32 protein-coding genes and 1 pseudogene (1 of these 33 only partly in view) are annotated in these 42,113 nt (G+C 70.5%); 17 read left to right on the top strand and 16 right to left on the bottom strand.

All coding sequences use genetic code 11. The features are described from left to right. A pseudogene (locus QHF85_RS32375) lies at positions 1-253 on the bottom strand (hypothetical protein); the annotation flags it as partial. A 103-nt stretch (positions 254-356) separates the two neighbouring features. Here QHF85_RS32375 and QHF85_RS32370 point away from each other — a divergent pair. The 4 genes from QHF85_RS32370 to QHF85_RS32355 all read left to right on the top strand — a co-directional run bounded on the left by QHF85_RS32370 (position 357) and on the right by QHF85_RS32355 (position 3,620). Next, positions 357-1,133 (top strand): hypothetical protein, encoded by a 777-nt coding sequence (locus QHF85_RS32370; protein WP_281331249.1) that lies wholly within the window; start codon positions 357-359, stop codon positions 1,131-1,133. Further along, complete coding sequence (locus QHF85_RS32365) at positions 1,130-2,347, top strand: ATP-binding cassette domain-containing protein (RefSeq protein WP_281331248.1); 1,218 nt, start codon at positions 1,130-1,132, stop codon at positions 2,345-2,347. Before QHF85_RS32370 ends, QHF85_RS32365 begins: the two co-directional genes overlap by 4 nt. A 119-nt stretch (positions 2,348-2,466) precedes the next feature. After that, positions 2,467-3,078, top strand: coding sequence for a hypothetical protein (locus tag QHF85_RS32360; protein WP_281331247.1), 612 nt, complete (start codon positions 2,467-2,469; stop codon positions 3,076-3,078). Next, on the top strand, positions 3,075-3,620 hold the full coding sequence (locus QHF85_RS32355; protein ID WP_281331246.1) for a hypothetical protein: 546 nt from the start codon (positions 3,075-3,077) through the stop codon (positions 3,618-3,620). Before QHF85_RS32360 ends, QHF85_RS32355 begins: the two co-directional genes overlap by 4 nt. Here the strand turns inward: QHF85_RS32355 and QHF85_RS32350 are convergent. From QHF85_RS32350 to smpB, 3 genes are all read right to left on the bottom strand, one after another. Beyond that, the gene (locus QHF85_RS32350) at positions 3,598-5,121 is read right to left on the bottom strand and encodes a DUF362 domain-containing protein (RefSeq protein ID WP_281331245.1); all 1,524 of its coding nucleotides are present in this window, start codon (positions 5,119-5,121) and stop codon (positions 3,598-3,600) included. The genes QHF85_RS32355 and QHF85_RS32350 overlap by 23 nt on opposite strands. A 199-nt stretch (positions 5,122-5,320) precedes the next feature. Continuing rightward, complete coding sequence (locus QHF85_RS32345) at positions 5,321-5,599, bottom strand: hypothetical protein (protein ID WP_281331244.1); 279 nt, start codon at positions 5,597-5,599, stop codon at positions 5,321-5,323. 11 nt (positions 5,600-5,610) lie between these two features. Then, complete coding sequence (gene smpB, locus QHF85_RS32340; protein WP_281331243.1) at positions 5,611-6,087, bottom strand: SsrA-binding protein SmpB; 477 nt, start codon at positions 6,085-6,087, stop codon at positions 5,611-5,613. Between the two features lie 213 nt (positions 6,088-6,300). Here smpB and uvrA point away from each other — a divergent pair, with 213 nt between their 5' ends. Continuing rightward, positions 6,301-11,691: an excinuclease ABC subunit UvrA gene (gene uvrA / locus QHF85_RS32335; protein ID WP_281331242.1), complete on the top strand. Its 5,391-nt coding sequence runs from the start codon at positions 6,301-6,303 to the stop codon at positions 11,689-11,691. Between the two features lie 3 nt (positions 11,692-11,694). Further along, positions 11,695-13,302: a hypothetical protein gene (locus QHF85_RS32330; protein ID WP_281331241.1), complete on the top strand. Its 1,608-nt coding sequence runs from the start codon at positions 11,695-11,697 to the stop codon at positions 13,300-13,302. A 162-nt stretch (positions 13,303-13,464) separates the two neighbouring features. Here QHF85_RS32330 and QHF85_RS32325 read toward each other — a convergent pair whose 3' ends face one another. After that, a complete protein-coding gene (locus tag QHF85_RS32325) occupies positions 13,465-14,295 on the bottom strand; it encodes a hypothetical protein (RefSeq protein WP_281331240.1) in 831 nt (276 codons plus the stop codon). A gap of 248 nt (positions 14,296-14,543) precedes the next feature. After that, positions 14,544-15,314, bottom strand: a complete 771-nt coding sequence (locus tag QHF85_RS32320) for a hypothetical protein (RefSeq protein ID WP_281331239.1) — start codon at positions 15,312-15,314, stop codon at positions 14,544-14,546. Positions 15,315-15,552: 238 nt separating this feature from the next. On the opposite strand from QHF85_RS32320, the gene QHF85_RS32315 reads away from it, so the two are divergent. The 3 genes from QHF85_RS32315 (at position 15,553) to QHF85_RS32305 (ending at position 18,525) form a co-directional block, all read left to right on the top strand. Next, on the top strand, positions 15,553-16,101 hold the full coding sequence (locus QHF85_RS32315) for a hypothetical protein (RefSeq protein ID WP_281331238.1): 549 nt from the start codon (positions 15,553-15,555) through the stop codon (positions 16,099-16,101). Positions 16,102-16,103: 2 nt separating this feature from the next. Further along, positions 16,104-17,207 carry a matrixin family metalloprotease gene (locus tag QHF85_RS32310; protein ID WP_281331237.1) on the top strand — a complete coding sequence of 368 codons (1,104 nt, stop codon included), beginning with the start codon at positions 16,104-16,106 and terminating at the stop codon, positions 17,205-17,207. Between the two features lie 70 nt (positions 17,208-17,277). Continuing rightward, a complete protein-coding gene (locus QHF85_RS32305) occupies positions 17,278-18,525 on the top strand; it encodes a hypothetical protein (RefSeq protein ID WP_281331236.1) in 1,248 nt (415 codons plus the stop codon). On the opposite strand, the gene QHF85_RS32300 is transcribed toward QHF85_RS32305, so the two are convergent. Further along, positions 18,515-18,916, bottom strand: coding sequence for a hypothetical protein (locus QHF85_RS32300; protein WP_281331235.1), 402 nt, complete (start codon positions 18,914-18,916; stop codon positions 18,515-18,517). The genes QHF85_RS32305 and QHF85_RS32300 overlap by 11 nt on opposite strands. Positions 18,917-18,934: 18 nt before the next feature. Next, positions 18,935-19,624 carry a hypothetical protein gene (locus tag QHF85_RS32295; protein WP_281331234.1) on the bottom strand — a complete coding sequence of 230 codons (690 nt, stop codon included), beginning with the start codon at positions 19,622-19,624 and terminating at the stop codon, positions 18,935-18,937. Positions 19,625-19,710: 86 nt separating this feature from the next. On the opposite strand from QHF85_RS32295, the gene QHF85_RS32290 reads away from it, so the two are divergent. After that, on the top strand, positions 19,711-21,180 hold the full coding sequence (locus tag QHF85_RS32290) for a thioredoxin family protein (RefSeq protein WP_281331233.1): 1,470 nt from the start codon (positions 19,711-19,713) through the stop codon (positions 21,178-21,180). Between the two features lie 95 nt (positions 21,181-21,275). On the opposite strand, the gene QHF85_RS32285 is transcribed toward QHF85_RS32290, so the two are convergent. Together QHF85_RS32285 and QHF85_RS32280 are read right to left on the bottom strand one after the other, a co-directional pair. After that, positions 21,276-22,151 carry a hypothetical protein gene (locus QHF85_RS32285; protein ID WP_281331232.1) on the bottom strand — a complete coding sequence of 292 codons (876 nt, stop codon included), beginning with the start codon at positions 22,149-22,151 and terminating at the stop codon, positions 21,276-21,278. Between the two features lie 26 nt (positions 22,152-22,177). After that, positions 22,178-25,429 (bottom strand): TonB-dependent receptor, encoded by a 3,252-nt coding sequence (locus QHF85_RS32280; protein WP_281331231.1) that lies wholly within the window; start codon positions 25,427-25,429, stop codon positions 22,178-22,180. 488 nt (positions 25,430-25,917) lie between these two features. Between QHF85_RS32280 and QHF85_RS32275 the strand changes: the two genes are divergently transcribed. The 4 genes from QHF85_RS32275 to QHF85_RS32260 all read left to right on the top strand — a co-directional run bounded on the left by QHF85_RS32275 (position 25,918) and on the right by QHF85_RS32260 (position 28,457). Next, complete coding sequence (locus QHF85_RS32275) at positions 25,918-26,682, top strand: energy transducer TonB (RefSeq protein WP_281331230.1); 765 nt, start codon at positions 25,918-25,920, stop codon at positions 26,680-26,682. A 93-nt stretch (positions 26,683-26,775) separates the two neighbouring features. Then, positions 26,776-27,486: a MotA/TolQ/ExbB proton channel family protein gene (locus QHF85_RS32270; RefSeq protein WP_281331229.1), complete on the top strand. Its 711-nt coding sequence runs from the start codon at positions 26,776-26,778 to the stop codon at positions 27,484-27,486. 87 nt (positions 27,487-27,573) lie between these two features. Further along, positions 27,574-27,987, top strand: coding sequence for a biopolymer transporter ExbD (locus QHF85_RS32265; protein ID WP_281331228.1), 414 nt, complete (start codon positions 27,574-27,576; stop codon positions 27,985-27,987). Between the two features lie 20 nt (positions 27,988-28,007). Next, positions 28,008-28,457 carry a biopolymer transporter ExbD gene (locus QHF85_RS32260; RefSeq protein ID WP_281331227.1) on the top strand — a complete coding sequence of 150 codons (450 nt, stop codon included), beginning with the start codon at positions 28,008-28,010 and terminating at the stop codon, positions 28,455-28,457. Between the two features lie 289 nt (positions 28,458-28,746). Here QHF85_RS32260 and QHF85_RS32255 read toward each other — a convergent pair whose 3' ends face one another. The 6 genes from QHF85_RS32255 to QHF85_RS32230 all read right to left on the bottom strand — a co-directional run bounded on the left by QHF85_RS32255 (position 28,747) and on the right by QHF85_RS32230 (position 35,351). Further along, a complete protein-coding gene (locus QHF85_RS32255) occupies positions 28,747-29,118 on the bottom strand; it encodes a hypothetical protein (protein ID WP_281331226.1) in 372 nt (123 codons plus the stop codon). After that, positions 29,118-30,062: a hypothetical protein gene (locus QHF85_RS32250; protein WP_281331225.1), complete on the bottom strand. Its 945-nt coding sequence runs from the start codon at positions 30,060-30,062 to the stop codon at positions 29,118-29,120. The genes QHF85_RS32255 and QHF85_RS32250 overlap by 1 nt, the downstream gene beginning before the upstream one ends. A gap of 61 nt (positions 30,063-30,123) precedes the next feature. Beyond that, positions 30,124-31,371, bottom strand: coding sequence for a serine/threonine-protein kinase (locus QHF85_RS32245; RefSeq protein WP_281331224.1), 1,248 nt, complete (start codon positions 31,369-31,371; stop codon positions 30,124-30,126). A 62-nt stretch (positions 31,372-31,433) separates the two neighbouring features. Continuing rightward, positions 31,434-33,743: a hypothetical protein gene (locus QHF85_RS32240; protein ID WP_281331223.1), complete on the bottom strand. Its 2,310-nt coding sequence runs from the start codon at positions 33,741-33,743 to the stop codon at positions 31,434-31,436. Between the two features lie 40 nt (positions 33,744-33,783). Further along, positions 33,784-35,043, bottom strand: a complete 1,260-nt coding sequence (locus tag QHF85_RS32235; RefSeq protein ID WP_281331222.1) for a hypothetical protein — start codon at positions 35,041-35,043, stop codon at positions 33,784-33,786. Further along, entirely contained in the window at positions 35,040-35,351 is a 312-nt protein-coding gene (locus tag QHF85_RS32230; protein ID WP_281331221.1) for a hypothetical protein, read from the bottom strand. The genes QHF85_RS32235 and QHF85_RS32230 overlap by 4 nt, the downstream gene beginning before the upstream one ends. 476 nt (positions 35,352-35,827) lie before the next feature. Here QHF85_RS32230 and QHF85_RS32225 point away from each other — a divergent pair, with 476 nt between their 5' ends. The 3 genes in view from QHF85_RS32225 to QHF85_RS32215 are tightly spaced (at most 49 nt apart) and all read left to right on the top strand, a layout consistent with a single transcriptional unit that may run on beyond the window. Beyond that, entirely contained in the window at positions 35,828-39,055 is a 3,228-nt protein-coding gene (locus QHF85_RS32225) for a serine/threonine-protein kinase (RefSeq protein ID WP_281331220.1), read from the top strand. 31 nt (positions 39,056-39,086) lie between these two features. Further along, positions 39,087-39,329 (top strand): hypothetical protein, encoded by a 243-nt coding sequence (locus tag QHF85_RS32220; protein WP_136927810.1) that lies wholly within the window; start codon positions 39,087-39,089, stop codon positions 39,327-39,329. Positions 39,330-39,378: 49 nt separating this feature from the next. Further along, on the top strand, positions 39,379-42,113 hold the 5' portion of the coding sequence (locus QHF85_RS32215; protein WP_281331219.1) for a serine/threonine-protein kinase. It continues 1,813 nt past the right edge of the window; the window shows 2,735 of its 4,548 coding nt (coding positions 1-2,735); the start codon lies at positions 39,379-39,381; the stop codon falls past the right edge of the window.

Raw genomic sequence — 42,113 nt, 5'->3', positions numbered from 1 at the left:
CTGCGCCGCCTGCGCCGCCCGCGCCGCTGCCGCCTGCGCCGCCCGCGCCGCCGGCACCACCGGCGCCGCCGCTGCCGCTGGACGAGGACGACGACGAGCTGCTCGACGAGCTCACGCTGGACGAGGCGCCGGCATCCCCGCCGGCACCGGCGTCACCGCCCGCCCCGCCCGCGCCGCTCCCGGACGCAGTCGTGGGCCGAGAGATGCCGGAGTCCGGCGTGCAGGCGACGCCGAGCGCACCGCCCGCTAGCAAGAGCCCGAGAACAGAAGCCCATCGCCCACGGCGGATTTTCAGGTCAAGCACAGGACTGCGCACAGGATATCCTTGCCGCCGCCCGCGCGAAAGGGCAGCGGGGATGCGGCTCCTCGCGTTCACCCTCGAAATCATCGTGACGATGTCGACTCCCTCGAGCCTCACCGGCGCGCCAGCCGCGCGCCGCACGCCCGGGCCGCCTCGTGGGCGTCCGCGAAGGCGCTTGCTCGCCGCGGTGGCGCTGTCCCGCGCGCGCCTCGCGCGCACGACGCTCTCGCGTGTCGGGCTCGTGGGCGGAGCGCTGCTCGGCGCGTCGTTCGCCGCCCTCGCGATCGTTCTCCGCGCGACGGAAGGAACGAGCGCGCCGCTCGAAGGGCTCGTGGGCCTCGGGGCCGCGTCGATCACGCTGGTGGCGGCGGCCCCGACGACGCTCGCGGCGGCGAGCGATCGGACCGCCGAGGATCGCGAGGCCGGAATCGAGGCGCTCGCGGCGACGCACGGCGTGCACGCGCAGAGCCTCCACGCAGTGCGGTGGATCGCGTCGATGGTGCAGATCGCGAGGTCTGTTGGGCTGCCGCTCGTCGGGCTCGCGCTCGTCACGGTGGCGCTGTCGAGCTCCGCGTCCATGGCGATGCGCAGGATCGTGTTCGCGCTCGGGCTCTTCGTGTTCTCGGTGAGCGCTGGGGCCACGCTCGGGACGCTCGCCGCGTTCTCGGCGCGCATGGGTGGGCGTCGTGGCAGGGTCCTGCTCGCGGCGATCGTGATCGTGCCGTGGATGCTCGCGGAGCTCGCGGGGCGCGGCACGTACTCGATTCCGGGCGCGCTCTCCGCGCTGCTCTCGCTCCTCGTCGACGCAGGCCGCGGCGGAGCAGGCGCATGACGATGCAGCGTCCGCACACGATCTCGCCGCCGCGGCTCGTGCTCGAAGCCGTGCATGCGCGTGACGCCGCGGCGCCGCGCGGCGCTTCCCGCGGGAGACTGACGGGCGTGAACCTCGCCCTCGGCGCAGGCGTGTTCGCCGTTCTGGGTGCGCCCGAGGACGGGACGCTCGCGCTCTCCGAGGTGATCACGGGCGCGCGCGCTCCCTTGCAGGGCCGCGTCCTCGTCGAAGGACAATCCCCCGCGCGTTCGCCCTTGCTGCGGGCCCGCATCGGCGCGCTCGCCGCGGAGCCTTCGCTCCCGGATGCGCGCACGGTCGAGGCGTCGGTCGTGCTCTCGCGCAGGGCGCGCGGCGAGCTCGGGGCGCGCGCCGGCGACGTGCTCGATCCGTTCGGCCTCGGTCACCTCGCGCGCCGCGAGCCGCGATCACTTTCGTTCGCCGAGGCGCGCGCGGTGGAGCTCGCGCTCGCGCTCTCCACGCCGTCGCCGCTGCTCGTCTCGCTGCACGAGCCGCTCTCCGACGTCGCGCTCAACCTGCTCGGCCTCGTGCGCGAGCGGATCCGCGAGCTCGCGCTCGGCGGCGCGTGTGTCGTCGTGACGACCTCCTCGCCCGCGGACGCGCGTGCGCTCGGCGATCGTGTCCTCGTGCTGCACAAGGGGCTCGTGCTCGGCGAGGCCGACGCCGCGGAGCCTCTGCCCGGCGGCGAGCCCGCGCTCATCGCGTGGGTGCGTCCCGCGGACGACGCGAGCGAACGAGCGCCGGTGCGCGCGCTCGCTCGTTTGCTCGCCGATCGAACGGAGGTGCGATCCGTCGCGTGGAGCGAGGCCGCCGGGCCGTATCCGCGGGCCGCGGAGCTGCGTTTGTCCGGGGACGATCTCGACGCTTGCGCGCTCGCGCTCACGGACACGGCGGTGGAGGCCGGCGTCGCGATCGAAGCCATCGCGCCGGCGTCGCCCGGCATCGTTCAGGTGCGCGCCGCGGCCGAGGCGCTGCTCACGTTCCGCCGCGCGGCCAGGCTCCCGCAAAGGCCGCCGGTCGCGCTCCCGGCGGCGAGGAGCGCGCGGGTGCCGGGAGCGCTCGCGCCCGTCGCGCCGCAGGCGCTCCCGGCCGTGCCGAGCGAGCCGCCGGTCGCCGAGGCGCCTCCCGTCACGACCGACGTGGCGGAGAAGCCACCCGAGCCAGGTGATCCAGGCGAGCCACGGGGAGGAGCATGACGTCGCAGCATCGACCAGAGGCCGCGTTGCCTCGTGGCGCGGGCGCGTTCGGGGGAGTTTCCCTCGGGGCCGCGATGGGCGCTCGCAGGCTCGCAGGAAGGGGTGTCGCGCTCACCGCGATGCTCGCGCTCGCACTCGCGCTCGCCGGCGGCCTCATCGAACGCCGCGTGACCACGGCGGGCGCGGTCGATCGTTCCCTCGCCGCGACGTTCCGCCTCGTCATCCCGCTCTTCTGCTTCGCCCTCGCCGCCCGCGCCTGTGATCGCTCGAAGCTGCGTGACGCCGCCTGGCCCGTCGCGCGTTACGGGGCCGCGCGCCGCGACGTCGCGCTCGGGATCGGCGTGGCGCTCGTGCTCGCTTCGGCCGCGAGCAGCGCGTTGCTCGCGCTCGTCGCCGTCGCGTCCGCGCAGTCGGCCGCGGCGCCGCCGTTCGCCCGGGATGCCTTCACGAGCGGCTGGATCGGCGCCCTCGTCGGCGCGGCGTACGGCGGCTGGTTCGCGTTCGGCGCGACGTTCCTCGAACGTGGCCGTGGTCGCCTCGTGCCGCTCGTCCTCGACTTCCTCTTCGGCAGCGGCGCGGGCCTCTTCGCGGCCCTCCTGCCTCGAGCGCACGGACGCGCGCTCCTCGGCGGCGAGGGGCCGCTCGGGCTGTCGCAACCGCAGAGCTCCGTGGCTCTGCTGCTCATGGCGATGCTGCTTCTCGTAGCCGCCGCGCTACGGTGTCGCGAATGAGTGACGCCGCGCGGGTCGTCGATCGTTCGACCTCCAAGATTCTCGTCCACACGCGTGCGAGCGGGATGCTGGCGCGCCTGGCGCACGATCTCGAGCTTTCAGCCGCCACGTTCACCGGCCGCGCGACGCTCGAAGGCGAGGGGTTTTCCGCGGAGCTCGTCGTGCCGGTCGCCGCGCTGCAGGTCGTGGGGACGCTGCATGGCGAGCGCGTCGACACGTCGGCGCTGTCGATCTCGGATCGATCGGACATCGAGCGGAAGATCCGCGACGAGGTGTTCCCGGGGACGAAGGAGGTGCGCGTCCACGCGAAGGGCACGTCGCGGGATCGCGCGGAGGTGACGGTCGAGGTTTCGAGCGGCCGGCTCTCGCTGCCGGTCCCGCTGCGCGTGGCGGAGGAAGCGGGCCGCACGCGCGTCTCGGGGCGGATCACGCTCTCGATGAAGCGGCTCGGCCTCCGCGACGTGAAGGGGCCGCTCGGCGCGTTCCGGGTCCGCGACGACGTCGAGGTGCTGTTCGACGTTACTCTGCGTCCGGCGTCGTAGGCGGCGAGACCTCGGGCGCGGCTTGCCCGCGCTCGCAGGGCCCGTGGATCTGGTAGGGCTTGCCGGAGAGGCGCTGGACGAGCGACTTGCCTCGCCAGCCGAGGTAGCCCTTGCTGAAGCTCACGGCGTCCGCGGGCGAGAGGTACGGGTTCTTCGTCTTGCCGAGCTCGACGAGCGTGAGCACCTGCTCGGCCACGCTGACGGGGCAGCCTTCGAGGCGCAGCGGCTCGTTCGGATCCGTGGTCGCCATCTTCCGCATCACGGTCACAGCCTTCGCGAAGATGTCGTCGTGTTTGGCGTGGTACGGGTCCTTCTGCGCGCGGTCCTTGTAAAGGCTCTCGACGTTCACGAGGCGGCCGTGGAGGTTGCCCGACCACTTCGCGCAGTCGCCGATGAACACGACGCGCTCGCCCGGCGCCGCGTCGATCTTCCCTTCGTAGGCCCCGAAGACGATGTGCATGCGCGGCAGCTTGTCGTCGCACTGCTCGTCGTAGAGCCGCAGGATCTCGATGGCCTCCTCGAGCGCGCCCGGACAACCGCCCCAGCAGTAGTCGGTCCGCTCCGGTTCGGGCGGCGCGCCGGCGTACGCGGTGATGTGCGAGCCTTCGAAGTGCTTCTCGACGCGCACGAGGCCGACCTTGAAGCCCTTGGCCATCGCCTTCGCCTCTTCGAGCGTCACGTCGCCGCTGATCTCCATCGCGTCGAGATCGAGCGATCCGAAGCCCCGTTCGGAGGCGAGGCGGAGGTGATCGACCGTGTACGGATCGACGCCGATGATGTGGCAGCAGAGCGCGTCGAACGCGGCCTGCGAGTTGCCCATGATGACGAGCCCGAGCTTGCGCGGGATGGGCGTGAGCATCCGGCCTTCGCCGGCGACGATCGCGTCGATGGCGATGAACTGCGGCTGAACGATGTACTGGAGGTCCGCGATCTTCTCGTCGAGCCGGTGGTCGTGGTCGATGAGGCGGTGTCGATCGTCCTGGATGCCGATGTAGTTCTTCATGGAGAACGTCACGGTGGTCCAGGGGTGGCTCTTGAACTTGGGGCAGTTGACGAAGAAGTCGGCCTTCGCGATGGGCTCGGGCGTGAAGACGTAGTCGCGCAGCCGCTCCTTGTGGGAGAGCCGGATCTCGACCTGCGGCTCCTCCTCGAAGTGGTAGTGCTTCACGCCGGTGCGCTTGATCATCGGGTAGTAGCCCGCGCCCTCGAAGCTCATGCGCGTGGGGAGCGTGATGCCGCAGCGCTCGCCGAGGGCGAGCTCCCGGACGCGGCCGTCGTCCCGGTCCTGCAAGGCGCGCAGCACGCCCTCCAGGAACTCCGGCCGCGTGTACGCGTGCGGGAACGACGGCCCCGACGCCACGCAGTTCGGCTTGACGAGCGTGCGGCCGTGCGGCCTGAGGTCGAGCTCCTCGAGCCCCTCTCGAATGATCCGGCGGATCTGGTCGACGTCGTAGGTGGGGCAGCGGCGGATGATGACCCGGGGGCGCGACGCGATCTTCATGGCTTCCCAGCCTAAGAGGGCCCGCTGGATCCGGCAATGCACCGCCCGCCGGGGCACCCGAAACGCGGGAAGTGCCGCGAAATCACGGAAGCCCTTTACATCCGTTCATGTGTCTGGAATACATGCGCTGGGTGGTCACGAAAAACCCCGACACCGAGGCGCATGGCGACGGATGTGGTCCAGGATGCGGAGGCGACGGTTACGACGAGGCCGCGTCGCCGGAGCCGCTGCCGGCCGGCGAAGCGAGCAGCGCGGAGAGCTCTTCGCGAAGGCGTCGCGTCGCGTCGACGAGGCGGCCTTCGACGAGGAAGCCATCGTCCTGCCGCCGGCAGCGATGCACCTTCACGCGCACGAGCGAGCTCGTCTCGAGGTTGCCGGCGAGCGGCGCTCCCGGCGCGAAGGCCTCGGTCGATCGAAGGCTCACCCGATCGCCGTCGAGGGCCACGAGATCGGCCGTGCCACCTCTCAGGAGCTTCATGTGCGGCATGTTCACTCCCCTCGGCGGCCCCGGCCGATCGCGGCGCGGGCTTCCCGCTCGGCCTCGCGTTGCTTGACCGTCTCGCGTTTGTCCGCCTGCTTTTTGCCCTTCGCCAGGGCGAGCTCGACCTTCGCGCGTCCCTTCTTGAAATAGAGCCGCGTGGCCGCGACCGTCATGCCCTCGCGTTCCACGGCCTTGCGGATCTGATCGATCTCCGGGCCATGCAGCAGGAGCTTGCGCGTCCGCTTCGCGACGTGACCGAACGCGGCGCCCGGCATCTCGGGGATCAGCATGCCGTGCAGGAACGCCTCGCCGTTCGTGATCGTGCACCACGCGTCGGAGAGGTCGGCCTTCCCGTCGCGAAGCATCTTGACCTCGCTGCCGATGAGCACGATGCCGGCTTCGAAGCGCTCGCCGAGCTCGTACTCGAAGCCGGCCCTCCGGTTTCGCACGATGAGCTTCTCGTCGCTCGCTTCTTTCCCGCTCACGTGGTTGACACCTTTGATCGCTGTCGCTACGGCCAAACGCTACCCGAAGAGCCGCTCTCCAGGCAGGCGCTCGCGTAGGGCTAGCGCGCCGTGCGTCCTGCGTCCATAGGGCGACGAGCGTCCGTTCCGCGACAAACCCGCGCGCCGTGCTAGTACGCCGGCGCCTCGGTCCGCGTCTTCTCCGCATCACCCCTCACCGCAGAGAGCGAAGCCATGCAACCCATCCGCATCCGCGGCGCGCGCACCCACAATCTCCAGGGGATCGACCTCGAGCTCGTGCCCGGGCAGCTCGTTTGCTTCACGGGCGTCTCCGGCGCCGGAAAATCATCGCTCGCGCTCGATACGCTCTACTCGGAAGGGCAACGTCGCTTCGTCGAGAGCTTCAGCCCGTACGCGCGGCAGTTCCTGGAGCGGCTCGAACGGCCACCCATCGACGAGCTCGATCCGGTCGCCGCGGGCGTGGCCGTCGATCGCCGCGCCCCCGTGAAGAGCTCGCGCTCGACGGTGGCCACGATGGCCGACCTCGAGCCGTATCTTTCGGCCGTGTTCGCCCGCGAGGCGACGCCCGTGTGCCCGACGTGTCAGGTCCCGGCGACGCGCGTGGACGCCGTGACGGCCGCGTCGAAGGCCGTCGAGAGCCACGAGGGCCAGGCCGCGCTCGTCACGTACCGCGTGCCCGTGGCCGGCACGGAGGAGCTGCTCGACGTGCGCGAGACGCTGCTCGAAGCGGGCTATCGGCGTCTGCTCGTGCGCGGCGAGGTGCGCGACATCGACGAGGTCGGCCCGAGCGACGCGCTCGGCGCGGGCGGCGGGATCGAAGTGATCGTCGACCGCGTGAAGATCGGCGCGCGTGACGCACGGCGCCTCGGCTCGGCCATCGAGGAGGCGTGGCAACGCGCCGAGGGAAGCGTGGCCTTGTACGTGGGCGCGTCGGGCGCGAACGGGGCCGGCCGGCGCGTGCTCGTGCCGCGGGGGCTCGCCTGTCCGTCGTGCGCGCGGAGCTTCGAAGCCGCGCGGCCGGGCCTGTTCTCGTACCAGTCGCCGATCGGCGCGTGCCCGGGGTGCCGGGGCTTTGGCCGGACGATCGGGGTCGACTGGGGCAAGGTGATCCCCGACGAGGAGAAGACGCTCGAAGGCGGCGCGATCCGGCCGTGGACGGGGTCGAGCACGTCGTGGGAGCGGAAGGTACTCAAGAAGTTCTGCGAGAAGAAGGGCATCCCGCTCGACGCGCCGTGGAAGGAGCTCACCGAGGCGCAGCGCGCGCAGGTGCTCGACGGCGAGGGCAGCTTCCACGGCGGCAAGTACCCCGGCGTGCGCGCGTGGTTCAAGTGGCTCGAGACGCGCACGTACAAGATGCACATCCGCGTGTTGCTCGCGCGGTACCGCTCCTACGATCCGTGCGCGACCTGCGACGGCAAGCGCCTTTCGCCCGAGTCCTTGCTCTACCGCGTGGGCGGGCTCGATCTCGCGAGCTGGCACGGGCTCGAGCTGCGCGAGGCGCGCGCTCTCTTGGAGCGGCTGAAGGCGACGACAGGGCAGGGCGAGATCGCGCGGAAAGAGCTGGCGCAGCGGCTCGCGTACCTGGAGCGCGTGGGGCTCGGGTACCTGACGCTCGATCGGCAAGCGCGCACGCTCTCGGGCGGCGAGGCGCAACGCGTGACGCTGACGGGCGCGCTTGGGACGTCGCTCACGGGCGCGCTCTTCGTGCTCGACGAGCCGACCGTGGGGCTGCATCCGAGCGACGTGCCGCCGCTCATCGAGGCGATGCGCGAGCTCGCGGCGCGCGGCAACGTCGTGGTCGTGATCGAGCACGAGCCGCTCGTCATCCGGGCCTCGGATCGCGTGGTCGAGCTCGGTCCCGGCGCGGGCAGGCAAGGCGGGCGCGTGGTGTTCGACGGCGCGCCGGCGGAGCTCGCGCGGCGCGCCGATCTGCCGACGGGGCGCGCCCTCGCGCGAGGCGCGGCGAGCGTCGCGTCTTCGGACGAGCGACCTGCGCCGCGTGGATCGATCTCCATCGTGGGGGCGCGCGCGAACAACCTGAAGGACGTGAGCACGCGTTTGCCGCTCGGGCAGATCGTGTGCGTGACGGGCGCGAGCGGCTCCGGCAAGAGCACGCTCGTGGAGGACGTGCTCTACCGCGCCCTCGCGCGGGCCCGCGGCTACAAGGACATCGAGCCCGCGGGCGCGCACAAAAAGATCGAGGGCACGAGCGCGATCAAGGTCGTCACGCTCGTCGATCAAGCCCCGCTCGGGCGCACGTCGCGTGGCAACCCCGCGACGTACACGGGCGCGTGGAACCGCATCCGCCAGAAGTTCGCCGCGGAGCCCGAGGCGGCCGCGCGAAAGCTCACGGCGGGCCATTTCTCGTTCAACGTCGCGCTCGGGCGGTGCGAGTCGTGCGCGGGGGAGGGCGCCGAGACGATCGAGATGCAGTTCCTCGCCGACGTCTCGCTCACCTGCCCGGTTTGTCAAGGCAAGCGCTTCCGTGACGAGGTGCTCGAGGTCAAGGTGGACGGCCGCTCCGTGGCCGACGTGCTCGCGCTGTCGATCGACGAGGCGCTCGAGGTCTTCGCGCGCGAGCCTGCGATCGTGCGTGCGATCGGGCCGCTCGCGCGCCTCGGCCTCGGCTACCTCGCGCTGGGGCAGCCGCTCTCGACGCTGTCCGGCGGCGAAGCGCAGCGGCTCAAGCTCGCGCGCGCCCTTGGCGAACGGACGGCGGGCGCGCTCTTCCTGCTCGACGAGCCGAGCGCGGGCCTGCACGCGGAGGAGGTGCTGCTGCTCAACCAGGCGATGCGGGATCTCGTGCGCGGCGGCGGGAGCGTCATCGTCGTCGATCACGATCTCGACGTGATCGCGGCCTCCGACTGGGTCGTGGATCTCGGCCCGGGCGCGGGCAGCGACGGCGGGCAGATCGTCGCCGAGGGGACACCCGAGGAGGTCGCGCGCACGAGCACGCGCACGGGGCACGCGCTCGCAGCACACCTCGCGAAGCCCACGTCGCCGCCGTCGTCCTCGCGCTCGCGGCGAAAGGACAAGGCGAACGGAGACGCGTCACGCCGCGAGCGCTCGGCTTACCCGCCCGCGCCGTCGGCGATCGAGATCGTCCACGCGCGCGAGCACAACCTCGCGGAGGTCTGCACGTCGATCCCGCACGGCCAGATCGTCGTCGTCACGGGGCCGAGCGGATCGGGCAAGAGCACGCTCGCGTTCGACGTCGTCTTCGCCGAAGGACAGCGGCGCTTCCTGGAGACGCTGACGCCGTACGCGCGCCAGTTCCTCCCCTCGATGCCGCGCCCCGACGTCGATCGCGTCACGGGCGTGCCGCCCGCGATCGCGCTCGAACAGCGCACGACACGATCGGGGTCGAACTCGACGGTCGCGACCGTCACCGAGATCGCCCATTACCTGCGGCTCCTCTTTGCGAAGGTGGGCGAGCCGCACTGCCCGACGTGCGACGTCCCCATCACCGCGCGCGCGCCCGACGAGGTGTATCGCGCGCTGCTCGCGACGCGGGGATCGCGCACGTTGCTCGCGCCCGCGGTCGTCGCGCGCAAGGGCACGTACCTCGACGTCTTCACGGCGGCGGCGCGCGCGGGCATCACGGACGCGATCGTCGACGGCGCGCGGGCGAGCACCGACGATCCGCCGCGCCTCGACAAACGGCGCGAGCACTCGATCGATCTCGTGATCCACGAGGGCAAGCTCGACGGTCTCGATCGCGCCACGTTCGACCGCGCGCTCGCGTTCGGCAAGGGCTCGCTCAAGCTCGTCAATTCGCGTGGCCAGGAGGAGCTGCTCTCCACCACGCGCACCTGCCCTCGCTGCGGCGCGGGCGTCCCCGAGCTGGATCCGCGCTGGTTCTCGTTCAACACCAAGCAAGGCCGCTGCGACGCGTGCGAGGGGACGGGCGTGCTCGGCGGCAGCGAGGGCGCCGATCTCGCGGATGCCTCGAACGAGCCGTGCACGGCATGCGGCGGCTCGCGCCTCGCGCCCGTGCCGCGCTCGGTGCGCCTCGCGGGGGACCGGTACCACGAGGCGACTGCGCGCTCGGTGTCCGAGGCCGTTCGCTGGGCGAAGACGCTCCACTTCGACGGAGAGCGAGCGATCGTCGCGGAGGCGCCGCACCGCGAGCTCGCGCGGCGGCTCGCGTTCGTCGAAGAGGTCGGCCTCGGCTACCTCGCGCTCGATCGCCGCGCCGCCACGCTCTCCGGCGGCGAGATGCAGCGACTCCGCCTCGCCGCGCAGCTCGGCAGCGGCCTCACGGGCGCGCTCTACGTGCTCGACGAGCCGACGATCGGTCTGCACCCGCGCGACACGCATCGGCTGCTCGACAACCTGCGCAAGCTCGCCGGCATGGGCAGCACCGTGCTCATGGTCGAGCACGACGCGGACACCATCCGCGCGGCCGACTACCTCATCGATCTCGGCCCCACCGGCGGTCGCGGCGGCGGTCGCATCGTGGCGCAAGGAACGCCTTCCGAGGTGCTACGCACGGCGAACTCGCCCACCGCGAAGGCCCTCTCCGGCGAACGCGCGCTCGCCTCGGCGCGCACGCGGCTCGGCCCTGCCACCGAGTTTCTGGAGATCGAGGGCGCGCGCGCCCACAACCTCCGCGTGGACACGCTGCGTGTTCCGATCGGTCGCATGACCGTCGTCGCCGGCGTCTCCGGCTCCGGCAAGAGCACGCTCGTCCGTCACGTGCTCTACCCGGCCGTGCGTCGCGCCCTCGGGCTCGCGGGGCCCGATCCTGGTCCGCACGACGCGCTCCACCTGCCGCCCTCGCTCGCGCGCGCCGTCGCCGTGGACCAATCGCCCATCGGCCGCACGCCGCGCTCGATCCCGGCCACCTTCCTCGGCGTCTGGGACGACGTCCGCAAGCTCTTCGCCGCGACGCCCGACGCGAAGATGCGCGGCTACGACCCCGCGCGGTTCTCGTTCAACACGGCGAAGGGCGGCCGCTGCGAAACGTGCGAAGGGCAGGGGGTCATCTCGCACGAGATGTCTTTCTTGCCCGACGTCGTGACGACCTGCGAGGCTTGCGGCGGAACACGTTTCGAGCCGGCCACGCTCGACGTACGTTACCTCGGCATGTCGATCGGCGATGTCCTGCTCCGTACGGCCGAGGAGGCGGCCGAGCTCTTCGCGGCGCACCCGAAGATCCGCGAGCCGCTCGCCACGATGTGTGATCTCGGCGTGGGGTACCTCCGGCTCGGCCAGGGCTCGCACACGCTCTCGGGCGGTGAGGCGCAGCGCCTCAAGCTCGCGGACGAGCTCTGCAGCGGCTCGCGCGCCAAGCCCACGCTCTACGTGCTCGACGAGCCGACCACGGGGCTTCATCTCTCCGACGTGGCGCGCCTCGTGAACGTCCTCGATCGCCTCGTGCAGCGAGGCCACTCGCTCCTGATCATCGAGCACCACCCGGCCGTGATCGCGGCCGCCGATCACGTGATCGAGCTCGGACCGGAGGGCGGCAAGGGCGGCGGTCGTGTCGTGGCCGAAGGATCTCCCGAGGCCGTGGCGCGACGCGCGACCGCGACGGGACGAGTCCTGCGCGCGCTCTTCGAGCGGCCCGCGCCGGACATGGCCCTCGCGGCGGAGGTTTGACGCGTGGCGGGCACGTTCACTGCCTCCGCTCTCGCCCTCGCGGCCGAGGGTGCGAACGCGGTGGGCGCCGTCCGCCTCACGCTCCTGCCCGACGTCCTCGAGATCGAGCTCGTGCGCGCGGCCGGCTTTCGCAGCGGCTTCGTGCCGGGCAGCGTCGCGGAGTCCGTCGACATGCGCGTGCCGTACACGGCCGTGCGTGGCCTCGTCCGGCGTGGCCGCGCGCTCTGTCTCGCGCTTGATCCCTCTATCGCGGCGCCCTACACGCGCTTCACGCTCGCGCGCTTCACGTACGATCCACGCGAGTCCCTCGCTCGCGCGTACGAGGCGCGGAGGCGCGCGGCGATCGCCGTCGCGATCCTGCCTGGGCCGCTCGGCTTGCTCGCCGCGCTCGCTTCGCCTGCTTCGCTCGTGACGGGCCTCCTCGGTCGGTTCGCGGTTGGGCTCGTCGTCGCGGTCGGCTCGTGGCTGCTCCTGCGCGAGATCCTTCGGTTCGCCACCTGGGGCGGTCCCGGCTCCGATCGGCTCGCGGAGACGTTCGAGGTCGCGCTTTGCCAGCGCCTCGGCCTCATCCCCGCCGCGACCGCGCCTTTCGCTCCGCCGCCTGCGCCGCCCGTCCCCGAGGCCTCGCTCCCTGCTTGGGCGCGCGCGCCGCTCCTCGTCGCGCTCGTGGCCGCGCTCTCCGTGATCGGCATCTCGTTCTTCCAGCGTTACGGCAAACCACCTGATCCCGCGCTCGTCGCGCCGAACGTGCCTCTCCTCGTCGCGGGCCTCGGCTCTGCGTTTCCCGCGCCTTCCGCTGTGGATGTATCTCCCGGCGAAGAGCGCCTCCCTCGTTGCGTGTGCGCGCGCGCTGCCTCGCCCTTATGGAACGAGGGGCTCCCGGTGCTCGACGTCCTCCTCGCGTCGCGGCCCGAGGATGGATCCGGCCGTGTGGTTCCTTCGGAGCGACGTGGGTACGACTTCGATCTTTCGGTCGTGAACAATGGATCGAAGCCGCTGCGCGACGTCAGCGTCCTCGTCACGTTTGCTCGCCGCGACGATCAGAACCGCCGCGTCGGCGCGACCGATCGCGGGCTCTACTGGGGAAAGCCTCTCTATCCGGGCCGTGCGATCAAGTGGCACCTCAAGGCGCCGGGCACCGAGATGCGCATCGATCCGCCGCGCCTCGGCCTCCTCGAAGCGGGCCGCGAGCCTGCGCCGCCGGATGCGTTCTTCGAGCTCTCGCATGCGCGCCAGCGCGTCGTGCGCATCCATGCCGCGAAGATGCTCGCGTACCACCGCGATCCGCGCGCCCTCGAGGTGCTTGCCTCGCTCGGCCCGTCGACTCCCGACGAGGAGCGGATCCTCGCGCGGATCACGCGCGCTGCGCGCCCGGTCGTCGCGTGCGACATCAAGCCAGCGCCCGAGTCCCTCGAGGTTTGTCTCTTCAACGACTCCTTGTCGCCGCAACGCGTCGTCGCTGCGCGCACCGTCGCGGATCGCGACGCGCCTTCCCTGCGTGCGTCTTTGCCGGTCGTCGTCCCGGTGCACGACGGCGTGCGTGTCTCGGTCCCGCTGCCGCCGCAGCCTGTCCCGTCCGAGCTCGAACTGGAACTGGAACCCTCGCCCTGAGCCTTCGCGAACCGATCCTCCTTTGCATCGACCGCATCGCGGTCGATGCACCAAAGGTCCAGGGCTGGCCCTGGTCCGGGTCGAGGGGTGGACAACCCCTCGTCGGGGTCCGGGGTGAAACCCCGGCGCTACGCTGCGCGTGAGGCGTCGAGAAGTTGCGCGTCAGGAAGTTGCGCGTGCGCGTTTGCCCACGATGAACGCGAAGCTCATCGAGTCCTCGCACTGGGCTACGCTCACCACGCCGCGCGACTGCCAGGCCACGAGGTACTCGCCTGGCTCGACCAGCGTTGCGGCGATCCTCGCGCGTGCGCTGTAGGCGTTGCACACGTCGAGCGCGGAGAACGCCCACCGCCCGAGGGACATCACCTGGCGCAGCGTGAAGTATGCGCCGGGCGATCGGTAGATCGGCACGGGCGTGTTCGATTGCGGCGCGCGCGCGAACGACACGGCGTACACGCCCGAGCGCAGCAGCCCGTCGAAGTCGAGGCGCGCGCGGCCTGCGAGATCCGGGTGGAACACGCCGCCTACGCTCACGATGAGCTCGCATGGATCGAACGTGAACTTTGCGTCGTAGCCTTGGTGCTTGTGCGGCGCCCAGCTCGGCGCTTCTCGGAGCGGCTCGCGCGTGAGGGCGATGAGCGCTTCCGACGTGTGCTGCCGGATCACCTCTTTGAGCCCGTCGAGCGACACGAGCCCGCTGTCGACGAGCGCCTTGACGACGGGGATCTGGTCGCGCTTGCAGCGCTTGTAAACGTCCTCGATCCGCTTCGACTCCGGGGGTTCGTCGGCGTAGGCCCGCAGCAATTCCGCGAGCCTTCGCTCCATGCCGGATGCTGCGGCCCAGCAGATCCGACCGTTCTCGACGAGCACTGTGCCTTGGGTCGGGGGGCCGAAGACGAGCGCGCCGGTGGCGCTCTCGGGCAGCGCTTCGATCTCCTCCAGCAGGGGGATCACCGCCGCGGGATCGCCGGAGATGCCTGCCGGGTCGGGCATCAAGCGCAGACTCTTTCCACTCTGCATGGCTCGTTCCTGGGCTCCTCGAGAGGGAGGCGTGCGTGGCTCCGTGGTCCAGCGGGCGCCTCCGGGTCCTAGGATATCCCTGTTCGTCGCACGGCGCGAGCGCCGCGGGTTTGTCCCGTGAACACGTGTTCGCGGGCCCCCGCCCCCCCTCGAAAACCTCCCGCCTGCGTGCTCCGAAGTGCACGTTGCGGGATGTGCGATGTTTCCCTACTCGGGACGGCTCAGTTTCGGCAGATGTTGTAGCCGTCCGGGAGGATGGTGCTCGGCTGGCAGGTCGTCTGGACGGGCCCCTGTCCGGTCTGGATGACGGGGCAGTCGGTGTCCGGGGCCTGCGGATCGCAGACGACGCGCTGCGCGGGGTAGTCACACGTGGCGGCGCAGCGGAGGAGCGGATACCAGTTGCCGTTTTGCGTCTGCATCAGGTCGCCGCAGCAGACGGTGCCGGCGGGGCAGTGCTCGGGGAGCTGGCATTCGATGCGCGACTCGAAGCCCGGCTGGCCGTTGCCGCCGAAGTCCGTCTCGCAGTTGTCGGCGTCGTCCGGGCCGCTCACGCACTCGCCCTGGGGCGGATCGTTGAAGTCGTATTCGTCCCAGCAGCAGGCGGCCTGGCCACCGACGGGACAGACCACGTCGCCGCACGCGACCATGGAGACGGGCATCGGCCCTGACGACGAGCTCTGCATGCTGCTGCTCGACGAGCTTGCCGGCCCGTTGCCCGCGCCGCCTTGTCCTGCGCCGCCCTGGCTCGAGGAGCCGCCGTTGCCCGCGCCGCCTTGGCCCGATCCGCCGTTGCCTGCGCCGCCTTGTCCTGCGCCGCCTTGTCCTGCGCCGCCTTGTCCTGCGCCGCCTTGCCCGTCGCCGCCGCCCGAGGTGCCGGCGCCTTGCCCGCCGGAGGCAAAGATTCCCGTGGTGTCCGTCCCGCAAGCGGCCATCGTGGTGCCCACGACGAAGAGCGAGGCGAGGCCGAACGATCGCAACGAAGCTCGTTTCATGGATGACTCCTCAGATCCCCCGAAAGGTACACGCCGGAGGTAGCCTGCTGGGCTCGAAACGCCAGCCGTTTTCGTCGTGACGGAGGTGCGCCGGGGGCGCGGGTTTTCCAGCCAGCAATCAAATTTGGATTGTCGCTGGACGAGCACGGCGTGCGCGTGGGGGTTGCTTTACATGCCGAACTGCGCTCTGGCATGGTGGATCGAGAGGCCAAAGCGGCCCGGATCGAGGAGGCACCTCATGAGCTTCAGAAAGTATTTGGCCGCGCTCGCGGCCATCGTCCTGCTCGGCGTCAGCGCCGTGGCGGACGCGACCACCATGCTCTTCCTTTCGCGGGAGGAGCTCGTCAATCGCTCGGACCTCGTGGTCCGTGTGCGCGTGGGAAAGGCGGTCACGGCCGAATCCGAGGATGGTCGGGGCCTCGTGACCCGCACCGAGCTCGACGTGGTGCAGCTCCTCAAGGGCAAGGTCGAGGGGCGTGTCATGGTCCAGCAGCTCGGCGGGACACACCATGGCAAGACGCAGAAGGTGCTCGGTGACGCCGCGCTCAAGTCGGGGGAGGACGCGGTGGTCTTCCTGCGCCGCGACGACAAGGGAAAAATGTATTTCACGGCGCTCTCGCTCTCCGTGTACCACGTGGATGGCAAAGGAATGGCGCGTCGTGAGCTCGACGGCGTCGAGCTCGTCCGTTATGTCGGCAAGAAGCTCGAGCCCTCGGGGCACGTGGAGCGGGCGGAGCCGGTCGAATCTCTCATGACGGACGTGGTCCGCCTCGCCGGAGGAAAGTGAGAATGAAGACCCTGCGAAAGGCCGCCCTCCTCGCCGCGTTCGCGGCCGGCATTCTCTCCGCGCCGACCGAGGCGCGCGCCTGGACGGGCCTCGAAGGCCCGCCCTATCCGGTGTGGGGCATCCTCCCGGTCAAGTTCTACGTCAATGCGTCGACGTTCCCGGCCGAGATCGCCGCGACCGCGCAGCAGCGGCTCGTCGACGGGTTTGGCTCGTGGGCGGCTCCCGAGTGCACCGATTTCGCGACGCAGCTCCTCGGCGATCTGCCGGACGGGACCTGGGATTCGAACGACAACAAGAATGTCCTGCTCTGGATCAACAGGCCCGATACCTGGCCGCTGGAGCTCGGACCGGTGGATTCGGTCATCGGCGTGACGCTGCCGGTATGGTCGCCCGACGGCGATGGCAATCAGATCATCTACGACGCGGACATCGTCTTCAACAACGTCGGCTTCTGCTGGTACGACTCCGCCACGAACCCGAACGGCAATTGCATGGGCGGCAGCCCCGTCGATACGCTCTCCATCGCCACGCACGAGCAGGGCCATTTCCTCGGCCTTGGCCACTCCGACGTCATGGGCGCGACGATGGAGCCGTTTTATGACGGCGGCAATGCGATCGCCAGCGTCGAGCAGGACGACATCGACGGCGTTTGCACCCTCTATCCGCCCGGCTCGGGCATTCCGAGCTGCAACGCGTGCACCACGAACGCCGCGAAGACCGAATGCAACGGGGCCGCCCAGAACTGCAAGGGGCAATGCATCGGCATTTACAACTGCGAGCTGTCCTGTCCGGTCGCCCAGACCGCCGCCGATTACAAGGCCTGCCTCGACGCGTGCAAGATGCAATACCCCGACGGCGTCCAGGCCTACGAGGCGTACGCGGGCTGCCTCTGCAACCTCTGCACGAAATCGTGCCCCATCGAATGCCCCGGCGGCGGCTCGGGCGCAGGCGGCGGCGGTTGGGAAGAGGAGGAGCCCGACGGCCCCCAGATCGAGGACTCCGGCGGCTGCGGCTGCTCCGTCGAGGGCCAGCACGGCAAGGTCGGCGCTCTCGCCGGCCTCGGCCTCGGCATCGCCGCGATCGCCCGCCGGCGCCGCCGGCGCTGAGCCGCCCCCCCGAACGCCACCAATTCCAACACTTTACGCCTCTCCCGATCCCTGGCATGGCTCGCCGGTCATGCCGCTCCACCCCCGTACGGAGCTCGATGCGGACGTATCGCGCGCGCTGTCCGCGCTCGGCGCCGAGACGTCCGAACCTGCCCTCGACGCCCTCGTGGCCCCCAGCGCGGCCGCCGCGGCCCTCGACCGCCTGCCGCCCTCGGCCCCCTTCCTCCTCCGCGCCGCTCCGCCCCTCGGCAGCGCGTCGAGCCGCCACGGGCCCGAGCCCGAAGCGCCCGTCTGGATCCGCGGCACCCTCGGCGGCGCCGACGTCCGCATCGCCCCGCTCCGCCTCGCGGAAGGGGAGCGCCCGAGCGCCGGGCGCGTGGCCCGGCTCGTCGTCACCGCCGAGGGACGTCCCTGCTGTGACGCGTCCTCGTGCACGAACCGCCGCACCCTCGCCGCGGTCTGGGTCGAGCTCGAAGGCGCGGACAAGGGCGCCGCCCCGCGCCGCCTGCTCGTCGCGGCCGCGGTCGACCTGGACGAACAGCGCGCGCGCTCGCGCGCCGTCCGGGCCGCGACGCCGCTCGCCCGTGCCTTCGCCGCGCCGCTCGAAGCCGCCGAGGGCGCGCTCCCTCCGCCCGCCGCGCCGGACGCCCAGCCCGAGGGGCCCGTTTTACCGGCCGGCAAGCTCGCGCGGTTCGCCCTGCGCCTCGAAGGCGAGCGCCTCGTCCTGCGGGATCACGAGAGCCGGGGGCCCCGGACGAACGCCCGCCGCGACACGCTCCTCGGTTCGATCCTGCTTGCCGTCGCGCTCGCCCTGTGGATTCAGGCCGCGCGCGCCTTCCGGGCGGGCGATCGCAACCTCACGATCGGCTTCTCGGCGGCCGCCTCGCTCGTGACGCTCACCGGGTACGCGTTCGTGAGCGTGGCGCGCTTCGGGGCTCGTTACCACGCCCTGTCCGCGCCGCTGTTCTGGGCCGGCCGGGATCGTTTCGTCATCGCCCCGTGGGTGAGCCGCACGGGGGCCGTGGATCTGCTGCCCGAAGGGCGCCTCGGCGCGGCGATCGCGATGGAGGAGGTCCGCGGGGTCGCGACGCCTCGGCGCGGCGAGCTCGTGGCCGTGGAGATCGACAGCGATCACGGGCCGATGGATGTCTTCCTCACGGACGACGCGGCGCTCGCCTCGTTCTGGGCTGCGGCGCTGCGCCGCGCGCTCGGCGAGATGGCGCACCCGGGGACGCGCGCCTCGGCTCGCAAACGCGCGCGCGAGCGTGCGGCCGGGGAGGCCGCGTCCGCCGTCGCGATGAAAGAGGTCACTCGATGAACGGATTCGCCGACAGCGTGTTCGAGAAGTCCGAGGCCTCCTCGCCGCGCACGCAACGCAGCCGATACGTGTAGAGCTGATCCTCGTTCGCGCCCTCGTCGACGTGATCGGTGTCCGTGCCCTTCGCGGTGAAGGCCAGGGCGAACGTGTCGGCGTCCGTGCGCCGCTCGGCTTCGATCGCCTCGCAGGGCGAAACCAGGCTCCAGCGCACGCGGAGAACCTTCGACATCGGGATCACGTCCTCGAGCACGGGCGCCTCGAGCGGGCCGTCCGCCGAGGCGCCTCCGCCGGCGCTGCCCGGCGGCTCGTAGTCCGCGGGATCCACTTCGCTCGCGCAGGCGCTCGCGAGGAGGATCAGCACACACGAGAACGAAGAAGCTACGCGTTTCATCGGTCCTCTCGATGTCCGTCAGCCGTCGCCGTCCTTGGCCGCGCCGACGAACCAATCGTCGCGCTCCGCGAAGAGGACGTTGAACGTCGTGAGCGAGCCATAACAGGCCGTGATGTACGCCTGGAGCTGCACCTTGTCCGCGGCGGGCAGCCCCTCGTGCGCGTTGAGCTTGGCCTCGAGCAAGCGGAGTTTGTCCCGGACCATCACGATCTTGTGAAAGAACGTGTCGAGCGGGATGCGCTTCTCCGCCGTGCCCGCCTTGCCCGGCCGCAGGACGACCTCGCCGCCTTGCCAGCGCGCGCCCATCTCCGAGCGGCCGAGGCCGAGCTCCTCCGAAAGCACCTCGCGCAAGACCCGCCTGAACTCGTCGATATCCATGTCGATGTCGATCTCCCTGGGAAGCGACGGGCCGGCATTCAGGCCCCGCGCGCCCTGCGTGGTCTCGGACGATGACGGCCGCGTGACGTCCGCGTCACGGCGCCGTGGCTCGATCGCCGACGAGCGCGCCCTTCGAGGCTCGCCCGCCGCGCGCGGCGGAGGCGGCGGCGGCGCGGCGCCCTTCGGCCGGTATCGCCCGCACGTCGACGTCTGCCGGATCGGCGAGGGATACACCTCGAGCGCGCAGTCCCCCACGCGACCGAGGCGCGAATCCTCGCGCGGGCGCGTGAACGCCGCACAGCTGCCGCAGCGGCCCTCGAGCTCGCTCATGAGGCCTCACCATAACGCAATCCGCCGCCGGGGCGAGCACGCTGTCGTTCGGGCGAACGCGCCCGCTCGGCACTACACTCGGCCGCATGGCCCGCCTTCGCTCCCTGGTCCCCGCGCTCTTCCTCGCCTTCGCCGCCGGATGCGGCGCAGCCCCGACGCCCGGCCCCGACGCACCCACCACGGCCGAGGGCGGCGGCACGAACGGCGCGGCAAAGACGAACGACGCGGCGAAATCGGGCGAGGTCACGAAGGGGGAGAACGGGAAGGACGCGTCCGCTCCTCCGCTCGTGTTCATCGAGGACGACCTCGACGGCGCGATGGCGCGCGCGCGCGCCGAGAAGAAGGCACTCTTCATCGATGCATGGGCGCCGTGGTGCCACACGTGCCTCAGCATGAAGAACTACGTGCTCGTCGATCCGGCGCTCCGCCCGCTCGCCGATCGCGTGGTGTTCGCGGCGATCGACACGGATCGCCCGTCGAGCGCCGCATTCCTCGAGCGATACAAGATGACCTTCTGGCCGACGTTCTTCGTGATCGATCCCGCGAAGGGCGACGTCGTCGCATACCTGCCGGGTGCGGCCTCGGCGCGCGAGATGCGCAGCTTCATCGAGGACGCGGTGCGCGTGATGGATGCCTCCGCGCCGCAGTCGGATCCGCTTTACACGCTCGCGCAGGCGAGCGCCGCGCGCGCGGCCGGCGATCATCGCAAGGCGCTCGCGCTCTATGACGAGCTGCTCGCGAAGGTCGACGCGCGCTGGCCGCGCCGCGACGACGCGCTCGCCGGAAAGCTCTCCGCGCTCGCCGGCAGCGGCGACGTCGATGGCTGCGCGCGATTCGGCGCCGAGCACGTCGACGAGATTCGCGGCGCCGCGGCCCCCGCCGATTTCGCGTCGGTCCTGCTGAGCTGCGCGAGCCGGCTCGCGAAGAGCTCCACGCAGGATCTCGCGCGTCGCAAGGCGACAGCGAGGCTCGAAGCCCTCGTTTCGTCACCGCCGCCCGAGTCGACGGTCGACGATCGCGCCGACGCGCTCGCGATCCTCGCGGGCGTGAAGAGCGAGCTCGGCGACGCGGACGGCGCGCGCGCGGCGCACGAAAAACGGCTCGTGATCATGGAGAAGGCCGCGGCCGAGGCGAAGACGCCCGAGATCGCGGCGACGTACGATTACGGCCGGGCGATCTCGTACGTGGCGCTCGGCCGCGGCGAGGACGCCGTGCGCATGCTGGAGCAACGCGAGCGCGAGATGCCGAAGTCGTACGATCCGCCGGCGCGCCTCGCCGGTGTGCTCGCGAAGATGGGGCGGCTCGACGCCGCGCTCGCGGCGAATGGCCGCGCCGTGGCGCTCTCGTACGGGCCGCGGCGGCTCGCGTACCTGAAGCAACGCGCGGATCTGCAGGCCAAGAGGGGCGACAAGCAGGGACAGATCGCCACGCTGCGGGAAGAGGTCGCGGGGCACGAGGCGCTCGGCCCAGGGCAACGCAATGAAGCGGCGCTCGCGGACGCGCGCCGTCGCCTCACCGAGGCGCTCGGCGAGGGCAACGCGGCGCCCAAGCGATAGCGGGCGTTTTCCCGAGGTCGGGACGACGAAACGAGGCCTCCCACCGCGGGTCGCGCGGCGGGAGGCTCGCAGCCGTTTCTGGAGGGAGGAGGGGGTTACGGACGGCCGGGGAGCGGGTCGCCGGAGAGGATGCAGTGCAGCGTCTCCGGATCGCAGCGGACCGGGAAGTCCGGGTTGATGCCGGAGCCGATGGCGATCCCCTGGTCGGGATGCGCTTCCGAGTCGCAGAGCAGGTCGAGCGGCACCTGCGGATCGTCGTTGGCCGGGTCCGCGTCGTCGTTCGCAGCGTCCGTCTTGGGGTTGTTGTCATCGTCGACGTCGATGCCGCAGGGCACGGACGGCGAGAGCGCGATGAACTTGTACGTGGCTTCGCAGCCCGCCATCACGTCGCGGAAGACCATGTCGCCGACGACCTGCGTGCCAGGCGCGCCTGCGGTCACGTACACCTTGATGTTCCGCCACTCCTGCTGGAGGTGCATGGCCGGGAGGATGACGGGGTTGCCCATGGCATCCACCTCGCCCGTGTCGAACGCCTCAATGTTCATGTCCGCCGACGCGAGGGCCGCCGAACCGTTCGCGCCGCCCGCGTAGCAGAGGTTGTTCGCGTCCGGGTTCGTCGTGTACTTGCCGAACGCGAACGGCTTGTCCTTCCCGAGGTCGTAGCCCGCGCCCTCACGATCGCGGGCCAGGAGCCCGAGGGTGGACGACTGGATCGCGACGCTGCGGTCGTTGTAATCGGCGAGCGTCTTGTCCGCGTTCGGGGCGAGGTACGTGGACATGCCGATGTCCTCGCCCTTCAGGCCGAGGCACGCCTCGTCACCGCTGACGAGCTCGTACTTCGCGAAGAACGGGTAATGGCTGACCACGCACTGGATGGTCGGTTGCGAGCAGGAGGCCCCGGAGAACGCGAAGAACGCCGCGCTGGCGAGCCCCATCGCGCCGACCAGGACACTGTGGATTCGGTGCTTCATGGTGAGCTTCCTTTCCCGACCATCCCTCAGAAGGTCACGCGCGCGTTGATGCGGATCTGCCGCGGCGTCTGGTAGCTGGTCGGGTTCTGCCAGTTGGGGTTGATGTCCGCCGGGTCGAAGTCCGTGCCGTCGGAGTTGAGCAGCTTCTTGCTCGTATCCGTCGGAGCCTCGCCCTTCTTGCCGTGGAGGTTCGCCGCGGTCCCGTCCTGGACCGGCAGCACGTCCCCCAGGGTGTACCGCTGGTCGAAGCCCGTGGCCTGCTGGAAGTTGAACAGGTTGAAGATGTCGACACCGACGGTGAGCGTGCTGTCCTTCGAGAAGCGGTAGCCGAACGTCACGTTCGTGTCGATGCTGTGGACCCAGGGCGTACGGCCGCCGGCGCCGCGGGGCAGGATGAACACCTCGGAGTCGCCGTAGAGCGCGTGCGAGCCGAGGACGTTCAGCGGCGTGCCGCTGCGGCCGAGGTAGCCGAGGCCGAGGTTGATCGTGACGTTCGCCGGGAGCTGGAACTCCTTGGCGCCGAACACCTTGATCACGTGGCGACGGTCACCGGGCAGATCGCCCGTGCGGTTCGCGAGGATCGAGACCAGGTCGAAGTCCGAGTTGATGTTCGGATCGAGCTGGCCCGTCTCCGGCCGGAACAGACCCGCGAGGTTACCGCGGTTCCACGAGACGGTGTAGTTGACCTGCGCGAGCCACTGGTTCGAGAAGGCCTTCTGGAAGTACACCATGAAGGAGTCGTAGTCGCGCGTGGCCTTCGGGAAGTCCTTCGCGATGCCGTACCCGGGGTTTCCGATGAAGTACGTCGACGCCTCGTCGCGGCTCATGTCCTCCATCGCGTAGTTCAGCCACTGACGCGTGTAGGCACCGCCGATGCGCGAGTCCGTGATGATCTCGTACTCGCCGCCGATGACGATCTGATCCGACGACTGCGGCTTGAGATCGGGATCGATCGGGACGCGGTCCGAGCCCGTCACGACGTACTTCTGGTTCGGGTCGTACTCGAAGGTATACGTCGCCAGGTTGTCGACGCTGTTGCACTCGGGCCCGCGGGCCTGCACCGGATCGAGCGGGTTGCAGACGCCGTTCTTCGGCGGATTGAAGTTCGGGGCGTTGAGCGAGCGGTTCTTCTGGAGCCCGAGCTCACCCGGGAACGAGCGATCGACCATGTTCAGCGTGATCGCCTGGTAGAACCGGGCGAAGTTCGCCGTGATCTTGGCCCGGCCCTCGCGGGTCGGATCCCAGATCGCGCCGATACGCGGCGACCACTGGTTCGGCAGCGCGATGCCGACGTTGCCGTCGTTGCCCGTCACGACCTGCGCGTCGTAACGAACGCCGAGGTTCACCGTGACGCGGTCGAGGATGTTCCACGAGTCCTGGATGAAGCCGCCGACCGTCGTCGAGGTCGAGGTCGCCTCGAACACGTCGAGGTTGACCACATCGTCCGGGCCCTGCAGGAAGCCGTAGCGCCGGAAGTCGGCCACGAAGTTGCCGCTCGTGCTCTCGCGGAAGAACACGCCGCCGCCGTAGCCCTTCGTGTTCGTGTAGTTCAGGATCTCGAAGTCCACGCCGGCCTTGATGACGTGCTGCCCGAGCGCGCTGAGCAGCGCCGTCGCGATCACGCGGCCCTGGTAGCGGTTGCTCGTGGCGATGTTCATCAAGCCCGGACCGCCGGTCCGGTACGTCGCGACGGGGCAGAAGTTGCTCACGAACTGACCGTCGCCGGTCGGATCGCACTGCGCCCGCGCCGAGTCCGGGAGGTTCTCGAAGTCGGTGATCGGGTGCGCGCCACCGCTCGTGCGACGCCACGTCATGCCCGGCATGTACGCGAGCTTCGTGGGGTCGTTGATGTCGTTGACGTTCGAGCCGTCCGCCGCGCCCTGCGCGATGCTGTTGTAGACCCAGCCGAGGGTGGCATCGATCAGGAACTTCTTGTTGGCGAACGCCGACGAGCTCTTGATCACGACGCTGTTGTTGAACTGGTCGACCGTGCCCGCGAGCGAGTTGTACGGGCCAACCAGGTTGCCGACCGCGATGCCGCCGTCCTGCGCGTCGAAGCCGAACGTGCCGTTGCCGCCCGACGTCGACGGCGCGCCGAACACCGTCACGCTGATGTTGTGGTCCTGGTTGATGTTCCAGGTCAGCTTGCCGATGTACTGCATCGTCTGCTGATCGGCGTAGTAGACCTGCGGATTGACACCCGCGAGCGGCGTCGCCGTCTGGTAGCCGGTGGACGCGTCGATCGTCGGGTACACTTCGAGGACGCCGTCCTGCCCCGGGATGAACTCCTTACTGGTCGGATCCTCCGGATCGTAGTTCGGGTTCGGCATCAGGTCGTCGGCGATCCTGTTGTTCAGGCTGCTGAGAACCCGCTCGAGGCGGTAGCGCTGCATCGCCACGCTGAAGCCCGCGAAGAACCAGAGTTTGTCCTTCACGATCGGGCCGCCGATCTCGAAGCCGAAGTCACGGACGGAGCCGAGCGTCGGATTCGTGTTGATCGTATTTCCGGCGCGCGGGATCAGCGTACGCGCTCCCTCGAACGCGCCGGGCGTGATCGCCCCGAAGACGGAGCCGTGGAACTCGTTCGAACCGCTCTTGGTGACGACGTCCATCACGCCGCCGATGCTGCGGCCGTACTCCGGCAGGTAGCCCGCCGTGATGACGTTGACCTCTTTCACGAACTCGGCCGAGAGCGGCACCGCGAGGATGCCGAACGCCGGGTCGTTCGCGGAGACGCCGTCGATGATGAACCCGTTCTCGGGCGACGACGTGCCGTTCACGGACACGCCGTACGCGTCGGCGTTGGCGCCGGGCGCGACCGCCGCGAGGCTCTCGAACGAGCGCGTCGCGCCGCCCTTGGCGGCAGGGGGGTTCACGGCCACGCGGCGCGTGAACTCGCTGTCGATGGTGACGGCGACGCGCGAGGAGCCGACGTCGATGACCGGCGGCTTGCCGACGACGACGATCTCTTCGCCCGCCTGGATGTTCTCCGGCAGAAGCTCCAGGTTGACACGGACCGTCGAGCCGCTGGTGAGCTTGATACCGCCGCGCGAGAAGGGCTTGTACTGCTCCTTGTCCGCGCGGACGGTATAGCCCTCACCGGGGGCCAGCTGTGGAATGCGGAAGTTACCACCCGCATCCGTCACGACGATCTGCTCACCCTGCAGCGCGGGGGACGTCACCGTGATGACGACGTCAGCAACGGGCGCTTTCGTAGCCGCGTTGCGAACCTGGCCGGTGATCACGCCGTCGGCTGCATACGCCGAACCGGCGACCATGACGACTGACGGCACAATCGCGGCCAACAGGCCTAGTCTGTCTCTCAATATCACGAGCCCTCCATCCCTCCAGAAGTGGGCCAAGTGTCGAAAAGGCGGCCGACTATACTCATGTTCCGTGACCGTCAACAACACTTTCTGCGGGCTCCACGTAACTCTTTCTGTGAGTCGCCCGGACAGACCCCCCCGGGCGAGCCCCCGCGTCGTCGTTCCCCGACACACCCTGCGCGCCCTGACGCACCCTGACGCGCCCCACCCGCGGACGTCGCATGCAGAGGGGCGACGTTCCCATGCGCGCGTCGCTCCTTACGAAGTCACCCCGTTCGGGGGGTGTCCGGAAGTGGGAAGGACGCGCAACAATCCGTCGCCGGACCCACGCTGGGAGGGCTCTCTAGAATTCGTTTCCCCCCCAACCGCAATTTCTGCGGGCCCCTCGTCACCTTTGGCTCGCACCGGCAGACGATTTCGACTACTAGGGCTCAAGGCTCATGTTTGACTCGGTTCTAGGCCGCGACAACATCCCCAAGAGCCGCCTCGGCACGGGCGCCGTGCTGTCGGTGGTGGTCCACGCCCTCATCTTCGCGCTCGTCCTGTACATCACGACGAGACCGGTGGAGAAGAAGACGGATTTGCCAGAGGTGACGTTCGTCGCCCCAGCGCCTCCGCCTCCACCTCCGCCGCCTCCTCCACCCCCTGCGGGTGGAAAGAAAGTCAAGCCGATCGAGAAACCGAAGCCGGTGAAAAAGCCGGACACGATCGTCGAGACGAAAGAGGAGCCCAAGCCGGAGGATAAGCCGCCGGAGAAGGAGCCCGAGCCCGAAGCCAAAGAGGAAGAGGGCGAGGGCGAAGAGGGCGGCGTGCCCGGCGGCGTGCCTGGCGGCGTGCCCGGCGGCGTGGTCGGTGGCGTGGTCGGTGGCGTGCTCGGCAATCCGGCGCCGCCGCCTCCGCCTCCGCAGAACGTGACGATCCCGTTCGGCGCGGGGATGACCCGCCCGACGAAGGTCTCGGGCCCCGAGATCCGTCACACGTCCGAGGCTTTGGCCGCGCGCGTGGAGGGCGTCATGATCGTCCGCTGCGTGATCACGGAGTCGGGCAGCGTGGAAGGCTGCTCCGTCATCAAGGGGCTGCCCCACATGGATGCTGCCGTTCTCCGGTCGCTCGCCGCGCAGCGGTATACGCCGGTCATGTTCAACGGCAAACCGCAGAGGGTCAACTACACGTTTACGCTTCGCCTGGTGATGCCCACCCGCTGAAGACACGGGCCACGCACGCGCGTGCGGGCCATCTCCAGAGCACCGAACACTCGAGTCATCAAGAGAACGCGCGAGGGAGGCGCGACCGAAACCATGGATTTTTCACTGAGTGGACTTTGGCGTGAAATGGGGCTTTTTGCCCGCCTGGTCGTGATCGTGATGGGCGTCATGAGCCTCACGTCCCTCCTCGTCCTGGGCGAGAGGCTCGTGATGTCTCTCAAGTCGATGTCCGACTCGAAGGTGTTCGCTGCGAAGATGGCCTCCCTCCTGGCGAACGGCGATCTCGACGCCGCGGCGGACGCCAAGTTCGGCAAGGACATCGGCTACCTCGGTCGCACGATCCGCGCCGGCCTCGTGGCCTACAAGGGCTCGATTCACGGCGACAAGGACCTCTGCTTCGAGTCCGTCGCGCGCGCCCTCGAGCGTCAGCAGGCCCGCGAGCTCGCGGTCCTGAAGCGTGGTCACGGCTGGCTGGCGACGGTCGGCTCCACGGCGCCGTTCGTCGGTCTGCTCGGTACCGTCATGGGTATCGTCACCGCCTTCGAGAAGATGGCCGCGAGCGGCTCCGGTGGTCTCGGGACGGTCTCCGCGGGTATCGCCGAGGCGCTCATCACGACGGCCTTCGGTCTGCTCGTCGCGATCCCGGCCGTCATGGCGTTCAACTTCCTCGCCGGCTGGGTCGACGCGCGTGCGGTCGACATCTCCGAGTCCTCGAACGAGTTCCTCGATCTGGTCGCGCGTCGCCTCGCCGAGGGGCCGCGCGAGGAGGAGGAAGAGGGCGAGGAGAGCGAGGCCGCGGCCTAGAAAAGCCCGCCCTCGCGGATCGGGCGCGCCGTCTTTGGCGCGCGCGGCTCCCGCGGGGGCGCCCCCTGAGAGGGAGTAGGTGTTCTCATGGGAATGGCAGTCGGCCCGAAGAAGGGCAGCGTAAAGAACGACATCAACGTCACGCCGCTCGTCGACGTCGTGCTCGTTCTTCTGATCATCTTCATGGTCATCACGCCCATGCTCCAGCGTGGCAAGGACGTGAAGCTGCCTCAGTCCAAGTCGATCGACGAGGAAAACAAGGACAGCGATCCGATCATCCTCTCGGTCACGACGGACAAGCACATCTACATCGAGAGCAGCGAGTACGACAAAGATGGCTTCACGCCTGCGTTGAAGGCGGTCCTGGACGAGAAGCCGGGGCGGAAGCTCCTGCTCAAGGGCGACCAATCGCTGACCGTGGGCGACGTGCGTGAGGTCATGGAGCTGTCGCGGAAGGCAGGCGCGAAGAGCGTGGCCCTCGGCGTGGAAGAGCAGAAGTAGAGCCAGCGGAGCCGAACGAGATGAGCAGAAAGACGCGAAGGGTGGCGATCAAACCCGCCAACCCGCCGAACTCGGACATCAACGTCACGCCCCTCATCGACGTCGTGCTCGTGATGTTGATCATCTTCATGGTCGTCACGCCGCTGCTCGAGAAGAACCTCGACGTACGCGTGCCCGAGACGGAGAAGGTCGAGACGGTCACGGAAGTGCCGCCCGATCAGCTCGTGGTTCGTATCGGGACCGAGGGTGAATTCCGCATCAACTACGACAAGGTCACGAACGAAGAATACGTCGACAAGCTGAAGACGAAGCTCGAGCGGCGGAAGGAGGACGACAAGATCGTCTTCTTCATCGCCGACGACAAAGCGAACTACGCGCGCCTCATCACGGCGCTCGACGGGGCAAAGCAGGCCGGCGCGAAGGTGCTCGGCATGATGACCACGCCCCCCGAAGACGAAGAGAAAAAGTAAAGCGTCTTCGTGCGGTTCAAAAGCCCCGGCGTGCCCGTGCACGTCGGGGCTTTCTTTTTTCGATCCAGCTGCACTTATCCCCGCATTTTCACGGCGTGGTCATTGCAACGACCATCCCCGCCAAACCCTTCATTGCAGCTATTTCGGGCATACTGGTCTCTTTCGTGACCAGCGCATTTCCATTCGGGACGAATACGCGGATTGTCACGAAAAAGATTGACACACGTCCGTCACGCGTGGTTGACGCGATCGTCACGGAGCGGCGGGCGTGGCGGACGCGGGGCGCGCGTCAGGGGAGGCCGAGCAGCGAGCGGCAGCTCTCGGTTGCGTTCGCACAGCCGGTGTTCGCGCTGCAGGCCTCGCATTGGGCCACGCAGACGAGGAGGTCCGTTTCGTGCGCGGAGTCGCACGTCGAGCAATCCGGGTTCAAGTTCATCGGCCCGGTCTTCTGGCATTGGGACATGCACATGAAGCGCTGGCCCTCGGCCTGCTTCGAGCAGGTGTCGATGTCGCTCACACATTTGGGCGTGGCCGCGCACGCGCCGCCCTCGCTCTCGTCCGCATCGACGTAATCAATCGCCGGGAACGTGCACGCAGAGACGCCGAGGAACAGACAGCACAAGAACACCAGCGGACCGCGCCCGCGGCTCATTTGCAGCATCAAAACCTCCCTTCGACCGATAAGAATCCGACCCCTGGAGCGAACACGGGGTTCACACGCAAGCCCGCGCGCGGCGCGCTCGCGGCAGGCGCGGGCGCCGTGAGCAGGAGCGCGACGCCGCCGACGGCCGCCGCCCCCGAGAGCCCGGCGAACACGTTGACGAGCGTCGCGTACGTCGCGCCCTCGCTCGCGATCGGCGCGACCGAGGGAGCACAATCGGTGAGCGTCGGGCAAGCGGCCTCGACCTGCGAGAGCCGGTTCGAGCGCAGCCCGATGAACACGCCCATGGTCACGAGCGACGCCGCCGAGACGCCGAGCGCGGCCCAGCCGAGCGTTCGCTGGATCGAGGCGGGCGCCGTCCCGCCGACCCCCGCCGCGGCGAGCTCGACCCGCACGCTCTTGCCCTCTTCGAGCGTGACGCGCTCTTCGCTCGCGACCGAGCCGTCCCGTCGCAACGTGAGCGTGTATCCCCCCGGATCCACCCGAAGCGCCGACCCCGCGGTGACCGGCCGGCCCGCCAGCGAGATCTCGTCCCGTGGACTTCCGTTCACGACCACGACCGTCAGCGTCGGCACACGTTTTTCGAGCGCGTCGACGTGCTGGTTCGCTTCGGTCACGACGTTCGGCGCGGTGCCCGACGCCTCACGGGCGGCGATCCGGAACGTCTCCAGCGCGTCGGCCAGCTTGCCGGTGTGCTCCAGGCACAGCGCGAGGTGGAAGCGCACCTGCGGGGTCATCTTCACGTGACCCACGCGCTGGAAGAGCACGAGCGCCTCGGCGAACTTGCCCTCGTCTTCGAGCTGCCGCCCCCGCGTGAACTGCTCCCGCGCCTCCTGCAGCTCCACGGCGGTGGGAGGCTCGTCCGCCCACACACGCGTCGGCCACGAGGTGCCAGCAAGCAAGGCGATCCCCACGCAGGCGGCCTGAGAGTGAAACCGACGCAAAACGGAAATCCTCGGCGGACGATGGTACCACGCTTCGCCTCTGGGCGGGGTCGCGTGGGGCTCAGAAACCCGGGTCGTTGACGTTCGTCGTGGGGCGTTTCCCCGCAGGACCCGAGGGCTTTCCCGAGGTCGATCCCGAAGGCGCGTGTGTCACGACGTTGGCGGTGCGCGGCGTCCCGGGAGACTGCGCCGTCGCGGTCGTGGGCGCAGCGCTCGGAGGCGCCGCGGGGAGCGCGGTTTCTTGCGGCGTGGGAAGGGCCTCGGCCCTGGGCGCGCTCGGGGGAGGCGAAGGCGGAGGGGGATCGGCTTCACGCCTTCCGCCGAGCCCAACCACGGCGAGGGCCGCGAGCAAGCCCGCCGCCACGACAACGGCGGCGAGCGCGGGGCCACGCTTCGGGGAGGAGGCTTTCGCGGGGCGCAACGAAGGCAACGCGCGCTGGCGCTCGATCGCGACGTCGTTCGAAGGGCCGATCCTGGCGAGCGCGTCCTCGAGCGCGCCGGCGAGGGCGTCGGCGTCGGCGAACCGATCCGCGGGGTTTTTCTGGAGGCACTTCGTCACGATGCCGCGGACGACCTCCGGCACCGACGCGTCGAGCGGAAGCGGGGGCGACTCGGCGATCTTCGTCATGAGCGCCTGGTAGTTCGGCGCGACGAACGGGTGCTTGCCGGCGATCATCTCGTGCAGCACGACGCCGAGGGACCACACGTCGGAGCGGTGATCGACGTCGAGCTCGCCGAGGGCTTGCTCGGGGCTCATGTACGCCGGGGTTCCGAAGGGCACGCCGTTCATCGCGGCGAGGGTCTCGTCGGCTTGCTGCTGTTTGCTGATGCCGAAGTCGAGGAGCTTCGGCACGAAGCCGCCACGCGCTCCGCGCGACAGGAAGATGTTCTCGGGCTTGATGTCGCGATGCACGATGCCGGCGGCGTGCGCGGCGGCGAGACCGCGCGCGATCTCGGCCGCGATCGCGACGGCCTCGGACGGACGGAGCGCGCCCTGCTCCTCGATGCGCGCGGCGAGCGACTGGCCTTCGAGCAGCTCCATCGCGAGGTAGAGGCCGCCGCCGGGGGCGACCTCGCCGAAGTCCGCGACGTCGACCACGTTGGGATGGCGGAGGCGGCCGATGGCCTGCGCTTCGTGGAGGAAACGCGCGCGCGCCTCGGGGCCGGCGCGGACCGGGAGGCTCGCGAACTTCAGCGCGAAGTCACGCCCGAGCAGCTCGTGCCGGCCGGCCCAGACCGTACCCATCGCGCCCCGCCCGATGGGGCGGAGGAGACGGTAACGTCCGGCGACGAGATCTCCTTCGTTCACGTGGTGCTGGACAGGATACGGCACGGGGGTGGGGGAGGGGGCGTCCCTGGTCGACGAGCTTATCACTCCCCCTGGTAAGTACCGAACACAGCCCTGCCAGAACTCGAGACTTGGGGTGTGGCCTGTCCGACCTGGACGACCACGGAGAGGAACGCCGCGGGCTTGAGGCCCTCGTCGGGGCCGCTCTCGTTCGTGATGTAGGAGAGGCCGAGGCCGGCGAGGAAGCCGAACGAGGTGGTGTTGCCGCCGTCGCCGAGGACCGGGATGGTGGGGGCGACGCCGAGGTAGCCGAGGAGGCCCACGCGGCCGTCGCCGAGCTGCTGGATGGAGCCGCCGAGCTGGCCGGCGATGGGGAAGGCGCGGCGGCGCACGGGGTCGTAGCTGTCGACGGCGAGGGCGACGCCGACGGCGCTGAGGACGCTGCGCGTGACGAGGGGTCGTTCGAGCCAGGGGGCGCGCGTGATCTGGAGCGTCGCCAGCATGGCCGGGATCGTGAGGTAGGCGCGGAGGCAACTGCCGGCGGCCTCGAGGGTCTCGAAGTTCGACTCGCCGCAGAGCGGGACGGAGTGGATGGTGGCCGAGCCGATGAGCCTGCGCGCGGCCTCGGGGGTCGCCTCGCCGCCCGAGCGCAAGGACGCGGCGACGCGCGTGGCGTCGGAGACGAGGACGACCTTTCCGTCGGTGTTCAAAGGATCGCTGTAGACCGCGAGCCTTAGGCGCGAGTCGCCGTCGAAGTTCTCCGCGAGGGGCGGGAGCTGGAACTCGGCCGAGTTCGGCGTGACGATCCACTTGTGGTCGTTCAAGAGCTCGATCGGCGCGCCGTTCGAGGTGCGATCGGTGCGCGTGAGCGAGACGTAGAGCGCGAGCGGGGCGACGAGGCGTCCCTTGGTCGAGCCGGAGAGGCGGACGCGACAAACGCCCTGTCGGAGCGGCTCGGGCGCGATGACGAGCGACATGTGCGCGAGCGGCTGCGGCCCGGGGCCCGCGGGCGCCGAGGCCTTCATCGGGAGCGACGGCCGCGGCGGACCCATCGGCGAGGTCCTCGGCGCGACAGGCGACGTCTTCGGCGCGGGCCCGGGCTTCTTGGCGGCCGCCTGGACGGCGGGTTTGTCCGCGGGGTTTGGCGCGGCTTTCGGCGCGACGCCCGAGGCCTCGGGCTCGCGGGGCGCGGCGGCCTTCGGCGCAGCGTCGGGCGGGGGCGCGGCGGCGGCCTGCAAGGGCCTCACGCCGGGCGGGGGCGCGGACGGGCTCGAGGGCGGCGCGGACGGGAAACCCGACGGCCTGCGCATCGCGGGGCCGCAGTCGACCTTGAGGTCCTCGAGCTGCGGATCGGGGAAGAGCATGCGCGCCGGGTTCGACTCGACGAGGTTCTCGAGCGGCGGGACCGAGACGCGGTAGGTGGCGTTGACGACGGTGCCGGCGGCGGTGTTGTCGAGGTTGAACGCGGTGACGCGGAGCCAGCCGCCGCTCGGGAAGATGCGAAGGACCTTGCCGTCGGCCTTGCCGCAGCCGCCGGAGGCGACCTCGAAGACGGGCACGGTGAAGGTGCGCTGGAAGGGCTGGACGCGGGCGTTGCCGCAGCTGTCGACGATGGCGAGGTAGCGGAAGTCGGCCATCTCGGACTGCTTGGGCCACTGCATGCCGAGCAGGACCTCGGCCGAGTCGGGCAGGGGCGGGACGGGGACGTCGTCGCGACAGAGCGGGGCCTTTTCGACCTTGCGCGGGCCGGTTTTGTCGTTCGGCGCGATGGGCGGGTACGCGCAGACGTGGCGGTAGTCCCTGCGGCCGAGGAGGACGGGGTCGAAGTCGAGCGTGCGCCGGCCCTGCTCGTCGAGGCGGCCCCAGATCGTGAGCGGCAAGGGGAGCGTCGGCGTCTGGAGCTTGATCGAGCGGAGCATGTCGTCGCCGACGCGGCTCTGGCCGGCGTCGCCGAGCGTGGTCGAGCATTGCCCCGAGGAGCAGAGCCACGGGCCGCCGCGGCGCGCGGTCTCGATCGGGACGGGGTCGGTGTCGCGGACGCTCATGAAGACCCGGCTCGCCTCGGGGAAGATCTCGGGCGCGGAGCCGGGCGTGGCGCCGCCGTTCGCGGTCGCCGGGCCGCGCACGATCTGCAGGCTGCCGCTGAAGTCCGCGGGCATCGGGGCCGAGCCCGTGGTCTTGTTGACGCGCGTGGTCGTGGCGTCGGACGTGTCGGTGCTCTCGTCGCTGCTGGTGTCGTCCTCCTCCTCCTGCGCGGCGACGGGGCCCGCGAGCGAGAGCGAAGCCGCGACGCCGACGAGCGCGAGGAAGCGGAACAGCGACGCGCGGGAAGGGCGGGGACGCGAGGCGGTTTCGTCGGGGACGCGAGGGGCGGCGAGGGGGGCTTGTCGCATGGGGTTCATCGCTCGGCTCGAGAGGAAGGCGGTGCGAAGGTCAGGGCGCTTCGACGACGCTGATCGGATCGGAGGCGCAATCCGGGCTCGAGAGGAGCCGCGGCGTGACGTGGAGGCGAACCGGGCCGGGGGATTTCGGCGTGGCAGGGATGACGGTCGCGGGGTTCGGCTCCTTGTCGAGCGTCACGCTGGCCTGATCGATGCCGAGGACCTGATCGTCGTCGACGCGGAGATCGACGGGCATGACGATCCGGACGCGGTTCACGTCGAAGGCGCTGACCTCGAAGAGATCGACCTCGTCGCCCATGCTGACGACGCTCTGCAGCGCGCGGACGCGGAGCAGGCGCGGCTCCGGATCGACGAGGACCTTCGGGCCGGGATCGATCTGCTTCTGGCCCGAGGTGACCGCGAAGTCGGCCTCGCCGCCGATGTCGCTGAAGCACAGGAAGAAGCGCTCGCTCTCGCCGGTCGCGCCGAGCAGGACACGGAGGCGCGTCTTGCGCTCGGCGCAGTCTTCCGTGGTGGAGAGGGCGGCCTCGCTGAAGAGGGACTCGACGATGACGGGCGCGTTCTCGACGACGCCGGGCGCGTTCGAGGGCGGCGTGGCGCGGACGAACGCCTCGCGCGAGCGGATGGCGCCGGGCCGCCACTTGGAGCCCAGATCATCGGGCAGCGGGCCCACGGTGCACTTGAGCGCGAGGAAGGTCGGCAGGACGCGGGCGCCGTCGAGCGACTCGTCGAGGCCGGCGACGAGCATCGTGAAGTTCGTGGCGGAGTCGGGCAGGCCGGCCGGCCGGATCTCGATGGCCTCTTCCTTCAGTTGCTCGGCCCAGCTCACGAGGATCGACGCGCTGCCGGACCAGTCGCTCTGGGAGGAGACGACGAACCGCGCGTAGCCTTCGCTCGACGCGGTGCATCGGAACGCGCCGTCGACCTCGTGGCAGGAGGGGTCGGACTCTTGCGGAAAAGGCTCGAGGACGAGGGCCTCGGGCGGGTCGACGCGTACCGTGACGAACCCGCCGTACGCCGGCGCGCCGCCCTCCGCGAGGAACAAGGTGACGCCGGTCGAGAAGGGTTGTTGCCGCGGCAGGACGGGCTTGCCGGCTTCGTCGAGCGTGTCCGCTGCGAAGAGCGAGCCCGCGACGTGGACGCGGATGTCGACCTGCCCGCTCGGGGCCAGCGGATACCCCGGCTCGAGGCAGGCAGAAAACGCGAGGGGGAGGAGGAAGGAAGCGCCGAGCGCCGCGCGGAGCAGGCGCCCTCGGCGACGGGGCTCGGGGGGGCGAGGGGTCGAGCTCACTTCTGGTAGATTTCGGTGTACTCGTTGCCGAGCGGGTGGCGGTGCCAGGCGTAGGCGGACTGCGGAAAGCCGTTCTCGTCCGTGTAATCGCATTGCCCGAGCTCCCAGTCGGTGTGCCAGACGCTGGCGCCGGTCGTGGGATCGACCGACATCGAGTGCGCGGTCACGTCTTCTTCTTCGGGCTCGGCGCCGTGCGCGAGCCGCGCGGCCGGGTCGACGTATTGCTCGAGCACGTCGATCGGCACCCGCGCGACACGGCCTCCGGGCAGGGGGATCGAGAAGACCAAATCCTTGTGCGTGTCTCCCATACGGCTCCTGACAACGTCGCGGAGGGCGCGTTCCCATCCCACCGCCTTCGACGAGCATACCGGAACTCCCATCCACTTGTGCTGGTCCACCGCGTTACGGTTTGTGTCGTGGGGGGGAGGACCAAAACCGATACGCGTTGTGGTTCGTGTCGTGGGGGGGAGGACCAGAACCGATACGCGTTGCGGTTCGTGTCGTGGGGGGGAGGACCAGAACCGATACGCGTTGCGGTTCGTGTCGTGGGGGGAGGACCAGAACCGATACGCGTTGCGGTTCGTGTCGTGGGGGGGAGGACCAGAACCGATACGCGTTGCGGTTCGTGTCGTGGGGGGGAGGACCAGAACCGATACGTGTTGCGGTTCCGGAGGCCCCTCCGTGTCCCGGATCACGGGGGGCTGAGAATGATCGTTGACCTCGAAGGGCGATGGTGGCCCGATACAGAGTGGCGGCACGGAGCCGCGCAGGGACGGGCCTACGTGTGACGGGCGCGGAGAGCAGCGGGACGGACCCTCGAATCGGCACGCTTGCCGCCGGGAAGTACAGGGTCCTGCGCCTGATCGGGCGCGGCGGGATGGGGAGCGTCTACGAGGCGCAGAACGTCGCGATCGGCAAGCGCGTCGCCCTCAAGTTCCTCCGCACGCCGGCAGGCGCGGATGCATCGGTGCGGGCGCGCTTCCACCGGGAGGCGCGCGCGGTGTCGGCGGTCGAGAGCGCGCACATCGTGCAGATCTTCGACACGGGAGAGACGGAGGCAGGAGAGCCGTTCCTCGTGATGGAGCTCCTGCAAGGCGAGGATCTCGCGACGCGCTTGCGACGACTCGGTCGGATGAGCGTGGCGCAAGCGGTGGCGATCGCGGCCCAGGCGCTGCGCGGGCTCCGGCGCGCGCACGCGGCAGGCGTGGTGCACCGCGACCTGAAGCCGCAGAACGTCTTCCTCGTCGATGCCGATGACGGAAAGACGCACGTCAAGATCGTCGACTTCGGTCTCTCGAAAGTGCTCGGCAGCGAGGCGGAGCTCGTGGCGGCGTCGAACCTGTCCGCGCAGGATCCGCTGACGCGCGTGGGGACGCCGGTGGGGACGCCGTTCTACATGTCGCCCGAGCAGATCGAGGCGCAGGACGACATCGATCCGCGCACGGACATCTGGTCGATGGGCGCGATCCTGTACGAGGCGCTCGCCGGCGCGCCGCCGTTCTCGGAGACGACGTTCGCGCGGCTCGTCATCGCCATCTGCCATCGAGATCCGCCCGAGCTCGGGACGCTCGTGCCAGGGCTGCCCGAGGCGCTGCGGAGCGTGGTGCGGCGCGCGATGACGCGCGATCGCGGCGAGAGGTTTCCTACGGCCGAGGCGTTTCTCACGGCCTTGCTCGAAGCCGTGCCGGACGTCGAGCGCTCGCAAATCCCAGGCTCGATGCGCGTCGAGGCGGCGCCGCCGCGCGCGTCGCTGCCGACCCTGGACGCCGATACGCCGATGAACGTCCGGCCAGGACCAACCGCGCCGGGGGACGCCGAGGCGCCACGCGAGAAGAGCGACAGCGGCGCGGAGGCGCCCGGCGCGGAGCTCCGCACGTACACCGTGGGAGGCGCGACGTTGTGGCTGAGCGCGTCGCCTGCGTTCTCGCTCTGGCGCGGTGAGGTGAACGCGCCCGATCGGCTGCGCGTGGAGACGCGGGACGGCGGCCTGTTCGAGCTGCGGCTTTCGCCGGTGGGCGTGCTGCGGCTCGGGCGCGTCGAGCGTGTGGGCGACGAGCGCAACGAGCTCGTGTATCCCGACGTGGCCTCGCGCCTCGCCGCGACGCTGCGGCACGACGGCGTGCGCTGGTGGCTCCGGCGTCGCACCGAGTGCAGCGTGCCCGTGCAGGTCGGCGCGCACTCCCTCGCGCGAGGCGAGGAGGCGGCGCTCGTGCACGGGACGTTCGTGCAGGTCGGAGGCATGCGCGCGACGATGGTGGATCGGCGCTACGTGACGCCGACGGTGCCCGCGGGGACCGTGGACGCGACGACGGGTTTGCTCGGGCGCGCGGGGCTCGAGCAGGAGATCGCTTCGTTCCTGCAGCGCAAGCGCAGCGGCGCGCTCCTGCTCGTGAAGGCGCAGCCGTCGGCCACGCGCGCGGGCGGCGCGGAGTATCCGCCGGGCGCGATCGCGGCGGTGGCGATGCATCGAGGCTCGCCGAGCGTCGCGGTGGGGCTCGTCGAGGAATCGGCCGTGGCGCTCGTGACCGGCGAGGCCGCAGAGATCGCGGAGAAGGGGCGCGCGGCGGTTGCGTCGGCGCGCACGGCGGCGGAGGGGCGATCGTTCGCCTGCGGATACTGGACGCTTTCCGGTGATGGGAGCGACGCGGGGCGCGAGCTCGAGCTCGCGTTGCACGCGATGACCGCGTTCTCGGAGTCGTCGGGGCAAACGGTCGCCGCGCTGCGTTCGAGCGTGCCGGGCGCGCGCGTGTCGAGCGTGCAAGAGGTCCTCGGCGCGTCGATCGACGCGAAGCGGACGACGCTGCTCTTCGCGATCGAGGAGCAGAAGGCGCTCGAAGCGGTGGGCCCGCACGTGATCGCGGCGCTGGAGAAGGAGCTCGCGGCCGTGGCGGCGACGCACGCGGGGCAAGCGGCGTTCGTCGCGCCGATGGCGCCGGGCGTGGTGGCGGCGTGCGTGACGCGCAAGGTCGATGCGGTGGCGCTCGGTAGTGCGGTGCAGTGCGACTGGCACGCGCGGCCGCCGATCCTCGACGGCAAGGTGGAGCTGCCGCGCACGCTCTCGTGGGAGGTCTTGCACGGCGACGTGCAGACGCGGGCGCAGGAGCTCGCGCGCGAGTGCGCCGATCCGCACGGGGTGCTCTCGGCGCTCAGCGGCGGGCTGCCGTATCCGATCTCGGGGCGCGTGCACGCGGCGATCGCCGCGTCGAGCGCGATCGAGCGCGTGAAGATGCTCTTCGACGTGCTCGAGGGCACGTGGCGGTTCATCGCGACCGTGCTGCTCTCGGCGTACTTCGCGCGGCGGCCGGCCGAGGGAAGCGAGGTCGCGCCGGGGTTCGACGCGATGGTCGAGCTCTACAAGCGGCACGGCGGTCGCGACGGCTTCGCGCTCGGGACCTGGCGAGAGATCGCGCGGGCCGCGGCGAAGGGTTTTGAAGGGCGCGACGATCCGATCGGCGCGCTCGTGCGTGACGTGCTCGGCGTCCGGCTCTCGCAGAACCAGACGTTCGAGACGCTCTCGAACCTGATGCAGGTCGAGCGCAACAGCTTCGCGCACGGTCACTACAACGAGGCCCGCGCGGCGGCCGATCTGCCCGAGTTCGAGCAGATGACGCGCACGCTCCTCCGGGCGCTACGGCCGCTCTGCGCGTGGACGCTCGTCACGGTCGAGAAGACGGAGCCGGATCTCTACGGGGATCTGCAGACCGTCGAGTTCATCGACCACACGGGCCCGTTCAACACGGGCACGCGGCGGCGGCTCGGGCTGAACAGCCCGATGCGGCTCGCGAACGTGACGTACCTGGCGCGGTGGCGCGAGGGGCTCGTGCTGCCGCTCGAACCTTTCTTGCGGCGCGTCGCGCACGAGGACAAGTTCGACGTGTACTGGATGGAGCATCTGCCGCGCGCCGGCATGTGCGTCATGAGCTCGGTGGTCGGCGGCCCCTCCATCAAGGTGCCGGGCGACGTGCGAAGGCTCCCGCCCCTCTTGCGGCTCGTGATGGAGCGAGCTTCTTGAGGTACAAGCGCGGGACGCGGACGAGGGAGAGATGCATCTTCACGCGACGGTTTCGATCTGGCAGCTGGAGCACGACGGGACGTACGTGGCCGAGCTGAACGGCTACAAGCTCAAGCTCACGTGGAAGCCCGAGGCCCCGGGAGAGCGGCGTGGCTTCCGCTGGGAGGCGGAGCGAGACGGCAAGGAGGTGCAGCCGCCGGACGAGCTCTTCGAGGAGGCCGAGGTCGCCATGGCCCACGCCGAGCAATTCGCGCGGGGGAAGGCCGCCTCGTAGCCGCGCCGCGCCACGCCTCGCCGCGGGGTCGTGGTAGCCTCGTCGGCGCATGAGCGCCAAAGCGCCGCGGGACTACGCGCCGGGGGAGCTGCTCGACGGTCGGTTCTTGCTGCTCGAGCGGCTCGGTCGTGGCGGGTTCGGCGACGTCTGGCGCGCCGAAGAGCTCCTGCCGGACGGCGTGCCGCTGCGCACGGTCGCGCTGAAGCTCCTTCAGCGGACGGCCTACGACGCCGCGCACTGGGCCGAGGAGGCGAAGCTGCTCGCCTCGTTCCGGCACCCCTCCCTCGTGACGATCTACGCCGCCGGCGTGCTCCGCGCGCCCGAGGTGATCCCGTTCGTCGCGATGGAGCTGCTCGAAGGGAAAAACCTCGCGGACGCGCTGCGCGACCGAAAGCGCGTGCCGTGGCGGCGCGCGCTCGGCTGGGCGCGCGCGACGGCCGCGGCGCTCGACGTGATCCACGCGCGCGGCGTCGTGCACCTGGATCTCAAGCCGGCGAACCTGTTCGTCTCGAACGACGGCGCGCTCAAGGTGCTCGACTTCGGCATCTCGCGGCGCGCCGGATCGAAGGCGCCCGAGATCACGCCGCCGAGCTTCGAGGGCGGCGACGCCGGGGGGCTCGAGACGGCGGCGTTCGTCGCGGCGCAGGACGAGCGCTCGTCGCACCCGACGCGCGCGCAGAGCTCGGGGCGCGCCGTCGTGGGCACGCCGGGGTACATGGCGCCCGAGATCCTCGAGCTCGCCGAGCCCACGCCCGCGGCCGACGCCTATGCTCTGGCGGCGACCCTCGTGAAGCTCGCGACGGGGCGCATGCCGTACGAGGACGTCGCGGACGAGCCCAGGGAGCCCTCGGATGCCGGCGCGATGAGCGCGTGGTGGTCCGATCTGCGCGATGCGACGCTCCGCGGCCGCCTGCGGGATCTCTCGGCCGATCCGGCCGGACTTCCGCGGGGGCTCGTGGCGCTGCTCGTGCGCCTGCTGTCGGTGGATCCGCAGCAACGAGGGGTCAGCCCGGGCAAGCTCGCGGCGCTCTTCGACGAGGTGTGGGAGCGCCCGTATGGCGTGATGGATCCGCCGTACGCCGGCCTCTCGCCGCTGTCGAAGGAGGCCGAGGGGCAGCTCTTCGGGCGCGACGACGACGTCGCGCGCCTCGGCCGCGAGCTCGCGTTCGAGCCCGTCGTGGTGCTGTACGGGCCGCGCGGCGCGGGAAAATCTTCGCTCGCGTGGGCCGGCCTCGTCCCGCACCTCGCGCGCGCCGCGGTGGACGGCAAGGACGACTGGATCGCCGTGGCCGTTCGTCCCGGCGAGGAGCCCGATCGCGCCCTCGACGCGGCGCTCGGCGCTGTCGACCCGGCGCTCGTGGGCGCGTCGTCGGCGGAGATCACGGGTCACGCGGCACGCTCGCCCGTCGGGCTCGTGCTGCTCGTCGATCCGCTCGAAGATGCGCTCGCCGCGCCGGAAGGGACGAACACGCGGCTCGCGCGGCTCCTCGCGGATCTCGCGGAGGGTGGCGAGCGACAGGGCCTGCGCGTGCTCGCGACGCTCGGCGAAAAACACGTCGCGGGCCTCGTGGATCCCGCGGCGCCGTTTGCGTACCTGCGCGCCGCGCTCCGCTTCGTCGGGCCGCCGCCGGCCGCGGCCGTGCACGACATCGTGACGGGGCCGGCGCGGCTCTCGGGCGTGCGCGTCGTCGGCGCGGACGCGATCGTCGCCGACGTGCAGCGCGAGCTCCGCGGCGCGGACGATCGGCTGCCGCTCGTCTCGCTCGCGCTCGCCGCGTTCTGGGACAAACGCGCGCCGCAGGCAGGAGCGCGCGCGGGCCTCGGGCTCTCCGCGGAGAGCTGGCGCGCGCTCGGCGGGCTCGTCGGCGCGCTCGCCAAGCACACCGAGAAGCTCCTCGCCTCGATCGACGACACGCAGCGCGAGGTCGCGATCGAGGCGGTGCTCAGGCTCTCGACGACCGATCACAAGCCCGTGCGCTGGGACGAGGACGAGCTCGTCTCGGTCCTCGGCGAGGACACGACGCTCGCGCGGGGCGTGCTCGTGCGCCTCGAACGCGAGGGCCTCCTCCGGCGGCGCGACGGCCGCGTCGAGCTCTCGCACCCCTCGATCGCCATGGTCCCGCGGATCGAGCTGGTCCGCAGCCGCGAGGCCGAGCGGCTCGTCTTGCTCGAGCGGCTCCGCGACGCGGCGATCGCCTGGGATCGGGCAGCTTACCACCCGGACTTCCTGCTCACGGGCTGGCTCTTCGAGGAAGTCGAGCGCAGGCCCACCTGGACGCGTGGCTCGCTCACCACGCTCGAACGCCAGCTCGTCGAGAGGAGCCGGCGCCTCGCGCGGCGGCGCAAGATCCTGAGGGGCGCTTCGATCGCCCTCTTGCTCGCCATCGTCCTCGGCGCCGCCGTGCTGAAGCGCGCGATGGACGAGCAGCAAGCACACGCCGAGCGGGCGCGCGTCGAGGCCGAGGAGCGCGCCTACATCGCCGAGGTCCTCTTCCGATCACGCCGCGTCGACGACCCGTACCATCGCGCGGCCTGGATCGCCGAGGCCATCGAGTTCGGCGCGGAGGATCCGGCGCTCCCGCTCGATCTGCTCCGCGCGGGTACGGGCTTGCCGCGCGCCCAGTTCCTCACGCTCGAACCCTCGACGAGCCCCTCGTTTCCCTGGGACGATCGGTGGCTCGTCGCGACGCAGGGCTCCACGCGCCTCGTCATCGTCGATCTCCGGTACGACCCCTTCTACAACGCCGTACCGAGCGACGTCCGGAGCCCGCCCGAGGCCTCGGA

The sequence above is a fragment of the Polyangium sp. 6x1 genome (assembly GCF_029946515.1).
Classification (GTDB): domain Bacteria; phylum Myxococcota_A; class Polyangia; order Polyangiales; family Polyangiaceae; genus Polyangium.
Note: the sequence above shows the minus strand (reverse complement) of the source record. Positions and strands in the feature narration are given on the sequence as shown.

Coding starts and splice junctions, on each gene's coding strand:
- QHF85_RS32325 (WP_281331240.1), bottom strand. CDS start 14,295: ATGCCCGACCCGGCAGGCATCTCCGGCGATCCCGCGGCGGTGATCCCC.
- uvrA (WP_281331242.1), top strand. CDS start 6,301: ATGCAACCCATCCGCATCCGCGGCGCGCGCACCCACAATCTCCAGGGG.
- QHF85_RS32310 (WP_281331237.1), top strand. CDS start 16,104: ATGAAGACCCTGCGAAAGGCCGCCCTCCTCGCCGCGTTCGCGGCCGGC.
- QHF85_RS32305 (WP_281331236.1), top strand. CDS start 17,278: ATGCCGCTCCACCCCCGTACGGAGCTCGATGCGGACGTATCGCGCGCG.
- QHF85_RS32320 (WP_281331239.1), bottom strand. CDS start 15,314: ATGAAACGAGCTTCGTTGCGATCGTTCGGCCTCGCCTCGCTCTTCGTC.
- QHF85_RS32365 (WP_281331248.1), top strand. CDS start 1,130: ATGACGATGCAGCGTCCGCACACGATCTCGCCGCCGCGGCTCGTGCTC.
- QHF85_RS32255 (WP_281331226.1), bottom strand. CDS start 29,118: ATGCTGCAAATGAGCCGCGGGCGCGGTCCGCTGGTGTTCTTGTGCTGT.
- QHF85_RS32260 (WP_281331227.1), top strand. CDS start 28,008: ATGAGCAGAAAGACGCGAAGGGTGGCGATCAAACCCGCCAACCCGCCG.
- QHF85_RS32285 (WP_281331232.1), bottom strand. CDS start 22,151: ATGAAGCACCGAATCCACAGTGTCCTGGTCGGCGCGATGGGGCTCGCC.
- QHF85_RS32295 (WP_281331234.1), bottom strand. CDS start 19,624: ATGAGCGAGCTCGAGGGCCGCTGCGGCAGCTGTGCGGCGTTCACGCGC.
- QHF85_RS32370 (WP_281331249.1), top strand. CDS start 357: ATGCGGCTCCTCGCGTTCACCCTCGAAATCATCGTGACGATGTCGACT.
- QHF85_RS32345 (WP_281331244.1), bottom strand. CDS start 5,599: ATGAAGCTCCTGAGAGGTGGCACGGCCGATCTCGTGGCCCTCGACGGC.
- QHF85_RS32270 (WP_281331229.1), top strand. CDS start 26,776: ATGGATTTTTCACTGAGTGGACTTTGGCGTGAAATGGGGCTTTTTGCC.
- QHF85_RS32355 (WP_281331246.1), top strand. CDS start 3,075: ATGAGTGACGCCGCGCGGGTCGTCGATCGTTCGACCTCCAAGATTCTC.
- QHF85_RS32315 (WP_281331238.1), top strand. CDS start 15,553: ATGAGCTTCAGAAAGTATTTGGCCGCGCTCGCGGCCATCGTCCTGCTC.
- QHF85_RS32300 (WP_281331235.1), bottom strand. CDS start 18,916: ATGAAACGCGTAGCTTCTTCGTTCTCGTGTGTGCTGATCCTCCTCGCG.
- QHF85_RS32265 (WP_281331228.1), top strand. CDS start 27,574: ATGGGAATGGCAGTCGGCCCGAAGAAGGGCAGCGTAAAGAACGACATC.
- QHF85_RS32350 (WP_281331245.1), bottom strand. CDS start 5,121: ATGAAGATCGCGTCGCGCCCCCGGGTCATCATCCGCCGCTGCCCCACC.
- QHF85_RS32280 (WP_281331231.1), bottom strand. CDS start 25,429: ATGGTCGCCGGTTCGGCGTATGCAGCCGACGGCGTGATCACCGGCCAG.
- QHF85_RS32230 (WP_281331221.1), bottom strand. CDS start 35,351: ATGGGAGACACGCACAAGGATTTGGTCTTCTCGATCCCCCTGCCCGGA.
- QHF85_RS32360 (WP_281331247.1), top strand. CDS start 2,467: ATGCTCGCGCTCGCACTCGCGCTCGCCGGCGGCCTCATCGAACGCCGC.
- QHF85_RS32240 (WP_281331223.1), bottom strand. CDS start 33,743: ATGCGACAAGCCCCCCTCGCCGCCCCTCGCGTCCCCGACGAAACCGCC.
- QHF85_RS32275 (WP_281331230.1), top strand. CDS start 25,918: ATGTTTGACTCGGTTCTAGGCCGCGACAACATCCCCAAGAGCCGCCTC.
- QHF85_RS32220 (WP_136927810.1), top strand. CDS start 39,087: ATGCATCTTCACGCGACGGTTTCGATCTGGCAGCTGGAGCACGACGGG.
- QHF85_RS32290 (WP_281331233.1), top strand. CDS start 19,711: ATGGCCCGCCTTCGCTCCCTGGTCCCCGCGCTCTTCCTCGCCTTCGCC.